This window comes from Ideonella livida (assembly GCF_010499455.1).
In the GTDB taxonomy this organism is placed as follows: Bacteria; Pseudomonadota; Gammaproteobacteria; order Burkholderiales; family Burkholderiaceae_C; genus Ideonella; species Ideonella livida.
This window is the reverse complement of sequence record NZ_JAAGOH010000002.1, coordinates 170,040-226,587: the sequence shown is the minus strand read 5'-3', so window position 1 is coordinate 226,587 and position 56,548 is coordinate 170,040. Positions and strand designations below refer to the sequence as shown.

Genomic DNA, 56,548 nt, shown 5'->3' with positions numbered 1-56,548 from the left:
CCCCATGCAAGCCCTGCAGGCCCAGCCGCTGCAGGCTGGCCAGCCCCTGGGCCAGCACGTCCAGCCGGGCCGCCGGGGGGCGGTGCGGGTTCACTCTTCGCGCCATGGGCAAGCCTGGGCAGGCACCAGAAACAACACAGGGCAAAAACCTGGAAGGTGCACACCCCGCCGTGGACACGGGGACAGGCGGGGACAGAAGGGCTTGATCCTATATGAATCAATGGCTTAGCCGCCAGTGACTGACGGGGACAGCGGCGGGGACAGGGCGGGGACACGGGGACAGAGAGAAGAGAGAGAGACCTTCCTTCCCTTCCTTCTGTTCCCGGTGCCCCCCTGTCTGGCCTGTGCTTTGCACCAGTCGGGCGCCTGACTTCAGAGCCCGATTCGCCCCAGAAAATAGGTTTTGCCTATGGTGGGAGGGGGGTTAAAAAGTCAGAACCCTATATTCCGCATACCGCCGTCTTCTCTCCGTGCACAAAATGCCGAAATTCGGGGGGGGAGGGGTTTGTTTAATAGGTTTTGTCTATGGCTCTTGTGCCTCCTGCCTTGCTGGCCCACGGGCCGTGCGGCATGGCCCTTGCTGGGCTGCGTGCCTGCGGGCCCTGGCGCATCCCCTTGGAAGTGCGCCAGTTGTGGGCATGCCTGCCCGGGTAGGGGGGGGCTGAATCTCTAGGTGTCCCACCTGGGAGACCGACCGCGTAGCTGGATTTTTGCGCGCGCGAGTTTCTAGGGGTGGGGGGGTTGAATGGCCTAGCCTGGCCTGCACCCTGGTGCACTTGCCTGGATAGTGGCCGCGATGGCAACACCCCCGGCGCCCCAATGCCGGCGCGTCCAGACGTTTGCACTGGCGGGGCTGTAGTGGGGCCTCATGTCATGCGCCTTTGCCGGGCTTTGGAGTGCAAGGCCGTACAGTTCACCGGCGCCGTGCCCTGGCTTGCTGATCCCTTGCCAGCATCCCGCCCCCGCAGGGTGGCACGGTGCATCCTTATTGGGCGGGAGCTTGTGAACCTAGGAAATAGCGGGCGACATGCGGGAAATGGATAGGGCTCGGGTGCTGAGCGCAGTTGTCTGTGGTCTGGGTGACTCCCCGCCGCCTCTTCAGTGCGACTTTTGGCGACTGGCAGAGCTACAGGAACGGGAGGCTAGTGGTGCCCAGCTATCAGCGGAAGACGTTGCCGCTTTGAATGCGCTACATGATCAAGCGGGCATGCTTTTAGATACTTATCCATTGGCAGCCTGGGGACTTGCCCGGGAGCTTGCTGCCCGTCGAGCGTTGGCCTTGCGGTTAGAGGTGATGTGCGGGGACGGTGGGGCTGTCCTTGAGGCTGTTGCTGCTTGTGTAGCGCACGGCTTACCGGTGCCTGGATGGTTGGCGTCCGCTTTTGTAGCTCGGTATCAGCGGGTAGCCGTTGGTGATGCGAAATCGTGGGATGCAGTGTTTGGCCCCGCTATACCGGCGGGCACCAACCAAGCCGGAGTCAAGGCGCGGAAACAGTTGGCCCCTAAGGCTTATGAAATTGCTATCGGGTTGCTTGCTGCGGATCTTGATCGACCCATAGATAAGGGCCTCTTTGAAGAGGTTGGTTCGCATGTTGGATGGGGTGCAACGGCGGCTGAGTCATGGATTCGGCAGCACGTCGCGGAAGGCCTTGGAGCGTGGCCCAGCCTGTCAGAAATTCGGCCCTATCTGCGTACGTCGGGAGGTAACGTTCCCAAGGCACACCACGAGTGGAGTTTGGCGGAACGCTGGGAGCGGTGGAGGCGGAACGGTGGAACCCGCGCAGACTGGTGCGACACCTACAAAACGGAGCCGCCTGGTGCCGATGCCACCCCCGGAAAGTGCGACGACTTTCCGGGATTACAGAAGGATGGGCGCGCCGCATGATCCATTCGCACCGCCCTGAACGAATCAACACCCGGGCGGACTGCGATGGAGAAGCCGCCCATGTTCACCCCCCAACTCGTTCACGACGCTGGCAAAGCCCAGCCGGTCACCCGTGACCGTCTCATTCGCCTGCCGGAGGTCTTGCGCCTGGTAGGCGTTGGAAAAAGCACTTGGTACACCCTGATTGACCAAGGCAAAGCGCCACGCGGGGTTCAGATCACCCCGCGCTGTGTGGCCTGGTCTGAATCGGCCTGCATGGCTTGGGTGCAAGCCCGATTAGCAGACGCCCAGCGGGGAGCGCCGCAGGCATGAAACCCCAGCCCAGCCCCACCAGCGCCCCCGCTGGCCCTGTTGCGCCGCCCCTGGGTGACGTGTGCACCTGCGCCCGCACCCGTGGCCTGCGCTGGCCCCTGACGGGCCGGTTTGGCTTTGCTGCCATGGTGGCCACTGAAGAGGCTGCACCGCAAGCACAAGGCCCGCTGTGCCCCACCTGCGGCCACCTGGTGCGGTACGGGCAAGAGGTGCGCCAGCGCACCCAGAAGGGCCAGACGTGACCACACCCAGCCACTACGCCCACATGCCCACCAGCGCCAGCACCTTGACGCCTTGGCCGGGTGCTGGCTTACACTGGCTGCAGGTGCTTCAAAACACCCCTTCCGTAGCGGATAGCCGCCCCGACAGCGCGGCTTTGTCACGTCCAAATTCTGGCCGTGCTGCGCCTTGTCGCAGCGCTGGCGCATGGTCAATGGGCGGGATGGGCCATACCGCAAGGCTGGCCGCACGACTACGGACGTGTTTTGAACATCCCGCCCACCCGCTGCCGCTTCAAAACGGTGCCGGGTGGTTATCAAGTTCCCGTAGGAGCCTGACCATGAAGACCCGCAACGCCGGCCCTTCCGGCGCCGCTGCGCGCATTCCAGCGCCAGCAACTGCCGCCCCTTACGTCCCCCGCCACTACCTGCGCCGTCTGGCGCGCTCCCTGGTGCTGCGTGCTGCCCTGCGTGGTCACGTGCGCTGGGTGGCTGCCCTGCCGCTGCTGGCACGCCTGGAAGGGGGCGAATGATGAGCGCCCCTGACAAGAACCCCGGGCACGCTTCCGAGTTGGTGGGCGATCTGGCCGGTGCACGGGAGGCGCTGGAGACGATCCACATGGTGGCGAACGCCCAGTTGGCCACCATCGAAACACTGGCACACCTGGTGCTGCAAGCCATGCAGTCGCCCGGCTTTTACACGGGCAACCACTCCGGCCACGCTTGGGAGCTGGTGGCCAATGCCATGGAAGCCATTGCCGCCAATGCCTCAGAGCTACAGAACTCGATTAGCGCTGAGGTGGAGGGGCAGGGTTGCGCCCACAAGTGTCCCCGAGAGGCGGCCCGCTGGGCCGCAAGGCGTGGCCTGCGGGCCGTTGGCCCCACTGTAGGGGGCTGACCCATGGCGAATCTGCACAAGGCTGGCGCTGCCAGTCGCGCCGCTGCATGGCCTGGCCACATGGCCCGGCGCCTGGTTCATGCGGTGCAAACGTCTGCACAAGTGGCCCGGACTGCACCGCAGGGCCCGTGCAGCAAGGTCCACAACGCGCCCACGGCCTGGCCGGGCGCTTCACCCATTGCATTGGCTGCGCACTGCCCCGGCGGGCAGCGTTGCGCGCCTTGCCTGTTGCCCGCCACCACTGGGGATTCATCCATGCCCACCCTGACCACCACCAAGCCCACCACCATGACCACCACGTCAGCCGCCGTCCTGGCCGGCCTGCCCATGCCCCTGCCTGAACTCACCGCCCAGGAGCTGGCCCGCCTGGCGCTGCACCTGCCTGGTTCTGACAACGCGGACCGCTACCGCCTGCACTTGGTGGCCCAGTGCCTGGGTGAAGACCCGCCCGACCTGCGCGGCGCCTTTGATGCGGCCGTGGCCGGTGTGCGCCACGCCTTCCGGCCTGAGTTCACCGAAGACCGGCCGGAGTCCTTTCTTCTGGCTGCCTGTGCCCACCTGCTGGCGCTGGCGCTGGATGAGGCCGGCCCGCCGGAGGGTGGCCCGCTGGGTGCGGCCGTTGGCGTTGCCCTGGGCGCGGCCAGCCTGCAGCCCTTGACGGGCCCCACCATGCCCTGACCCCCACGCCCGCCCGGCCGCGTGCCCTGGCGGGCCTTCTGACCCCTGCGGCGGGGCCTTCTGCACTGCCTGCCCGGTCGCCATGCCCCGCCCCCTGTTGCCCCCCCTCATGCCCACCAAGCGAACCATCCCACCACCAGCGCCAGCACCTGCCCGCCAGATCACGCCCGAGCTGGTGCGGGAGGCCCTGGCCGCCATCCCGCCGGACCTGGACCGTGAAACCTGGGTGCGCCTGGGCATGGCCGTGAAATCGGAGTTCCCCGACTCGGTGGGCTTTGACCTGTGGGACGGCTGGAGCCAGACCGGCAAGGCCTACAGCAGCACCGACGCCAAGGACACTTGGCGCAGCATCAAGGCCGGCGGGCGCGTGACCATTGGCACGCTGTTTGGCGTAGCCAAAGACCACGGTTTCCGCTTCTCTGAGGTGGCCGGCGGGCCGGCTGTGGTGGATGAGGCGGCCCAGGCGCAAGCCCAGGCCCTGGCGGAGCGGCAAGCCCAGCAACGCCAGCGCCAGCGTGAAGCGGAAGAGGCCGAATATCGGCGCCGCGCCGATCAAGCCGCCCGTGAGGCGGTGCGCCTGTGGGATGAGGCAGGCGGGGCGGGTGAGCCTGGCCAGCCAGAACAGGCCAGCCCGCAGGCCCTGGCCCCGTACCTGGTGCGCAAGGGTGTGCAGGCCCACGGGGTGCGCACGCTGGCGGATGGCACGGTGCTGGTGCCCGTGCGCAACCCGGCGGGCGAGCTGGTCAACCTGCAGCGCATCGCGCCCCAGCGCCCCACGCCTGAGCAAGAGGCCAAAGGCGCCCGGGAAAAGCGCTTTCTGCCGGGTGGCCGCAAAACCGGCTGTTTCCACCTGCTGGGCCTGGAGTGCCTGCCCGATGCGGGCCATGACGTGCTTGTGCCCGTGGTGCTGGTGGCGGAGGGCTACGCCACAGCGGCCAGCCTGTACGAAAGCACAGGCCTGCCGGTGGCTGTGGCCTGGGATGCCGGCAACCTGGTGAACGTGGCCCGCACCCTGCGGGAGCGCCTGCCCGCTGCCCTGCTGCTGCTGTGTGCGGATGACGACGTGGACACCGAAGCCAGCACCGGCAAGAACCCCGGCCGCCTGGGGGCGGAGAAGGCCGCCCGCGCCGTGCTGGCCGAAGGTGCGCCCGCTGGGGTGGTGCTGCCCGTGTGGCCTGGCCAGCGCCCCGCCGGCCTGACGGACTTCAACGACCTGGCCAGCACCGCCGGCCCTGAGGCCGTGCGCGCCCAGGTGCTGGCCGCCGTGGCCGCGCCCAGCCTGTTGCCCAAGGTGCGCCGCGCCGCTGGCCAGGCGGCCACCAGCGCCAGCACGGACACCCCCAACGACACCCGCACCAGCGCCAGCCCGGCCAACGACGACACCGCCCCGCCAAGCCCCCAGGCGGCCCCCTGGGACGATGAAGACACCCCGGACGATGGCGAGCCCCCGCCCACGCGCCGCAAGCCCCAGAAGGCCGCCCCGGCTGGCGCTGGTGGTGCTGGCGCTGGTGGTGCTGGCGCTGGTGGTGCTGGCGCTGGTGGTGCCCGCCCCAAGCGCCAGCCCCATGACCCCTTCACCCTGCTGGAGGATGGCGTTTACTTCACCGCCCGCGATGGCGACGGCAACGAGAAGCCGCCCCGCTGGCTGTGTGCCCCGCTGCGCGTGACCGCCCGCACCCGTGCGGATGACTCCAACGGCTGGGGCTGCCTGCTGGAGTTCAACGACCTGGACGGAAACCCCAAGGTGTGGGCCATGCCGTCTTCTCTGCTGAGTGGCGAGGGGGCAGAGTGGGCCGCCCGCCTGCGCGACATGGGCTTGCAGATGGCCCCCGGCACCGGCGCCCGCAACCTGGTTGCCCAGTACATCGACACCCGCAACCCCCGCCAGCGTGTGACCTGCACCGATCGCGTGGGCTGGCACCCCGGCGGGGTGTTCGTGTTGCCGTCTGGCTGCATTGGCGGCCCAGCCAGTGCAGACGCCTGCACCGCTGGCGCTGGGGGGGAGGATGCGGCCGACGACACCGACACCGCGCCCATTGCCACCACCGACACCGACACCGACACCGACCCGGACACCGGCACCCCGCGCCGCTACGTCTTCCAAAGTGAAGCGGGCATGGAAGATACCTTCCGCCAGCATGGCGAGCTTGCCGACTGGCAAACCCGCGTGGCCGCCCTGGCGGAGGGGAACAGCCGCCTTGCCTTTGCCATTGGCTGCGCCCTGGCCGGCCCCCTGCTGCGCGCGGCCAGCCTGGAGAGTGGGGGCTTTCACTTCCGGGGCGACTCCAGCAAGGGCAAGACCACGGCCCTGAAGGTGGCCGCCAGCGTGTGGGGCCGCCCGGCCTACATGCAGCGCTGGCGCACCACGGACAACGCCTTGGAAGCCACAGCGGTGCAGCACTGTGACGGAACCCTGATCCTGGATGAAATCGGCCAGGTGGACGGCAAGGTGGTGGGGGACTGCGCTTACCTGCTGGCCAATGAACAGGAGAAGGGTCGCAACACCCGCAACGGGCTGAACCGCAAGCGCCGCACTTGGCGCCTGCTGTTCCTGTCATCCGGGGAAAAGAGCTTGGCCGACCACATGGCCGAATCCGGCAAGCGTGTGATGGCCGGCCAGGAAGTGCGCATGGTGGACATTCCCTTGGACGCTGGCGCTGGCATGGGGGGCTTGGAGGTGCTGCACGGGCACGATGGGCCGGGCGCCCTGGCCGATGCCGTCACCCGTGCGGCGGCCCGCCACTACGGCACCGCCGGCCGCACCTGGCTGGAATGGCTGGCCGCCCGGCATGAGGCCCTGCCGGGCCGCCTGATCGGCGATGGCGGCATGTTGGAGCGCTTCAAGGGCCAGATGGTCCCTGAAGCCGCCAGCGAACAGGTGCGCCGCGTGGGCACCCGCTTTGCGCTGGTGGCCGCTGCGGGCGAGCTGGCCACCGAAGCCGGCATCCTGCCCTGGCCGGCGGGCCACGCCGCCAGCGCCGCCCGGTCTTGCTTCAATGCCTGGCTGGCCGCCCGTGGCCACCTGGACAACGGGGAAGATGCCGCCATGCTGCGCCAGGTGCGCGCCTACCTGGAGAAAAACGGCGACGCCCTGTTCACCTGGACGCATCGGGCCATGGATGACCACCGGGGCAACACGCCCTTGCGTAACGGCTTCAAGCGCATGGTCAACACGGAAGGCGAGCCGCTCAAGTTTGATGCCGCCGTGGAGTACCTGGAGAGCAAGACCGGCCCCGAGTGGCGCGACAGAACGGATGCCCTGGTGGAATACCTGGTCTTGCCTGAGGCCTTCAAGCGCGACATGTGCAAGGGCTTCGACTCCAAGGCCGTGGCGGAGCTGCTGCGCGCCCGTGGGCACCTGCGCCATGAGAAAGACCGCCTGACCATCAAGCACCGCCTGCCCGGCATGGACAAGGCCCCGGTGTTCCACATCCGGCCGTCGATCTTCTCGGATGAGCTGTAATCCATTGGATTACACTCTTCCCATGCAAACGGTTGCTGAGCTGCCGGAGTACATCAAGCGCGCCGACAAGCTTCTAGGCGCCGATGAGCGCCGCGACTTGGTGGAGTACCTGGCCACCCACCCCAAAGCGGGCGACCTGCTTGAGGGCACTGGTGGGGTGCGGAAGCTTCGATGGGCGCGGGAGGGGCGCGGCAAGAGTGCCGGCGTTCGCGTGGTGTACTACTTCCACAGTGAACGGATGCCCTTGTACTTGCTGACGCTGTTTGCCAAGAACGAGCGGGCCAATCTTTCCAAGGCTGAGCGCAACGAGCTAGCCGGTTTGGTGGCCCTGCTGGTGGACCTGTGGTTGTAGGAGTTCAATCCATGAGCAAGGCATTCGAGAGCATCCGCCAAGGCCTGCGTGAAGCGGTGGCCCATGCAAGAGGTGACACCACAGGGGTGAACACATTCACCCCCCGCCTGGTGGACGTGGCGGCCGTGCGTGGCCGTATGGGTTTGTCTCAGGTCCAGTTTGCCGCCCGGTTCGGGTTTTCCGTGTCCACCCTTCGCCACTGGGAGCGGGGAGACCGCCAGCCCCAAGGGCCTGCCTTGGTGCTGCTGAACTTGATCGACCGTGACCCCGCCGGCGTGCTGCGCGCCTTGAGTTGACCCCGGCGACTTGCACTTTTCGTGCATTCACCTGCGTGGCGGCTTCCGGCCGGTGCGTGTCCACCAGCAGGGCCGCATGCGGAACGCAAGTACAGCCCGGGTTCAATACATTCCATGATGTGGAAGAACTGGCCCGAAACAGCCCATTTTGTCCCCGCCGGTTTTGGGTGACGGGGACAGATTCCAGCCAGCCGGGGACAGACAAACTCAATGGGGACAATGGTTTACGTGGCTTGTCCCCGTGTCCCCGTTGTCCCCGTGCAAAAAATGCCTGACCCGAAATCCTGAGGGGGGGAGGGGGGGAGGGGTGCCCCCTTCCAGTCCACCCGGCCGGCGGCTTGAGGCTTGCACTTTTCCTGCATCCTGCTGGCGCTGGTGGCCTGGGCCTGCGGGCCTGGCGGGCAGGCTTGCACTTTCCCGGCCCGGCCCCGGCCCTGGCCTTCGCCCTTGGGCCTGCTAATGCGCTGGCTTCAGGCGTGAGCCTCAAGCGGTGGCGCTGGCGGTGTCGGTGGCGCTGGCGCCGGCATCGCGGATGCCCACCACAGCCGCCCGGCTGATTCCATGGTCCCGGGCCACCTGGGACACGGTGGCGCCCGTGGTCAGGGCCTGGCGGATGGCCTGGCGCTGGCTCTCGGTGGTCTTGGGTGGCCGGCCCAGCCGCTTGCCTTCCGCCTTGGCACGCTCAAGCCCGGCCTGTGTGCGCTCCACGATCAAACCCCGCTCAAAGTCCGCCACAGCGGCCAGCACCTTGACCATGAGGGCGCCTGCGGTGGAAGTCAGGTCCAGATTGCCCAGTTGCAGCACCACCAGCCGCACGCCCCGCCGGCTGAAGTCATGGACGGTCTGTTGCACGTCCACCGAGTCCCGGCCAATCCGGTCCAGCTTCGTCACCACCAGCGTATCCCCGGGCTCCAGCTTCTCCAGCAGGCGCACAAAGCCGGGCCGCTGGCCGGCGGGCACCGAGCCCGACACCTTTTCTTCAATGAAGCGGTGCGGCTCGATCATGTAGCCGGCCTGGGCGATCTGTTCGGCCTGGTTCTCCGTGAGCTGGTCCACGGTGGAGACACGGGCATAGGCGAAGGTGCGGGACATGTGGACCCCTTGAAGTGTCGGAAAAGGGTGTTAGAAATTGAGGGGGTGCAAACAACTGCTTTACCCTATATTTCTAACAGTGTATCCGACACTGTTAGAAAACGATCGTTTTTCTGCAGTCCGGGAGGGCCGCACCGGCAATCGCACCAGTGCCCCGCGCGCTACGGCCGCTCCCAGGCTGCCTGGGCGCCAAGCCGACTGCAGTAACCCATGCAGTAACTTCAATGAAGTGGTCCTATGTTTCATAGGTAATTCGTGTGGCCCCGGCCCACCACATCTAGTTCCACGGAAGTCCGTGGAAGTGCAAAAGCCCTAGAGAATCAATGCTCTAGGGCTTTTTCTTTGCGTGGTCGGGGGCTGCAAGACCCTTCTGACGTCCTGAATTTTCAGAAAATACTGAAAATTCAGGACGTACTGACAGGATGCTTGTCCATGACTTCCCTCAATCCTCCGCTTCCTTCGCTCAACCGGCAGTTCGTCGCGCACTTTGGCGAGATGGGCAGCCGCTGGGGCATCAACCGTACGGTGGGTCAGATCTACGCCCTGATCTTTCTCTCACCGCGTCCCCTCAACGCCGATGAGATCGCGGAGGCGCTGGAGTTTTCGCGATCCAACGTGAGCATGGGGCTCAAGGAACTGCAGGCCTGGCGTCTGGTCAAGCTCAGTCACCGGCCAGGCGACCGACGGGAGTATTTCGAGGCGCCACAGGACGTCTGGGAGATCTTCCGCCTGCTGGCGGAGGAGCGGCGGCGGCGGGAGATCGAGCCCACGCTGTCCATGCTGCGCATGGCCTTGCTGGAGGAGCCTGCCAGCGAGCAGGAGCGCCATGCACAGGCCCGCATGCGTGAGATGCACGACCTGATCGACCGCTTGATGACCTGGTTCGATGACATGCAGCGCCTGGCGCCGGAGACGGCCCTGCAGCTCATGGGCATGGGCACGGCGGTGACCCGGGTGCTGGAGCTCAAGGACCGTCTGACCGGCAAGGGCACCGTCGGGGGCAAGGGGGCCTGAACATGGACGCGCTGCTTCTTTCCCGGCTGCAGTTCGCGGCCAACATCAGCTTCCACATCCTCTTTCCCAGCATCACCATCGCGTTGTGCTGGTTCCTGGTGTTCTTCCGCCTGCGCCATGCCGCCACCCGGGGCACGCCCGCTGCCCGCGGATGGGCGCAGGCCTACCAGTTCTGGGTCAAGGTGTTCGCGCTCACCTTCGCGCTGGGGGTGGTCTCGGGCATCACCATGAGCTTCCAGTTCGGCACCAACTGGCCGGGATTCATGGCGCGGGTGGGCAACATCGCCGGGCCGCTGCTGGGCTACGAGGTGCTCACCGCCTTTTTCCTGGAGGCGTCCTTCCTGGGGATCATGCTGTTCGGCCGCGATCGGGTGTCCGAGCGTACTCACCTGGTGGCCTCGCTGATGGTGGCCTTGGGCACCACCTTGTCGGCCTTCTGGATCCTCAGCCTGAACTCCTGGATGCATACGCCGGCGGGCCATGTGGTGATCGACGGGGTGGCGCATGCGCAGGACTGGTGGGCCGTGGTGTTCAACCCTTCGTTCCCCTACCGGCTGGGCCATGTGCTGCTGGCCTCGGGACTCACCGCCTCCTTCCTGATCGCCGGACTGAGTGCCTGGCGTCTGCTGCGGGCCACTGCCGACGAAGGCACGCCGCATGCCCTGCGCGCGGCGCTGACCGCGGCGGCGGTGTTGGTGCCGCTGCAGGTGTTGATGGGGGATCTGCACGGCCTGAACACGCTGGCGCATCAGCCGGCCAAGATCGCGGCGATGGAAGGCATCTGGCACACCGAGAAGGGGGCCGCGCTCACGCTGTTTGGCCTGCCCAACGAGGCCGAGCAGCGCACGGATTACGCGCTGAAGGTGCCCCAGCTCGCCAGCCTCATCCTGGCCCACGACCCGCAGGCCGAGATCCGGGGCCTGAGCGACTTCGCGGGCCGGCATCCGCCCGTGGCCCCGGTGTTCTGGGGTTTCCGGGTGATGGTCGGGGTGGGGCTGCTGATGCTGGCCGTGGCCTGGTGGGGCGCGGTTTGCCTGTGGCGTCGCCGGCATGCCCCGGTGCCGGCCGCCGTCTTGCCCCGGCACCTGCTGCAGGTGCTGGCGCTCATGACGTTCTCGGGCTGGGTGGCCACGCTGGCTGGCTGGTACGTGACGGAGATCGGGCGCCAGCCGTATCTGGTCCAGGGCCTGCTCACCACGGCCGAGGCGGTGGCCGCCCACCCGCCGGCACATGTCGCCCTCACCCTGGCGGTGTATGTGGGCCTCTACCTGGTGCTGCTGGTGGCCTATGTGGGCGTGCTGCGTCACCTGGCCAGCAAGTCCGGCACCGGGGAGACCTTGTCCGCGCCTGTCGCGGCGGCGCCTTTGGCGGTCCGCCCCGCTTCGGTCTGAGCTAGGAGAACACGGATGGAAACCATGGACCTCTCGACATGGCTGCCGCTGGGCCTCATGGCCGTCATGGGCCTGGCCCTGCTGGCCTATGTGGTGCTCGATGGCTATGACCTGGGTGTGGGCCTGCTGATGCCCTTCGCCGCCGAGACCGACCAGGACGTGATGGTGGCCAGCATCGGCCCCTTTTGGGATGCCAACGAGACTTGGCTGGTGCTGGGGGTGGGTCTGCTGCTGGTGGCGTTCCCGCATGCGCACGGTGTGGTGCTCTCGGCCCTGTACCTGCCGGTGACGGTGATGCTGGTGGGGCTGATCCTGCGCGGCGTGGCCTTTGAGTTCCGGGCCAAGGCCCAGGCCGCCCACCGGCGGCTCTGGAATGCCCTCTTCAGTGTCGGCTCGCTGGTGGCCGCCCTGGCCCAGGGCTGGATGCTGGGGGCCTATGTCACCGGTTTTGCGCCGGGGATCTGGGCGCAGTGTTTCTCACTGGGGGTGGCGCTCACCCTGCCGGCCGCCTATGCCCTGCTGGGGGCCGGTTGGCTGCTGATGAAAACCGAAGGGGCGCTGCAGCGGCAGGCCTTGGCCTGGGGGCGCGCGGCCTTCTGGCCGATGGTGCTGGCGCTGCTGGGCATCTCCCTGGCCACGCCGGTGGTCAGCCCCACGGTGATGGACAAGTGGTTCTCCATGCCCGGTCTGCTGCTCCTGCTGCCGGTGCCGGGAGCCTGCGCGGTGGCGCTGGCGGCCATCCACCACGTGCTGCACCGTCCGCGCACGGTAGTGGCGGGCTATGGCGGCCTCGTCTTCCTGGGCACGGTGCTGCTGTTTGTGCTGGCTTTCCTGGGGCTGGCCTACAGCCTCTACCCGTATGTGGTGATCGATCGGCTGACGGTGTGGCAGGCGGCCAGCGCCACGGAGTCGCTGCGGGTGATCGCCATCGGCCTGGGCCTGACCTTGCCTGTCATCGTGGGCTACACGGTGTTCCTTTACCGGGTGTTTGGGGGCAAGGCGCAGGCGTTGAGCTACGGCGGCTGAGGTGCGGTTCGGGCCACGTGTATGCTGACCCGCAGGCATGAGGAAGGACGATGGACCGGCTGCAGTCGATGAAGGTGTTTCAAAAGGTGGTGGAAGAGGGCAGCTTTGCCGCCGCCGCGCGCGCGCTTGACCTTTCGCCGGCGGTCGTGACCCGCCTGGTGGCCGATCTGGAGGAGCACTTGGGCACCCGGTTGCTGCACCGCAGCACCCGCAGCCTGTCCCTCAGCGCTGCGGGCGAGTCCTACTTGGAGCGCTTGCGCGGCATCCTGGCCGACATCGAGGATGCCGAAGACCATGTGGCCTGTCACACCCGGGCGGTGGCGGGCACGCTGCGCCTGGCCTGTCCGGCGGCACTGGCGGTCTATCTGGTCGCGCCGCTGGTGGCGGAGTTTCGCGCCCGCCATCCGCTGGTCCTGCTGGACATCGATGTCTACAACGATGCGCCACCGCCTGTGGAGGCGCATGACATCACCCTGCTGACGGCCCTGGGGGCGTTTGACGCCCAGGTCATCGCGCGCAAGCTGCTGGACTCCGAGGCGGTGCTGGTGGCTTCGCCCGCCTACCTGAAGTCCGCACCGCCCCTGGCGGTGCCCCAGGACCTGCGCGCCCATGCCAACCTGCGGCTGCGTTCGCCGGCCGGGCGCACCAGCCTGTTGCGCCTGGAGCGGCCCGATCCGTCGGCCGACGGGGTGGAGGTGGTGGAAGTGCCGGTGCGTCCCGTGCTGTGGTGCAACCACGTGGACACCTTGCTGGCCGCGGTGCTCGGCGGGGCGGGGGTGGGCTCGGCCGCGCGCGAGATGGCGGCGCCCTACCTGGCCGAAGGGCGCCTGCAGCGCGTGCTGGCGCCCTGGAAGGTGGGCCAGCTCTCGGTGTACGCCGCGCTGCCCAGCCGCAAGTTCATGCCGTTGCGCACCAAGGCCTTCCTGGACCACCTCAGCCAGCAGCGCGACTGGCTCCTGGAGCGTGCGCAGGCGCCGGTCGATGAATCAACGCCGCGATGAGCCGCCAGTTTCTGGCATGGGTCTGCGGGTTTGATTCGTTGTGCACTGCACTGCCCCTGCGGCATGATTCCAGGCATGGCCGAACCGCTCCACATCCTCTGCCTGCTGCAGGATTTGCCTGACTTGGCCACGTCGGCCTTCGGCCCCTTCGTACTCCATCCCGTGGGGCACCTCGACGAGGCCCGCCTGCTGCTGCGCCACCAGCGCCTGGATGCCAGCCTGCTGGACCTGGCCCAGGTCGGAGGGGCGGAACGCCTGTGGGCCTGGGAGGCCTGGTCGCGCCTGTGTGCCGAGAGTGCCGTGGTGGTGCTGGACGGGGAGCCCGGGCCGGCCCTTTGTGGCCGTCTGCTGCAGAAGGGGGCCGCCGATGTGCTGCCGCGCCGCGAAGCCCGGGCAGAGACCCTGGCCCGTGTGCTGCGGGTGGCCACCGAGCGCCGGCGCCTGGACCTGGCGGCCCGCCAAGCCCATGGCGTGGACCTGGCCACCGGCCTGCCCAACCGCGCCCAGCTGCTGGAGCACATGAACCACCTGCTGGCCCTGCGCGAGCGTGAGCCTGCGGCCATGGGCCTGATCGTGCTGCGGCTGGGGGGGCTGGGCGGGGTGGAAAGCCGGATGGGCCAGGAGTCGGCCCAGGTGGTGCGGCGCAAGGCGGCGGTGCGCCTGCGTGCGGCCCTGCGGGCCAGCGATGTGGTGGCCTCGCTGGGGGGCAATGAGTTTGCGGTGCTGCTGGCCTGGATCGACGCCGGCGACAGCGTGGGCCGTGTGGCCCAGAAGCTGGTGGCGGCGCTGGTCCGGCCTTATGCGGTGGCCGGCCAGAACGTGGTGCTGGCGGTGAGCCAGGGGGCTGGACAGTACCCGGCACACGGCAAGGCAGCCGATGTGCTGCTCTCCCGTGCCTTGGCCATGCTGGAGGATCAGGGCCTGCCGGTGTCGCCCGGCGCCGGGCGCGCCGCCAACGACGACTGAAGTCCCGGACTGCCCGGCGCCGCCGGGGCCCGCGTGGGGACAGGGGCGCCGGATGGCGCCCCGGGAGGGTCACTTCTGGATGTCGCCCAGGCAGAGGTACTTGACCTCGATGTAGTCGTCCATGCCGTGGTGCGAGCCTTCACGGCCCAGGCCCGATTGCTTGACGCCGCCAAAGGGCACCTCGGCCGTGGAGATCAAGCCGGTGTTGACACCCACCATGCCCGATTCCAACGCTTCGCCCACGCGGAAGATGCGGCCGATGTCGCGGCTGTAGAAGTAGGCGGCCAGGCCGAACTCGGTGGCGTTGGCGGCTTCGATCGCCTCGGCTTCGGTGCTGAAGCGGAAGATCGGCGCGACCGGGCCGAAAGTCTCCTCACGGGCGCACAGCATGTCGGCTGTGACATGGGACAGCACCGTGGGCGTGTAGAAACGATCCCCCAGGCGCTGGCCGCCGGTCACCAGGGTGGCGCCCTTGGCCAATGCGTCGGCCACGTGTGCCTCCACCTTGGCCACGGCCTCGTCCTCGATCAGCGGGCCGGTGGTCACGCCGGCCTCGAAGCCGTTGCCCACCTTCAGCGCGCCGGCCTTGGCGGCCAGTTTCTCCACGAAGGTGTCGTACACGCCGTCCTGCACATAGAAGCGGTTGGCGCAGACGCAGGTCTGGCCGGCGTTACGGTACTTGCTGACCATCGCGCCTTCGACGGCGGAGTCGATGTCCGCGTCGTCGAAGACGATGAAGGGGGCGTTGCCGCCCAGCTCCAGCGACAGTTTCTTGACCGTGGGCGCGCATTGTGCGGCCAGGATGCGGCCGACCTCGGTGGAGCCGGTGAAGGAGAGGTGGCGCACCACATCCGAGCTGCACAGCACCTTGCCCACCTCGATGGAGTTGGCACCGTCGGCCGTCAGGATGTTGAGCACGCCTGCGGGCATGCCGGCGCGCTGGGCCAGCTCGGCCACGGCCAGCGCCGACAGCGGGGTGGCCTCCGCCGGCTTGATGACCACCGGGCAGCCGGCGGCCAGGGCCGGGGCCACCTTGCGGGTGATCATGGCGATGGGGAAATTCCAGGGCGTGATGGCCGCGCACACGCCGATGGGCTGCTTGATGACCAGGTAGCGCTTGTTGTTGTCGGTGGTCGGGATGGTCTCGCCGTAGACACGCTTGGACTCTTCGGCGAACCATTCCAGGAAGCTGGCGCCGTAACCCACCTCGCCCTTGGCCTCGGCCAGGGGCTTGCCCTGCTCGGCGGTCATGATGCGCGCCAGGTCGTCGGCGTGGGCGTGCAGCAGGTGGAACCACTTCATCAGGATGGCCGCGCGTTCCTTGGCGGTCTTGGCGCGCCAGGCCGGCCAGGCCTTGTGGGCGGCCATGATGGCGTGGTGCGCGGCCTCGGGGCCCAGGTTGGCCACTTCGGCCAGGGGCAGGCCGGTGGCGGGATCGGTCACCGTGAAGCGGCTGCCGCCAGCCACCCACTCACCGTTGATGAGGGCGTCGGTCTTGAGCAGGCTGGGGTCGTTGAGCGCGGCCAGCGGGGTTGCGGGGCTCTGGTCCATCGTCTTGGTCTCCGGGGTCGGCTGGCCTTGGGCCAGCGGGTTGCTCTGGGACTCTACAGGGTTCAGGGTGCTCATGGCGCAGGGGGCGGACGTGCCGGTGACAGGGAGGGAGGAATGGGGCCGCGTCGTGTGTCGGCGGGCGCGCGCTCAGCGGCGCGGCACGCCGGGCAGCACGCACAGCATCTCGTAGAGCAGGTTGGCGCCCAGCAGGGCGGTGTTGCCGCTGGGGTCGTAGGGGGGGGACACCTCCACCAGGTCGCAGCCCACCAGGTTCAGGCCCTGGCAGCCGCGGATGATCTCCAGCGCCTGGGGCACGTTCAGCCCGCCGATCTCGGGGGTGCCGGTGCCGCCGGCGTAGGACGGGTCGATGCCGTCGATGTCAAAGCTCAGGTAGCAGGGCGTGTTGCCGATGGCCTCGCGCACCCGGGCCATCAGCGGGGTGAGCGACTGCCACCAGACCTCATGCGCGGGCACGACGGTGAAGCCCTGCTGGCGCGGCCAGTCAAAGTCGTCGGCGGCGTAGCCCGAACCGCGCAGGCCGATCTGCCAGACCTTGCTGCCCTGCAGCAGGCCTTCCTCGACCGCGCGGCGGAAGGGCGTGCCGTGGGCGATGCGCTCGCCGAACATCTCGTCGTTGATGTCGGCGTGGGCGTCCACATGGATGAGCGCCACCGGACCGTGGCGCTCGGCCACCGCGCGCAGGATGGGCAGGGCGATGGTGTGGTCGCCGCCCAGGGTCAGCGGGATGCAGCCGGCGGCCAGCACTGGACGGTAGAAGTCGGTGATCAGCGCCACCGACTTGTCCAGCGAGTAGGTGTTGATGGGCACATCGCCCAGGTCGGCCACCTCCAGCGCGTCAAAGGGCGCCGCACCGGTGGCCATGTTGTAGGGGCGGATGAGCGAGGATTCGGCGCGGATCTGGCGTGGTCCGAACCGTGCTCCGGCGCGGTTGGAGGTGCCGATGTCCAGCGGCACGCCGATGAACGCGGCGTCAAGGCCGGCCGGCGAGCTGGCCACCGGCAGCCGCATCATGCTGGCCAGGCCGCCAAAGCGCGGCATGGCGTTGCCGGAGAGGGGTTGGGCGGGCATAGGGCGGAACTCCTGTGAGGGTAGGGGCGCCTCAGCGTGCGGTGCCGGCCACGCGCGGCTCCAGCGCCGGGCCGTGCTGCAGCCAGAAGTCGGCGCTGAAGGCCACAGCCCGGCGCAGGTTGGCCGGGTCCGAGGGCAGGTCGCTGGCGACCATGGACAGGTCCACCAGCGAGCCGTGGGGGTCCACCGCGGCGGCGGTACGAGGGCGTTCACCGTGTTTCATGATGGCCTGCAGGTGGGTTGGGCCGTAGGGAATGGCCGCGGCGAAGGCCAGTTGCGCGTCCGGCGAGGTGGCGTGGTTGATGTAGGCCAGCGCCTCGGCTTTGCGCGGGCTGCCCTTGACGATGGCCCAGTAGTCGAACTCGTAGATGGCGTCGTTCCAGACGCTCTGCAGGCTGGCGCCGCCGGGCTGCTTGCGGGCGGCGGCGATGCGACCGTTGAAGGCGCTGCTCATCACCACCTCGCCGCTGGCCAACCATTGGGCGGGCTGGGCCCCACTCTCCCACCACACCAGGTGCGGACGCAGGGTGTCGAGCTTCTGCAGGGCGCGGGTCTGGCCAGTCTGGGTGGCCAACACCTTGTAGACATCGCGTCGGGGCACACCGTCGGCCAGCAGGGCGATCTCCAGCGTGTAGCGGGCGCCCTTGCGCAGGGCGCGCTTGCCCGGGAAGCGGGTCACGTCGAAGAAGTCAGCCCAGCTGGTGGGGGCATTCTTGAGGCGGGCGCTGTCAAAGGCCAGCACCGTGGACCAGACGAAGGCGCCCACACCGCAGTCGCGCAGCGTGCCCGGCAGCATCATGGCGCCATGGGTCAGCTGGGGCCGCTCGATGGGCTCGAACAGCCCTTCGGCGCAGCCCTGTGCCAGGTCGGTGGACTCCACCTCCACCACGTCCCAGCGCGGCAGCTCACCCTTGACCATGCGGCGGATGGGGGCCAGCTCGCCGGTGGTCTCCACCACCTTGAGCGGCAGGCCGGAACGCTGGGCGAACGGGCGGACGAAGGCCAGTTCCTGGGCCGCGCCATTGGCGCCGCCGAAGTTGGCGATGATCAGTGGCCCGGCGGTGGAGGCCGCAGGCTTGGCCGGCTGGGCCAGGGCCGGACCGCCCAGTAGGGTGGCCGCAGCCACCAGCAGCGCCACGGCGGCGCCGCACAGCCGGCGGGAAGAAGGGAAAGGGGAGCGCATCGGCGGAGGTCCTGACGACGGAGCCGGGCGCCGCAGGCCCCCGGCCGCCTGGGGAGGTGGGTTCAGGCGCGGCGGCCGCGGATCCATTCCAGCGCGCCCATCAGCGCGGTGGTGAACAGGATCAGCAGGGTGGCCACGGCAGCGATGGTCGGGTTGATGTTCTCGCGGATGCCGGTGAACATCTGCCGGGGCAGCGTCACCTGGTCGGGGCCGGCGATGAACAGCGTCACCACCACCTCGTCAAACGACGTGGCGAAGGCGAACAGGGCGCCTGAGATCACCCCCGGGGCGATCACCGGCAGGGTCACGCGGAAGAAGGTCTCCAGCGGGCCGGCCCCCAGGCTCAGTGAGGCGCGCACCAGGTTGTGGTTGAAGCCCTGCAGCGTGGCCAGCACGGTGGTGACCACGAAGGGCGCGCCCAGCGCGGCGTGCACGACGATCAGCCCGAAGTAGGTGTCCGACAGGCCGATGCGGGCGAAGGACAGGTAGCAGGCCACGCCCACCACCACGATGGGCACCACCATGGGCGCGATCAGCACGCTCATCAGCAGGCCCTTGCCGCGGAAATTGACCCGGGCCAGGCCCACGGCGGTGAGCGTGCCCAGCACGGTGGCGATGACGGTGGCCGCCGGCGCGACGATGAAGCTGTTGCGCGTGGCGCGGCCCCACTCGGGTGAGGTGAACAGGTTCTCGTACCACTGCAGCGACCAGCCTGGCATGGGGTAGGCCAGGAAGGACGAGGCCGAGAACGACAGCGGCATGATGGCCAGGATGGGCAGCAGCAGGAACAGCAGCACGCCCAGGCCGAACAGGCGCAGGGCCCACCAGCCGGCCTTGTCGGCCACGGTGGCATAGGCCGGGAAGTTGGGGATCAGGAAGCTTGGCAGCAGGCTCATGGCGTTCACCCCAGGCTGAGTTCGGACTTCACCACGCGGCGGTACAGCGCGTAGAGCACCAGGGTGGCGGCCAGCAGGATGGCCCCCAGTGCGCAGGCCATGCCCCAGTTGATGTCCACGTTGGTGTAGTGCGCGATGTAGTAGCTGAGCATTTGGTCATCGGCCCCGCCCAGCAGCGCAGGCGTCACGTAGTAGCCAATCGACAGGATGAACACCAGCAGGCCGCCGGCGCCCACGCCCGGCCAAGTCTGGGGCACGTACACCCGGAAGAAGGCCGCCAGCGGGTTGCTGCCCAAAGAGACCGCGGCGCGCAGGTAGGTGGGCGGCACGCTCTTCATGACGCTGTAGAGCGGCAGGATCATGAAGGGCAGCAGGATGTGGGTCATGGAGATGACCACCCCGGTGCGGTTGAACAGCAGGGCCAGGGGCTCGTTGACCAGGCCGATGCCCATGAGGGCGCTGTTGACCAGGCCCTCGCGCTGCAGCAGCACGATCCAGGCGGCCACGCGCACCAGGATGCTGGTCCAGAACGGCACCAGCACCAGGATCATGAGGATGTTGGCCTGCCGGGCGCTGAGCGTGGACAGCCAGTAGGCCAGCGGGTAGCCCAGCAGCAGGCACCACAGGGTCACCACGCCGCTGATGTAGAACGTGCGGATCAGGATGCTGACGAACACCTGCTGGTCAGGCTCCACGCGGCTCAGGCCGCCTTCGGGGGTGCGCTTGAGGTCCACCGACGTCAGCAGGTAGTCGGGGGTCCAGCGGCTGGCGTTCTTGGCAATGGCCTGCCAGTAGGGGGCTTCGCCCCAGCGGGCATCCAGGGCCAGCAACTGGGCCTGGGCGGCCTCGGGTGCAGGGGTCTGGCCGTCGGCGCGCAGCTGCGGCAGTGCGCGGTAGGTGGACATCACCAGCGAGCGGGAGCCGGGCTGCTCGGTGTTCAGGCGGCGCGCCAGGGCGCCTGCCTGCGCCGCTTCGGGCAGGGCGGAGAGGTCATCCAGCAAGGCGGCGTAGGCGGCAGCCGGCGGCGTGTCCTGGCGGTTCCAGCCCGAGAGCGCCTGGCCGGTGCGGGGCAGGGCAGCGGCCACTTCGGGGTTCTCCACCGCGCGCACCAGCAGCGCGCCGATGGGCAGCAGGAAGACGACCAGCAGGAACACCAGCAACGGCAGCGTCAGGCTGATGGCCGCCAGGTGCCGGCGGCGCTGGGCACGGGCCAGCGAGCGGGCCAGATCACCCGGCAGGGCGGGATCGGCGCCGCCGCCCGGGGGGGCGGTCGGCAGGCCGGGGTCGGCGGTGGCGGCAGCGGTCATGCCAGCGTTCCTTGCCTGTGGAGGCGCATGCGTGGGGTTGCGGGGCGGACGGCGCGCACGCCGGGCCCGCCGCGCAGCGGCGTGGGGGGCGAAGGGGGCGCGGCCGGCCCCGGCCGCCTGGGGGGGCGGCCGGTGATACGGGCCTGCGCAGGCCGGACATGAGGTCCGGCCGAGGGGGCCGGGCGGTGGGCCCGGCCGGGGCCGGCTTACTGCGCGGCCCAGGAGGCGAAGCGCTTCTCCAGGGCTTCGCCCTGGTCGGCCCAGAAGCCGATGTTGAAGCGCAGCGAGTCCTTGCTGTTGGCCGGCGAGGTCGGCAGCAGGGCCAGCACTTCGGGCTTGAGCTTGGCCAGGGCCTTGTTGTTGGTCGGGCCGTAGGAGATGTTCTGGGCGTAGTCGGCCTGGGCGGCGGCGGAGGCGGCCAGGGTGATGAACTTCATGGACAGCTCCTTGTTCGGCGCGCCCTTGGGGATCACCCAGTAGTCCAGGTCGTAGATGCCGCCGGCCCAGGTGATGGCCAGCTTCTTGCCTTCGCGCTGGGCAGCGTCGATGCGGCCGTTGTAGGCAGTGGACATGACCACGTCGCCGGCCACCAGGAACTGCGGCGGCTGGGCGCCGGCTTCCCACCACTGGATGAAGGGCTTGAGCTCGCTGAGCTTCTTGAAGGCGCGGTCGGCGCCTTCCTTGGTGGCCAGCACCTTGTAGACGTCGGCGCTCTTGACGCCGTCGGCCATCAGCGCGAATTCCAGGTTGTAGCGGGCACCCTTGCGCATGCCGCGCTTGCCCGGGTACTTCTTGGTGTCCCAGAAGTCCGCCCAGCTCTTGGGGCCATCTTTGAGCTTGGTGCCGTCGTAGGCCAGCACGGTGGACCACACGAAGGCGCCCACGCCACACTCGGTCACGGCGGCGGGCTGGAAGTCAGCCTTGTTGCCGACCTTGGCCCAGTCCATCTTCTCGAACAGACCCTCGTCGCAGCCGCGCTGCACGTCGGGGCTCTCCACCTCGACCACGTCCCAGGTCACCTTGCCGGCTTCGACCATGGCCTTGATCTTGGCCTGCTCGCCGTTGTATTCCACGGTCACCACCTTGGTGCCGGTGGCCTTCTCGAAGGGCTCCACGTAGGCCTTCTTCTGCGCGGCGCCGTTGGCTCCGCCGAAGTTCACCACGGTCAGCTGGCTCTGGGCCAGGGCGGGCAGGGCCGCGAACAGGGCGGCTGCCAGCGCGACGGTCGTCTTCATCATCACATATCTCCTGTGTGGGTGAGGAAAGGAACAGGCAAGGAGCGGAGGTGACGGACCGGTGCGTGCCGCAGTCTGTGCGCTGCGTGGCCGCCCGGCCTCTGGAGGAAAGCGTTGTGGATCCGGGATCGGGGCGCGTGCCGCCTTCAGCGGTACACGCGCAGGTAGGGTGTGGGGATGTGCAGCCACACCGACTGGCCCACCACCGGCTGCTCGCCGCGCGACAGCGGCAGCTTGACGGTGGCCGGCGCCTGACCGGCGATGGCACAGCGCAGGCGCAGGTGGTCGCCGAAGTAGATGACGTCGGTGACCGCCGCGGCGATGCAGTTGGACAGGTTCTCAGGCGGCACGAACTGAGCCTCGATGCGCTCGGGGCGCACGCTGGCGACCACCTGGGTGCCGGGCAGCACATGGTTGACGTTGATGCCCGAGAGGTGCTCGCCGCTGGGCAGCACCAGCTCGCAGGCGTCGCGGTCCACATGCCCGGTCACACCCGTCAGCAGGGTGGAGTCGCCCACAAAGCCGGCCACAAAGCGGTTGACCGGCGTCTCGTAGAGCTTTTCCACCGGGTCGATCTGCTGGATCAGCCCGTCGTTGAACACCGCCACGCGGTCGCTCATGGTCAGGGCCTCGCCCTGGTCGTGCGTCACGTAGACGAAGGTCACGCCCAGCTGGCGGTGCAGTTCCTTCAACTCGATCTGCATGTGTTCGCGCAGCTGCTTGTCGAGTGCGCCCAGCGGCTCGTCCATCAGCACCAGCTGCGGTTCGAACACCAGGGCGCGGGCCAGGGCCACGCGCTGCTGCTGACCGCCGGAGAGCTGCGCAGGCAGCCGGTCGCCCTTGCCGCCGAGCTGCACCATGTCCAGCGCCTTGGCCACGCGGGAGGCGATGTCGGCCTTGGGCACCTTGCGCACGGTCAACGGGTACGCCACGTTCTGCGCCACCGTCAGGTGCGGGAACAGGGCGTAGTTCTGGAACACCATGCCGAAGTTGCGCTTGTGCGGCGGGGTGCGGGTGATGGGGGCACCATCCAGCAGGATTTCGCCGGCGGTCGGCGACTCGAAGCCCGCCAGCATCATCAGCGTGGTGGTCTTGCCCGAGCCCGACGGGCCCAGCAGCGAGAGGAACTCGCCGCGCTGGATGTCCAGGTCCAGCGATTTGACGACCAGGCTCAGGCCGTCGTAGGTCTTCTGCACGCCGGTGAAGCGCACAAGGGGATGCCCCGGGTGGGTCGGGCTCATGGTGAAGGTCGGTCCTCTCGAAACTCGTGAAGCTCAGCAGGGAGGGGGCCGGCCCCGGCGCGGGGCGCGCCGTGCCGGGGGGAGGAAAGCTCAGGCGGCGCTGGCCGCCGCGAAGGCTTCGCCCAGCAGGGTCAGGCCTTCGTCCAGGTTCTCGTCGGTCGCGGTCAGCGGTACCAGAATGCGGATGACGTTGGCGTACACGCCGCACGACAGCAGAATCAGGCCGCGTTTGATGGCTTCGGCGCACACCCGCTTGGTCAGGTCGGCGTCGGGCTGGTGCAGGTCACCGTCCTTGAACAGCTCGATGGCCACCATGGCGCCCAGGCCGCGCACGTCCTGGATGGCCTTGAAGCGGGTGGCCAGCTGGCCCAGACCGTTCTTCAGGCGCTGGCCGACCGCCTTGGAGCGGTCCAGCAGCTTTTCTTCCTCAAACACGTCCAGCACCGCCAGCGCGGCGGCGCAGGCGATGGGGCTGCCTGCGTAGGTGCCGCCCAGGCCGCCCGGCAGGGGCTTGTCCATCAGCTCGGCCTTGCCGATCACCGCCGAGATGGGGAAGCCGCCAGCCATGGACTTGGCCATGGTGATCAGGTCGGGGGCCACGCCCCACTGCTCGCAGGCCAGCCAGGTCCCGGTGCGGCCGGCGCCGGTCTGCACCTCGTCGGCGATCAGCACGATGCCGTGCTGGTCGCACAGGGCGCGCAGCTTCTGGGCAAAGGCCGGGGAGACGGCATAAAAGCCGCCTTCGCCCTGCACCGGCTCCAGGATGATGGCCGCCACCCGTGCGGCCTCCACGTCGTACTTGAAGATGTGCTCGATGCTGCGCAGGGCGTCGGCTTCGGTCACGCCGTGCAGCGGGTTGGGGTACTCGGCGTGGTAGATCTCCGCCGGGAAGGGGCCAAAACCGGCCTTGTACGGGGCCACCTTGCCCGTCAGCGCCATGCCCAGCAGCGTGCGGCCGTGGAAGCCGCCGCCAAAGGCGATCACGGCCTGGCGCTGCGTGGCGGCGCGGGCCACCTTGATGGCGTTCTCCACGGCCTCTGCGCCGGTGGACAGGAAGTAGGCCTTCTTGGCAAAGTCGCCCGGGGCCTTGGCGATCAGGCGCTCGGCCAGTTCCACATAGGGCTCGTAGGCCACCACCTGGAAGCAGGTGTGGTGCACCTTGTCGAGCTGTGCCTTGACGGCGGCGACGATCTTGGGGTGGTTGTGGCCGGTGTTGAGCACGGCGATGCCGCCGGCGAAGTCGATGTAGCGCTTGCCCTGGACGTCCCACACTTCAGCGTTGACGGCGCGCTCGACGAAGACCTCGTAGGTCTGGCCCAAGCCGGAGGGCAGGGCGGCGCGGCGGCGGGCCATCAGGCCGGCGTTGGTGGCGTTGGAAGCGAGAGGAGCGTCACGGTGCATGGTCAGCCTTTCCAGGGGTCTGTTCAGGTCCCCGGTGGGGGACGCAGCGGGGCGGACTGTAGGAACATGACGGGGCCGTGACCATGTACACGCCAGGGCTTTCACCGGTGCACTGTGCAGGGGGTGCGACCGGTACAGATTTCATCTGGTGCCGCGCTTGACGATGTCTGGCCCGAAGCTTGCTTTCGGGGCGGCACGCCCCGCCCAGCACGGGGGCGCCGCCCCCAAATGGGGAGCGGCTGCGCCCATCGGGGACACTTGAGGTCCCGGGGCCGGCGTGGCCTGTGGCTCGCGCGCCACACCGTCCCGTCTGACCCCGCCGTACCGCCATGCTCCAGCTCCAAGCCCAATCGCCCACGCCCCTGGTGGTCCAGATCGTGGAAGGCCTGCGCGCCCAGATCGAGGAGGGGGCGTTGCGCGCAGGCACCAAGTTGCCGTCCATCCGGCAGTTTGCCCACGCGCACGCGGTCAGCGTCTTCACCGTGGTCGAGGCCTACGACCGTTTGGTGGCCCAGGGCTGGCTGGTGTCGCGCCCGCACTCGGGCTTCTTCGTGCGCCAGCGGGCTACGCCGGGTGGTGCCGCCGCGGCCCACGCCGTGCGCAGCGAGGGGTTCGACTCCATGTGGTACCTGCGCAAGATCTTCGAGAACCGGCACCTGGCCATCAAGGCCGGGTGCGGCTGGTTGCCTGGCGACTGGCTGTTTGAAGACGGCCTGCGCCGTGCCCTGCGGGGCCTGGCCGCTGACGACGCCGACCTGGGTGGCTATGGCGACCCCAAGGGCTTTCCGCCGCTGCGCCAGCTCATCGCCGGCACCCTGGCCGAGCAGGAGGTGCACGTCAGCCCTGGCCAGGTGCTGCTCACCCAGGGCTCCAGCCAGGCGCTGGATCTGGCGGTGCGCCGCCTGGTGCGTGCGGGTGACACGGTGCTGGTGGACGACCCCGGCTATGCCAACCTGCTGTTCTCGCTGCGCTTTCAGGGGGCCAAGCTGGTGCCCGCCCGGCGCACGCCACAAGGCTGGGACTTGCCCGCGCTGGAGCGGGCCATCGTCGAGCACCAGCCCAAGGTGTTCTTCACCCAACCCCGGCTGCACAGTCCCACCGGCTCCATCGCCCAGCTGGCGCACCTGCACCGGGTGCTGCAGCTGGCCGACCGGCACGACCTCCTGGTGGTGGAGAACGACATTTACGCCGACCTGGACCCCGAGCCCCGGCCCTCGCTGGCCAGCCTCGACCAGCTCAGCCGCGTTATCACCATCGGCAGCTATTCCAAGACCATCTCGCCCAACATCCGTGTGGGCTACCTGGTGGCCCATCCCGACATGGTCGAGGACCTGGCCCAGCTCAAGATGATCTCGGGGCTGACCTCGGCCGAGTTTGGCGAGCGGCTGGCCCACGGCGCGCTGACCGAGGGCCGTTGGCGCAAGCACCTCAAGGGCCTGCGGGAACGGTTGGCCGCCGCCCACCAGGCCACAGCCGAACGGCTGGCCGGCCTGGGTTTCGAGCTGTTTGCCGAGCCCAAGGCCGGCATGTTCCTGTGGGCCCGCCACCCTGGCGTGCCTGACCCGGTGGTTCTGGGCAACAAGGCGGCCGAGCACGACATCATGCTGGGCCCCGGCCACCTCTTCTCGGCCGACCTCTCCCCCACGCCCTGGATGCGCTTCAATGTGGCCTTCTGCGGTGACGAGCGACTCTGGAGCTTCCTGGACGGACAGCTGCGCGGGGTCGGTTGAGCGCTTGCGGCATCATGCCGGCGCATGACGAGTCCATCTCCACCCCAGGGCCCGCAGCGTATCGTCTGCCTGACCGAAGAGACCACCGAATGGCTGTACCTGCTGGGGGAGCAGCACCGCATCGTGGGCATCAGCGGCTACACCGTGCGTCCGCCTCAGGCCCGGCAGGACAAGCCGCGGGTCAGCGCCTTCCTGGACGGCAAGATCGACCGCATCGTCGAGCTGCGGCCCGATCTGGTGATCGGCTTCTCCGACATGCAGGCCGCACTGGCCGACAAGCTCATCCGGGCCGGGCTCAACGTGTGGATCACCAACCAGCGTAGCGTGGCCGAGATCTTCGCCACCCTGCGGCTGGTGGCCGCGCTGGTGGGCGCCAGCGCCCGGGCCGAGGCCTGGATCGCGGGCGTGCAGGCCGAGCATGAACGCCTGCGGGCCGAGGCCGCCAGCTGGGCGCGCCGTCCGCGGGTGTACTTCGAGGAGTGGGACGAACCGGCCATCAGCGCCATCGCCTGGGTCTCGGAGCTCATCACGGTGGCCGGTGGGCAGGATGTCTTCCCCGAGCTGGCCACGCAGGCTGCGGGCCGCGACCGCATCATCGCCGACCCGCTGGAGCCGGCGCGCCGTCAGCCGGACCTGGTCATCGGCTCCTGGTGTGGCAAGCACTTCCGGCCGGAGAAGGTGGCGGCCCGGCCGGGCTGGGCCGAGGTGCCCGCGGTGCGCCAGGCGCGGCTGCACGAGATCAAGTCCTGCGACATCCTGCAGCCCGGCCCCGCGGCACTGACCGACGGCGTGCGCCAGCTTCACGCCCTGTGCCGGGCCTGGGCGCTCGACCTGCCGGCGCCAGCGGTCGCTCAGCGGCCCAACAGCTCGGCGTAGCGCACGCCCACCCAGGCGTGCTCGCGCATCAGGGCCTCCACCCGGGCGCCCTCGCGCCGGCGCAAGGCATCAAGCACCAGCTCGTGGTGGGCCTGGGCCAGGCTCAGCTTGGTGAACTCGCGGTCCAGCGCTGTCTGGTCCAGGGTGATGGAGTCGGCCGAGGCAAAGGGCAGGTGGTTGTTGCGGGCGATGGCCTCAGCAATCACCGGGCTGCCGGCGGCGCCCACCAACTGGCCGTGAAAGGTCCGGTTGAGCTGGCTCCAGGCGTCGATGTCGGTGCCCACCAGGTGGCCCTTGGCCAACACGGCACGACCGTCGCGGATGGCCTGCGCCAGCGCGGCCTCCACGGCCGCCGGCAGACCCGCCTCGGCCAGGCGGCGGGCGGCCAGCCCCTCCAGCGCACCACGCACCTCGACCGCACACAGCACATCGGCGCTGGAGAAGGCGCGCACCACCAGGCCGCGTTTGCCACTCTTCTGGAGCAGGCCTTCTTGCTCCAGGCTGCGCAGGGCCAGGCGCACCGGCGTGCGCGAGACGGCCAGGGCTTCGGCCACGCCGTCCTCGGTCAGGCGCATGCCGGGCGGGTACTCGCCGCGGATGATGCGGTCGCGCAGGCGGGCCAGCACGCTGGCGCCGGCCTCCGGGCGGGGCAGGGCCTCATCCTGCCGGTCGGGGGGGGGCATGGCGCCGGGGTTCATTTGTATTCGATCAGGCCGGAGGAGCGCTGGCGCAGCCGGTCGCGGTGAAAGCGCAGCTGCCCACTGAGTTCGGCAAACTTGCCCACCACCGTGAAGCCGGCCAGCAGCCAGTTCTCGCGCCGGCTGCGGCGGCCCTTCAAGGCCAAGCGTGCCACCTGCAGCGGATACAGCGCCCCCAGGGCCAGCGCGGGTCCGCTGCCGGCCAGGGCGGCGGTGGCCATGATCGCCAGCGGCAGCGCCGCACCCCACACCCAGCCCCGGCGGGCCTCGGCCACCTTGTGGCGCTCGGGGGGCGCGCCGTGCAGGTGCGCCCCCTGGGCATAGGCATAGCCGCAGCGTTTGCTGCGGCTCCACCACTGGCCCAGGCGGTGCATGGCGGCGTCGTGCAGCGTCATCTCCTCGTCCAGCCGCCAGACCGTCCAGCCGGCGGCCCGCAGGCGCACGCACAGTTCGGGCTCCTCGCCGGCGATCAGGTCCGGCCGGTAGCCGCCCACCTGGGTCAGGGCCGCCACCCGGAACAGCGCGTCGCCGCCGCAGGCCTTGACCTCACCCTTCGGGCCATCCCATTCCAGGTCGCACATCAGGTTGTAGATGCTGGCCTGCGGGTGGCGCTCACGCCGGCGTCCGCACACCACCCCCACGGCGGGCTGGGCCTGCAGAAAGGCCAGTGCGGCGGGCAGCCAGCCGGCCACCACCTCGCAGTCGCCATCGACGAACTGCACGCGGTTGACCTGTGGCGCCAGCGCCAGCAGGCGGGCCAAACCCTCGTTGCGCGCCCTGGCGGCGGTGAAGGGCTGGCGCATGTCCAGCGACACCACGATCACGCCCAGCGATTGGGCCATGGCCACCGAACCGTCTGTGGAGCCCGAGTCCACGTAGACCACGGCTGCGGCCTGCTGGCGCACCGACTCCAGGCAGCGACGCAGGCGCTCGCCCTCATTGCGTCCAATGGCCACCACGCCCAGCACGGGGTCGTCAGCGGTTGGCAAAGACTGGTCGTTCACGGTGGCGGGCGGCAGCGGAGAGATCGGAAATGGCGCGGGTGTGGGAGCGGGATCATACGGGCCACCAACCGGCAGGCTGCTTGGCTGCGCTGCAGCCGGAAGGCCCTGCGCGGGTGGCGTCTCGGCCCAATAGAATGGCGGGTTTGCGTGACGCGCGCCGCGCCACGCGCCCGAGGGGAGCCGCCCGCGGCCCCCGCGCTCTGCCAACTCCTGCCGGCCCCGTCCGGCCTGCCGCCCGCTGGAACCCCGATGAAAGCCTCCGAGATCCGCGACACCTTCCTCAAGTTCTTCGAGTCCAAGGGGCACCAGATCGTCGCCTCCAGCCCCGTGGTGCCAGGGGACGACCCGACGCTGCTGTTCACCAACGCCGGGATGAACCAGTTCAAGGACGTGTTCCTGGGCTTTGACAAGCGCCCCTACAGCCGCGCCACCACCAGCCAGAAGTGCATCCGCGCCGGCGGCAAGCACAACGACCTGGACAACGTCGGCTACACCGCGCGCCACCACACCTTCTTCGAGATGCTGGGCAACTTCAGCTTCGGGGATTACTTCAAGCACGACGCCATCAGCTACGCCTGGGAGCTGCTGACCGAGCACTTCAAGCTGCCCAAGGACAAGCTCTGGGTCACCGTCTACTCCGAGGACGACGAGGCCTACGACATCTGGAACAAGGTGGTGGGCGTGCCCGCCGAGCGCATCGTGCGTATCGGCGACAACAAGGGCGGCCGCTACATGTCCGACAACTTCTGGATGATGGGCGACACCGGCCCCTGCGGCCCCTGCACCGAGATCTTCTTCGACCACGGCCCCGAAGTGGCCGGCGGCCCCCCGGGCAGCCCCGATGAGGACGGCGACCGTTACATCGAGATCTGGAACAACGTGTTCATGCAGTTCAACCGCACGGAGGACGGCGTGATGCATCGCCTGCCCAAGCCGTCGGTGGACACCGGCATGGGCCTGGAGCGCATTGCTGCGGTGCTGCAGCATGTGCATTCCAACTATGAGATCGACACCTTCGTCGGCCTGATCGGCGCCTCCAAGGCCGCGGTGGAAGCCGCTGGTGGTGCGGGCGTGGACGCGGCTTCACCCAGCCTGAAGGTGATTGCCGACCACATCCGCGCCTGCTCCTTCACCATCGTCGATGGCGTGATCCCGGGCAACGAAGGCCGCGGCTACGTGCTGCGCCGCATCGCCCGTCGCGCCATCCGCCATGGCTACAAGCTGGGGGCGCGCACCCCCTTCTTCCACAAGATCGTGGCCGAGCTGGCGGCCCAGATGGGTGAGGCCTATCCCGAGCTGCGTGCCGCCCAGGCCCGCGTGACCGAGGTGCTCAAGGCCGAGGAGGAGCGCTTCTTCCAGACCATCGAGCGTGGCATGGAGATCCTGGAGGGGGCTCTGGCCGCGGGCACCCAGCAGGTTGACGGCGAGACCGCCTTCAAGCTGCACGACACCTACGGCTTCCCGGTGGACCTGACCGCCGACGTCTGCCGCGAGCGTGGCGTGACGGTGGACAGCGCCGGCTTTGAGGTTGCGATGAACCGCCAGCGTGAGCAGGCCCGTGCCGCCGGCAAGTTCAAGATGGCCGCGGGTCTGGAATACAGCGGTGTGGCCACCGCCTTCCACGGCTACGAGCACCTGGCCTGCGAGACCTCCAAGGTGGTGGCGGTGTACGTCGACGGCACACAAGTTGAGGCCGCCAACGCGGGTGACGATGCCGTGATCGTGCTGGACCACACCCCTTTCTACGCCGAAAGCGGTGGTCAGGTGGGCGACGCCGGCGAGCTGCGCAACCACAGCACCCGCGTGCTGGTGGAGGACACCATGAAGATCCAGGCCGACGTGTTCGGCCACCACGGCCGCCTCGTTGAGGGCAGCGTGAAGGTGGGCGACGTGTTCACCGCCCGGGTCAACGCCGAGCGCCGCGCCCGGATCGTGCGCAACCACAGCGCCACCCACCTGATGCACAAGGCCCTGCGCGAGGTGCTGGGCGCCCATGTGCAGCAGAAGGGCTCGCTGGTGACGGCCGAGCGCACCCGTTTCGACTTCGCCCACGGTGCACCGGTCAGCGATGAGCAGATCCGCAAGGTGGAAGCCATCGTCAACGCCGAGATCCTGGCCAACGCCAGTGCCAGCGCGCAGGTGATGGCGCTGGACGACGCCCAGAAGAGCGGCGCGATGATGCTCTTCGGCGAGAAGTACGGCGAGACCGTGCGCGTGCTCTCCATCGGCTCCTCGAAGGAGCTGTGCGGTGGCACCCACGTCAAGGCCACCGGCGACATCGGCCTGTTCAAGGTGGTGGCCGAGAGCGGCGTGGCCGCCGGCATCCGCCGCATCGAGGCCGTGACCGGCGACAACGCCCTGGCCTACCTGCAAGGTCTGGAGGCGACCGTCAACGGCGTGGCCGGTGTCCTCAAGGCCGCCCCGGCCGAGGTGCCCGGCCGCATCAGCAGCCTGCAGGAGCAGGTGCGCGCGCTGGAGAAGGACATCGCCGCCCTCAAGGGCAAGCTGGCTTCCAGCCAGGGCGACAGCCTGCTGGCCCAGGCGGTGGACATCCAGGGCGTGAAGGTGCTGGCGGCCACGCTGGAAGGCGCGGATGCCGCCACGCTGCGCACCACGATGGACCAGCTGAAGAACAAGCTCAAGACCGCCGCCATCGTGCTGGCCGCGGTGGACGGCGCCAAGGTGCAGCTGGCAGCCGGTGTCACCGCCGACGCCATCGCCAAGGTCAAGGCCGGTGAGCTGGTGAACTTCGTGGCCCAGCAGGTGGGTGGCAAGGGCGGCGGCAAGCCTGACCTGGCCATGGCCGGGGGCACCGATGCAGCCGCGCTGCCGGCGGCCCTGGCCAGCGTGCAGGCCTGGGTGGCCGGACGTCTCTGAGTGCCAGCGGCGCGGCCGGGGCAGGCGGGGGAAGACCCGCATGTTCCCGCTGCCCGCGCCAGGGGGGCACTCCTACAATGCTGCGGCGCCGCGATCCAGCGGCGCCGTTTTCTTTTGGAGCTCCGGTCAATGACCTCTTCCCGCCGTCCTGCCCCAGAGGCCGCCCCTTCGGCCGATGCCGGCGGCCCCCGCGTCCTCAAGAAGTACCCCAACCGCCGCCTCTACGACACCAGCGCCAGTGCCTACATCACCCTGGCCGATGTCAAGGGCATGGTGATGGAACATGTGGCCTTCGAGGTGCGTGATGCCAAGACTGGCGAGGACTTGACCCGCAGCATCCTGCTGCAGATCATCCTGGAAGAGGAGTCGGGCGGCATGCCCATGTTCAGCGCCCAGATGCTGGCGCAGATCATCCGCTTCTACGGTCATGCCATGCAGGGCATGATGGGTTCGTACCTGGAGAAGAACCTGCAGACCTTCGTCGACATGCAGGGCCGCCTGGCCGATCAGGCGCGCGGCATGTACGACCCGGCGGCCTTCACGCCCGAGATGTGGTCCCAGTTCATGAGCGGGCAGGCCCCGGTGATGCAGAACCTCATGGGCAGCTACCTGGAGCAGTCCAAGAACCTGTTTGTGCAGATGCAGGAGCAGATGGGCAAGGCCGGGTCGGTCTTTCCCGGCTTTCCGGTGCCCCCTCCGGGCAGCGGCAAGTAAGCCCCGGGCTTACCGCCCCCAGGGCCATATGCCCGCCAGCAGCCGGGGACGGCTGCTCAACACCAGCGCCACCACCAGCGCGTCGGCGCTCAGTAGCATCACCCAGGCCAGCGCGGCCATGGAGGGGCGATCGGCCTGCAGACAGGCGCCCAGCCCCGCCAGCAGGGCCAGCGCGCCCAGGGGTCTGAGCAGCCGCTGCCCGGTGCCTTCGTCTCTTTCCCCAGGCCAGACCTGCATGGCGTGGCAAGGCATGGCCATGGCCAGCCATCCCATGCCCACCAGGTTCAGCAGCGCGGCGCTCAGCAGCCAGGCGGAGGACTCAGACATGCGACACCTCCACGGCTTTGGCTGGCCCCGCCGCGGCACTGGCGGGGCGTGACGCCGGGCGCCACAAGCGCCAGGCCGCGCTGCCGGCCACCGCGGCCGTGGCCAACAGCGCCAGGTCCACCCCGGCCACCGGCCAGTACGGGGCCGTGACCAGTGTGCGCAGCAGGTGGTCGCCGGTGGTCACCGCGTTCAGGCCCACCGCCGCCACGCCCAGCAGTGCAATGGCCGCGCATTGCTCACGCCAGGCCGGATTGGCCTGTGCCCGGGCCACCGGGGCGCTGCGCCAGGCGGCATGCAGTCCGGCCAGTGCCCAGCAGCCCCAGAAGACCAGTTTCTCGGCTTGGCCCTTGTCGGGTAGGCCGGCGGGCAGCTCCAAGGGCAGCAGGCGGTTGGCCACCAGCATGCCGACCGTGGCCAGCACCATGCCGGTCACGGTGGTCACTGCGGCCGCATCGGCCAGGCGGCTGCCCTGGCGCGTGGCGCGGGCGTCGGGGCGGCGGCGCTTCTCCACGAAGAACACGAAGCCGGTGGCGATGCAGACGGTGCCCATCAGCCCGCCCAGCACATAGAGCCAGCGCAGGGTCCAGTGCTCGAAGTGCTGCAGGTGCAGGCCGGTGAGGAACTGGCTGACTTCAGCCACTGCGCTGCGGGGGGGCTCTTCATGCAGCACGGCGCCGGTGCTGGCCTGGAAGTGGATGCCTTCGCCCACCAGGGCCACGCGGTCACTGCCGGCACGGTAGATGCTGACATAGCCGTTGAGGTCGCCCACATGGTGCAGCTGGATGAAGCCGGCTTCACCCGCCATGTCCCGCGCGGCCCAGCGGCGTCGCGCCTCGGCCACCATGGCGTCCACCGAGGCCAGAGGCGCGGGAATGCCCGCGCGGGCATGGGGCAGGCCGGTCACCCGGGCCTCGTGCTGCTCGTGCTGGTCGTGCAGGGCCTGCAGCTGGAAGCTGGAGACTGGAAAGTAGTAAAAGCCGGCGAAGATCAGCAGCCCGGTGAAGGCGAAGAAGAAATGGAACGGCAGGGCCAGCACCCCGGTGAGGTTGTGCAGGTCCAGCGTGCGTCGCTGACCCGGCGTGCGCAGACGCAAGGTGAAGAACTCGCGCAGCAACCGGCGGTGCAGGATCACGCCGCTGACCAGGGCCACCAGCATCACCAGCCCGGCCAGGCCGACCAGGTAGATGCCGGCGTTGTGCCAATGCCAGTTCAGGCTGTAGTGCATCGGATAGAACCACTGGCTGCCGATGCGCAGCGCATCGGCGCGCGCCAGCGCACCGGTACGGGGATCCACCGTCGCGTTGCCGTGGATGTGGTTGTGTGCGTGTTCGTCCCGGGCGTGCGGCACCCGGAAGCCCGCGCCCACGGCGATCACCGGATCCCGGTGCGTCGCGTAGACCCAGTACTCGTCGGGGGGCAGTGCCTCGCGCGGGGTGGGCGGGCCTTGTGCCGGGTCGTGCATGCCGGGCATCAGCTGCGTGTACTCAGCGGGGTCGGGCTCCAGGCGCCTGAGCGCGGGCAGCAGCACCTGGTCGAAGGAGGGCAGCGGCTGGGGCGCGAAGCGTGTGTCGGGCAAGGCCCAGCGGTCGATTTCCCGGTCGAAGACCGAGAGCGTGCCGAAGAAGAAGCACGCCATGAGCACATGGCCCAGCACCAGGCCGAACCAGGTGTGGACCCAAGCCATCGAAGGCCGCAGGCCGGAGGAGGAGGACATGGGCAACGGACTCAGTGCGGAAAGGGGAGAAGGGCCGGCAAGCCCCAGCCCAGGGCCTGGAGCAGCGCCGCCCCACCCAGCAGGACCACCGCCACCCGCCGGGCCGACGCACAGGCGAAGGCCCACAGGAACAGCGACAGCCAGCCGACCAGGGCCAACAGCTGCAGGATGGTCTCTGCGTCGTGGAAATCCATGCCGGCCGCCACCAGGGTGGCCGTGCCGGCGGCCACGCCACCCCAGCACAGGGCCCAGCCGCCCAGCACGGCGCAGACGCAGCGCAGCAGCAGCACGGGCCAGGTGCGGGGCGGGCGGGACAGGGTGGAGGCGGACATGGTGGCGGTGGAGGGCAGCGGTGCGGTAGGCCCGGGGATCAGATCTTGTACTCCAGGGACACCGAGCCCGTGCGCGGTGCGCCGTAGATGGCGCCGTACTGCACTGTTCGCAGGTACTGGGTATTGAAGAGGTTCTGGAGGTTGACACGGACCGTGGCCACCGGCGAGAGCTCATAGGCGGCAAAGGCGTCGGCCACCGAGTAGGCGCCCTGGTGCGCCCCACCGCTCTTGCTCACCGCCGACTGCCAGCGGGCCCCTGCCCCCACGCGCAGCTGCGGCAGGCCCAGGCCCGACAGGCGGGTGTCGGCCCGCAGCTTGAGCGTGCGGCGCGGCACCCATTCATAGATGTCCTGGCCATCGGGGCCGGTCAGCCGCAGGGCGGACAGCCCGGCCGAGACCCGGGTGTCGGCGCTCACCCGGCCGCTGGCCTCCAGCTCCAGGCCGCGGGAGTCCACATCCTTGCCGGTGTAGTACGACTGCTGGGACACCGGGTCGAAGCCCGCCTCGGTGGCCAAGCCCTTCTGCCGGGCACTGAACAGGGCCACCGTGGTGAGCAGCCGCCGGTCCAGCCATTCGGCCTTCAGGCCCACCTCGGCGTTGAGCCCCTTCATCGGGGCCAGGAAACGGCCCTGCACGTCCCGCTGGTCCTGCGCCTGGTAGATGTCGGAGTAGGAGGCATAGGCCAATGCCTCCGGGCTCAGGTCGTAGGTGGCGCCCACGTAGGGGCTGAGCTTGCGGGTGGTCTCGTTCTCCAGCGCGACGCCGCCGCCATAGATCGACGTGCCATCGCGCCGCAGGTCGATGGCGTTCAGGCCCAGCACGCCCTTGAGGCGTTCACCCAGCTGCAGGCGGGTGGCGGCATACAGGCGGGTGATGCGCTGGTCACCGTCCTCGGCGACCGACTTGGCGCCCCAGGCCGGCTCGGCATAGACATCGCCGTCATAGGGGAAGGCCGGCAGCACCGCCGAGGGGGCGCTGGCCACCGCATAGGCTTCGGTCATGCTGGATTGGCGGGAGTGGTTCACGCCCACCACCGCCTCGTGCTGGCGACCCCAGGCGCCGAAGCGGCCACTCAGGCTCAGGTCCAAGCTGCGGCTGCTGGATTCACCTTCGCTGCGGTAGGGCCAGCCGTACAGCCCGGTGCCGTCCTGCTCGAGCTGGCCGGTCAGCGAATAGGCATAGAACAGCTTGGTGTCGCTTTGCCCCTGCGCATGGCTGTAGACCGCCTTGGCCTCCCAGTCGGTGCCCAGGGCGTGGGTGTACTCCACAAAGGCCTGGGTGGTTTGGGTGTTCCACCGTGTCCAGTCCTGGGAGGTGGAAGCCGACACGTCGTACGCCGCCTGCGAGCCATCGGCTCGCCGCAAGGTGAGCGAGCCCCACATGGGTGAGCGCTGGCGGGCCAGGCCGTGGCTGAGGCCGGCGGTCAACACGCCGTCCTGGCTGATCTGTCCCTCGACCACGCCATAGACGCTGCTGCGACGGTCGTGCAGGTCGCGCAGGTGGGAGTCCTTGTCCTCGTGGGCAGCCACCAGCCGGCCCGCCCAGCGTCCGTCTTCGGACAGGACCTGGTTGTAGTCCACGGCCAGGCGCTTGAGGCCGTTGGAGCCACCGGTGGCCACGACCTCGCCACCATTGCGGTTGGTGGGGCGCTTGCGTACGTAATTGATCGTGCCCGAGGCATTGCCCACGCCGGTCAGCAGCCCGTTGGCGCCCCGGATCAGCTCGATGGATTCGAAGAGGTAGGTGTCCTGCTGGCCCACCACCAGCCCCCAATCATTGGCCATGCCCAGGCCATCCACCTGGGTGAGCATGATGTCGAAGCCGCGGGCGCTGTAGTTGGTGCGGTTGGTTTCCCACTCGTCGACCGTGATGCCGGTGCCCAGGCGCAAGGCGTCGTGGGTGCCGGTGGTCGCGAAATCCCGCAGGGTCTCGCGATCCAGCGTGCTGATCGACTGGGGCGTGTCCTTGGCTTCCATGCGCAGGTTGGTTGCGCCCTTGGATACGCGGCGTTCGCGCTTGGCGGTGACCACCACCGTGTCCACCGTGGTTTCTGGCGTGGCGGCGGGGGCGGTGCTGGACGGCGCTTCGATGCCGGTGGCGGGCTGGGCTTGGGCGGCACCCAGGGCGGCCAGGGTGGCCAAGGCGCAGGCGCTGCGGGTGAACAAAGGGAGGCTTCTTGCGGACTTCATCGGGACTCCGGGGAGGGCGGGCAGGGGGCGCCGACAGCGCTGCCGTACCGCGTTCTGGAATGGTGTCATTCTAGATACAAATAAGAATGATTTCGTTTTATATGTGCGACATTTCCCCGATTCGACTGGGGGCGTGGCCGCACCGGCATGGGGGAGCGGGGCGGCACCAAGTCCCGCCACGGGCGGCTGGTGGGGCGATCGGCGAAAATCAGGCCATGGATTCGAACCAACTCCCTCACGAGCCTGCCGGCGCACCGAAGATCGGCTTCATTTCGCTCGGCTGCCCCAAGGCCCTCACGGATTCCGAGCTGATCCTCACCCAGCTCTCAGCCGAGGGATACAAGACCAGCAAGACCTATCAGGGCGCCGACCTGGTGATCGTCAACACCTGCGGTTTCATCGACGATGCCGTCAAGGAAAGCCTGGACGCCATCGGCGAAGCCCTGGCTGAGAACGGCAAGGTCATCGTCACCGGCTGCCTGGGGGCCCGCACCGGCGACAGCGGCGGCAACATGGTGCGTGAGGTGCACCCCAAGGTGCTGGCCGTCACCGGCCCCCACGCCACGCAGGAGGTGATGGACGCCGTGCACCAGCACGTGCCCAAGCCGCACGATCCGTTTGTGGACCTGGTGCCGGCGGCCGGCATCAAGCTCACCCCCAAGCACTACGCCTACCTGAAGATCAGCGAAGGCTGCAACCACCGGTGCACCTTCTGCATCATTCCCAGCCTGCGCGGTGACTTGGTCTCGCGCCCGGTGGGGGATGTGCTCAACGAGGCCAAGGCCCTGTTCGAAGGCGGCGTCAAGGAGTTGCTGGTCGTCAGCCAGGACACCTCGGCCTATGGGGTGGACGTGAAGTACCGCACCGGCTTCTGGAACGGGGCCCCCGTCAAGACCCGCATGCTGGATCTGGTGGCCCAGCTGGGTGAGCTGGCCCGCGCCCACGGTGCCTGGGTGCGCTTGCACTATGTCTACCCCTATCCGCATGTGGACGAGGTGCTGCCGCTGATGGCCCAGGGCCTGGTGCTGCCCTACCTGGACGTGCCTTTCCAGCATGCCCACCCGGATGTGCTGCGCCGCATGAAGCGCCCGGCCAGCGGCGAGAAGAACCTGGAGCGCATCCAGCGCTGGCGCGAGCTGTGCCCCGAGCTGGTCATCCGCTCCACCTTCATCGCCGGTTTCCCCGGGGAGACCGAAGAGGAGTTCAGCTACCTGCTGGACTTCCTGAAGGAAGCCCAGATCGACCGTGCCGGCTGCTTTGCCTACTCGCCGGTGGACGGCGCCACCGCCAATGAGCTGCCCGGCGCATTGCCGGATGAAGTGCGCGAGGAGCGCCGCCAGCGCTTCATGGCGGTGGCTGAGGCGGTGTCGGTGGAGCGACTGCGCCGCCGCGTGGGCGCCACCATGCAGGTGCTGGTCGACAGCGCGCCGGCCCTGGGCCGCCGCGGTGGCGTGGGCCGCAGCTACGCCGATGCGCCCGAGATCGACGGCACCGTGCGCCTGCTGCCGCCCACCAAGGCCTCCACCCAGATGCGCGTGGGCGAGTTCGTCAAGGCGCGCATCGTGGGTGCCGAGGGCCACGACCTGATCGGCCAGCCGATCTGACCCTGCGCGCGTGGCGTGGCCCGGGTGTGAATGGGGCTGGGGCCGCCGCCAGCCTACCCCCGGGCATACTGCGGCGCATGCCTGAACACGACGATGCCCCAGCCGCGCCGGCCCCGCCGGCACTGGCCACCCAGCTGATCCACCACGCCTACCAGCCGCCTGCTGGCTTCGATTCGCCGGCCGTGTCGGTGTGCAAGGGCTCGACGGTCTATTTCAGTTCGGTGGCCGATCTGCGCCAACGGCGCTGGGTGGACAAGAGCGGCTACACCTACGGCCTGCACGGCACGCCCACCACCTTCACGCTGGAGGCCCGCCTGGCCACGCTTGAGCATGCCCGCCATGTGCTGCTGGCGCCCAGCGGCCTGTCGGCCCTCACCGTGGTGGACCTGGCCTTGCTGCAGGCCGGGGACGTGGTGCTGCTGCCCGACAACGTCTACGCCCCCAGCCGCGACTTTGCCCGTCAGGAATTGGCCCGCTTTGGCGTGGCGCACCGGCTGTATGACCCTCTTGATGCGGCCGGCTTGGCGGCGGCGCTGGGGCCTGAAGTCAAACTGGTGTGGCTGGAGGCGCCCGGCTCGGTGACGCTGGAATTTCCGGACCTGCGCGGTTTGGTGGCCCAAGTGCGTCGCCTGGCGCCGCAGGCCATCGTGGCGCTGGACAACACCTGGGGGGCGGGCATCGCCTTCAACCCCTTTGAGTTGGGCGACGTGGATGGGCAGCCGCAGGGCGTGGACCTGACCATCCACGCCCTGACCAAGTACCCCTCCGGCGGGGGCGACGTGCTCATGGGCTCCATCGCCTGCCGCGACACCGCCCTCTACGAAAAGCTGGCCTGGACCCACAGCCGCTTGGGGCTGGGCGTGGGTGGCAACGATGCCGAGCTGGTGCTGCGCAACCTGTCTACGCTGGCGCTGCGCTACGCCGCGCAGGACGCTTCGGCCCGGCGCATTGCCGCCTGGGCGCAAGGGCAGCCGGGCGTGCGCCGCGTGCTGCATCCTGCGTTGCCAGACTCGCCCGGCCATGCCCATTGGGCCGCGCACTGCCGTGCCGCGGCCGGCCTGCTGACCCTGGAGATGGACCCGGCGCTGCCGGCGGCCGCCGTCGATGCCTTGGTGGACGGCCTGCGGCATTTCCGCATCGGTTGGAGCTGGGGCGGGCCGGTGAGCCTGGCCGTGCCGTACCAAGCGCGCTTCATGCGCAGCTTGGATCATCCGTGGCAAGGCGTCTTGGTGCGGCTGTGCATCGGCCTGGAGGCCACCGAGGACTTGATCGCTGACTTGGCTGCTGGACTGGCGGCGTTGCCGCCAGTGGCGTCTGACTAAAAGGTGCCCTGCGCCGCGAAGCGGTCGGTAGCCGCGACCAGGGCGGCCGCAATGCCGGGCTCCATCGAGGAGTGTCCAGCCTCCGTCACCACCTGCAGTCGTGCGCCGGGCCAGGCGTCGGCCAGGGCAAAGGCCTGCTGCACGGGGCAGATCACGTCATAGCGGCCGTGCACGATGCAAGCCGGCAGGTGGGCGATGCTCGGCATGCCCGCCAGCAACTGGTCGGGTGCCAGAAAGGCGTGATGAGCGAAATAGTGGGCCTCGAGTCGTGACAGGCCCAGGGCCACGCGGTCCTCGGTGAAGGCCTCCACGGTGGCCGGGTCCGGGCGCAGCGTCAGGCAGGCGCCTTCGTAGCGGCTCCAGGCCTGCGCAGCGGGACGGTGCACGGCGGGGTCGGGGTGCTGCAGTCGGCGGCGGTAGCCCGCCAACAGGTCATGCCGCTCTTCGGGGGGCAGGTGGCTGGCAAAGGCCTCCCACTCGCGTGGGAAGAAGTGGCGAATGCCGTACAGCCACCAGTCGATTTCGGCCTGGGTGCCCAGCCAGATGCCGCGCAGCACCAGGCCCAAGCAACGCTCCGGGTGGGCCTGGGCATAGGCCAGCGCCAGCGTGGAGCCCCAAGAGCCGCCAAACACCAGCCAGCGCTCGATGCCCAGGTGCTCCCGCAGCTGCTCGATGTCGTCAATGAGCAGTGGCGTGGTGTTGTCCTGCGTTTCGCCCAGGGGCGTTGAGCGTCCCGAACCGCGCTGGTCGAACAGCACCACGTGGTAGCGCGCAGGGTCAAAGAAGCGGCGGCTGGTGGGGGAGATGCCGCCGCCGGGCCCACCATGGAGAAACAGCGCCGGTAGACCATCGGCCTGGCCGCAGGTCTCCCAGTGCAGGGTGTGGCGCGCGTCCACGGCCAGCCGGCCATGACGCAGGGGCTCCACGGGGGGATGCAGTACGTCGTCCAGGGCGGTCATGGCTAGTCTCCGAACGGGAGGCGATGGCGGGCCAGGGGGCGAGCGTGGGTTTCAGTCTTTGCCGGAGGAGGACACCTTGTGGCGCATCAAGCGGCCCTTCTCTCGCTCCCACTCGCGTTCCTTCACGGTGTTGCGCTTGTCGTGCTCGGCCTTGCCCTTGGCCAGGGCGATCTCGGCCTTCACCCGGCCGCCCTTGTAATGCAGGTTCAAGGGCACCAGGGTGAAGCCGCGCTGCTCCACCTTGCCGATGAGGCGGCGGATTTCGGCCTTCTTCATCAGCAGCTTTTTGGTGCGGTCGGCCTCGGGGTGGATGTGCGTGGAGGCGCTGCGCAGGGCGTTGATGCGGCAACCGATGAGGAAGAGCTCGCCATGCTTGATGACCACATAGCCGTCGGTGAGCTGCACCTGGCCGGCGCGGATGGCCTTGATCTCCCAGCCCTCCAGCACCATCCCGGCCTCGTAGTGCTCCTCGATGTGGTACTCGAATCGGGCGCGGCGGTTCTCGGCGATGAAGGCGGACATGGGTCAGGGGGTTGGGCCGGGGGCGGAAAGACCCGCCCCCTACAATCCGGGCATTGTATGAAGCACGTGAAGAAGTCCGTTCTCCTCTGGTACACCCCGGCCGAGATGTACCGCCTGGTGACCGATGTGGAGTCCTATCCCCAGTTTCTGCCCTGGTGCAGCCAGGGCGAGGTGCTGGAGCGGGATGAGCAGGGCATGAAGGCCCGTGTGCACCTGGCCTTTGCTGGTGTGCGTCACGCCTTCACCACCCGTAACCGTCAGGAGGCTGACGCACTGGTGGCCATGTCGCTGGTGGACGGGCCGTTCTCGGTGCTGGAGGGCACCTGGCGCTTCCTGCCCTTGGGTGCCCAGGCGGAGCAGTCGCCCCAGGCCTGCCGGATCGAGTTTGACCTGCGGTATGCCTTCTCCAGCCGTGCGCTGGAGCTCGTCCTCAGCCCGGTGTTCGATAAGGTGGCCAACACCTTCGTTGACTCTTTCGTCGCCCGTGCGGAGCAGGTCTATGGTGCCCGTTGAAAACCCTCCGTCGGAACCGATGGGCGTGAACCCCGTGTTGAACGTCACCGTCGCGTACAGCCCTGTGCCGGCGCAGGTGGACCAGGTGGCGCTGCGGCTGCCCGCTGGCAGCACGCTGGTGCAGGCGCTGCAGGCCAGCGGCCTGCCTGAGCGCCACGGCCTGGGGCCGCTGGAGTCCCTCAAGGCCGGGGTGTGGATGAAACTGCGGCCCCTGGACACGCCGCTTCGCGACCAGGACCGGGTGGAGATCTACCGCCCGCTGAAGGTGGACCCCAAGGAAGCGCGCCGCCAGCGCTACCGGCGCAGCAAGGCCACGGTAGCCGAAGGCGAGCGCCCGGCCGCCTGAGCGGCCTCATCCGTCTCAGCGGTTGCAGTGCTGGCTCAGCTGTCCCTGCACGCGTTGGGTCTCTTGCCGGCGCTCGGCATCCTCCATCACCTCGCGCTCGCCCTTGTCATTCAGGCGGGCCATGCGCACGCCCGACTCCAGGGCCTTGAGGTGGCTGCGCAGGCGTTGACATTCCTCCTGGCGGTTGGCGTCTTGCTTGCGCTGCTGCTCCGCGCGGCGTTCCTCGTCCGCCTTTTGCCGCTCGGCCTTCTCCTGCGCGATCTTGCGGCGCCGAGCCTCCAGCTCGGGGTCCTGCCCGGTGACGGCGGAGGCCGGGGGGGCAGTCGGGGTGGCTGCGGGCTCGGCACCTGAGCCTGCGGCCTGGGCCGGGGCGGTCTTGCCCGGGCGCTGCAGGATGGCCGCGTCGGGCACATCGCGTGGCGGCGGCTGGTCCGACACCTGCACGCGCCCCTGGGCGTCGCGCCATTTCCAGTAGGTCTGGGCGTGCACGCCGGCAGCCAGGGCGGACAGGGTGAGGACGGCGATCAGGCGTTGGGTGGGGTTCATGCGGAGGTCGGCCACGGGCCAATACAGGGGCGGTGAACGTCGCCCGCCAGTGTAGGCCGGCCACAGGTGCTCGCACCGACTTCGCGGGCTCCGTATAATCTTCTTTTGCGTCCGGAGATGACTCCCATGCGCCTTCTTGGCAAAGCGCTGACCTTCGACGATGTGTTGCTGGTCCCCGCCTATTCCCAGGTGCTGCCCCGCGACACGTCGCTGGCCACCCAGTTCACCCGCAACATCGTCCTGAACCTGCCGCTGGTGTCGGCCGCCATGGACACCGTGACCGAAGCCCGTCTGGCGATCGCCATCGCCCAGGAAGGTGGCATCGGCATCATCCACAAGAACCTGACGCCCAAGCAGCAGGCGGCCGAGGTGGCGCGGGTCAAGCGCTACGAGTCGGGCTTGCTCAAGGATCCGATCACCATTGCGCCCGGGGCCCGGGTCCGCGATGTGATCGAGCTGTCGCGCCAGCACGGCATCTCGGGCTTCCCGGTGGTGGAAGACGGCAAGGTGGTGGGCATCGTCACCGGCCGTGATCTGCGGTTCGAGACCCGCCTGGACGCCCCGGTGCGCGACATCATGACGCCCCGCGAGCGCCTGGTGACGGTGCGCGAGGGGGCCTCCCTGGCCGAGGCCAAGGCCCTGATGCACCAACACAAGCTGGAGCGCGTGCTGGTGCTGAACGACGCGGCTGAGTTGCGCGGCCTGTTCACCGTCAAGGACATCACCAAGCAGACCAGCTTCCCCAACGCGGCGCGTGATGCCCAGGGCAAGCTGCGCGTGGGCGCCGCCGTGGGCGTGGGTGAGGGCACCGAGGAGCGTGTGGAGCTGCTGGTCAAGGCCGGTGTGGACGCGCTGGTGGTGGACACCGCCCACGGCCACAGCCACGGCGTGATCGAGCGCGTGCGCTGGGTCAAGCAGAACTTCCCGCATGTCGACGTGATCGGCGGCAACATCGCCACCGGTGCGGCGGCGCTGGCACTGGCCGAGGCGGGAGCCGACGGCGTGAAGGTCGGCATCGGCCCGGGCTCCATCTGCACCACCCGTATCGTGGCGGGTGTGGGCGTGCCCCAGATCACGGCCATCGACAACGTGGCCACCGCGCTGCGCGGCACCGGCGTGCCCCTGATCGCCGACGGTGGCATCCGTTATTCGGGCGACATCGCCAAGGCCATTGCGGCCGGTGCCAGCACCGTGATGATGGGTGGCATGTTCGCCGGCACGGAGGAGTCTCCGGGCGAGGTGTTCCTGTTCCAGGGCCGCTCCTACAAGGGCTACCGCGGCATGGGCTCCATCGGTGCCATGAAGGCCGGCTCGGCCGATCGTTACTTCCAGGAGAACGACGAAGCCGCCAACCCGAATGCCGACAAGCTGGTGCCTGAAGGCATTGAAGGTCGCGTGCCGTACAAGGGTTCGATGATCTCCATCGTCTACCAGATGGCCGGCGGCCTTCGTGCCTCCATGGGCTACTGCGGCTGCGGCTCCATTGCCCAGATGCATGAGCAGGCGGAGTTCGTCGAGATCACCGCCGCCGGCATCCGCGAGAGCCACGTGCACGACGTGCAGATCACCAAGGAAGCGCCCAACTACCGGGCAGAGTGATCGGCCCTTTGCCCCCCTGATCGCGGCGCCCGGCAGAGTCCGGGCGTCGTCTTTCTGACTTCGCCATCGCCCATGTCACAGCCCGAGTCCACGGCCAGCGCAGGAGGTCGTCGCCCGCGTGAGGCGGCCATGTCCTTCATCATGCTCACGGTGCTGATCGACATGATCGCCATCGGGCTGATCATCCCGGTGCTGCCGCCGCTGGTGGGGACCTTCACCCAGGACCAGGGCGAGCATGCCTTCTGGTACGGTGTGGTCACCTTCGCCTTCGGCATCGCCAACTTCTTTGGCTCGCCGATCCTGGGCGCACTGTCGGACCACCATGGGCGTCGTCCGGTGCTGTTGCTGGGCTTCACCGGCCTGGCCCTGAGTTTCTTCGTCACCGGCCTGGCCACCGCGCTGTGGATGCTGGTGGCCGTGCGCCTGGTCAGCGGGGCGCTGCAGGCCAATGCCGCCGTGGCCCAGGCCTATGTGGCCGACATCTCGGCGCCGCAGGACCGTGCCAAGCGCTTCGGCATGCTGGGGGCCATGTTCGGCATGGGCTTCGTGTTGGGCCCGGTGATGGGGGGGCTGCTGGGGGCGATCGATCTGCACCTGCCCTTCTATGTCGCGGGGGGGATGGCCGTGCTCAACGCGGTGTACGGCATTTTTGTGCTGCCCGAGTCCCTGCCGCCGGCGCGCCGCACGCCCATCGACTGGCGAAAGGCCAATCCGGTGGCTTCGCTGCGTCAACTGCGTGACCTCCACGGCGTGGGCCTGCTGGTGGTGGTGATCGGGCTGAGCGGCCTGGCCCAGTTCGTGATGCACACGACCTGGGTGCTCTACACCAGCTTCAAGTTCGGGTGGGGCCCGAAGGAGAACGGCTGGTCGCTGTTTGCCGTCGGGGTCATGACCGTGCTGGTGCAGGGGGGGTTGATCCGCGTGGCCCTCAAGCGCACCACCCCCCAGCGCATCGCCGTGCTGGGGCTGGTGTCCTCCACGCTTTGTTATGCCCTGTGGGGGGCCGCCACCGAGGGCTGGATGATGTACGCCGTCATCGGCCTGAACGTCATGGGCTTCATGGTCCAGACCTCCATCCAGACGGTGGTCTCCCAGGCTGCCGATGAGCAGTCCCAGGGCCGCACCCTGGGGGCGGTCGCCTCCCTCAACAGTGCCACCGCGGTGGCCGCGCCGGTGTTGGGCGCTGCGCTGCTGGGCCTGGTGTCCCACCTGCCTCAGGGCGACTGGCGCATCGGTGCCCCCTTCTTCCTGTGTGCGGGCCTGCAGGCCTTGTCCACGGTGCTCGCCATCCGCCACTTCCGCCGTCATCCCGTCTCCACCTCTGCGCCCGTCGCGGGCGCGAACGCCTGAGTGACCCACCATGCATGACAAGATCCTGATCCTCGACTTCGGCTCGCAAGTCACCCAGCTGATCGCCCGCCGCGTGCGCGAGGCCCATGTTTATTGCGAGATCCATCCGAACGACGTGTCGGACGAGTTCATCCGCAGTTTCGGCGCCAAGGGCATCATCCTGTCGGGCAGCCACGCCAGCACCTACGAAGACCATGAGCTGCGTGCCCCGCAGGCGGTGTGGGATTCGGGTGTGCCGGTGCTGGGCATCTGCTACGGCATGCAGACCATGGCGGTGCAGCTGGGCGGTGAGGTCTCCTGGTCCGACACCCGGGAGTTCGGCTACGCCGAGGTCCGCGCCCACGGCCACACCGAGCTGCTGCGCGGCATCCAGGACTTCAGCACCCCCGAAGGCCACGGCATGCTCAAGGTCTGGATGAGCCACGGCGACAAGGTCACCGCGCTGCCGCCGGGCTTCAAGCTGATGGCCAGCACCCCCAGCTGCCCGATCGCCGGCATGGCCCACGAGGACAAGCGCTACTACGCCGTCCAGTTCCACCCCGAAGTCACCCACACCGTCCAAGGCACTGAACTGCTCAACCGTTTCGTGCGCGGCATCTGCGGCTGCGCCGGCGACTGGATCATGGGCAACTACATCGAGGAAGCGGTCCAGCGCATCCGCGAGCAGGTCGGTGACGAGGAAGTCATCCTGGGCCTGTCCGGCGGCGTTGACAGCTCGGTGGCCGCGGCCCTGATCCACCGCGCCATCGGCGACCAGCTGACCTGCGTCTTCGTCGACCACGGCCTGCTGCGCCTGAACGAGGGCGACATGGTCATGGACATGTTCGCCGGGCGCCTGCACGCCAAGGTCATCCGCGTCGATGCCTCCGAGCTCTTCCTGGGCCAGCTGGCCGGCGTGACCGACCCCGAGCGCAAGCGCAAGATCATCGGCGGCCTGTTCGTTGACGTGTTCAAGGCCGAGGCCGAGAAGCTCAAGGCCGCCGGCAATGGCGTCAAGGGCGCCACCTTCCTGGCCCAGGGCACCATCTACCCCGACGTGGTGGAGAGCGGCGGCACCAAGACCAAGAAGGCCACCACCATCAAGAGCCACCACAACGTCGGTGGCCTGCCCGAGCAACTGGGCCTGAAGCTGCTCGAGCCGCTGCGCGAGCTGTTCAAGGACGAGGTGCGCGAGCTGGGCGTGGCCCTGGGCCTGCCGCACGACATGGTGTACCGCCACCCGTTCCCGGGCCCAGGTCTGGGCGTGCGCATCCTGGGCGAGGTCAAGCCCGAGTACGCCAAGCTGCTGCAGCGCGCCGACGCGATCTTCATCGAGGAGCTGCGCTCGACCATCGACCCGCACAGCGGCAAGAGCTGGTACGACCTGACCAGCCAGGCCTTCACCGTCTTCCTGCCGGTCAAGAGCGTGGGCGTGATGGGCGATGGCCGCACCTACGACTACGTGGTGGCGCTGCGCGCGGTGCAGACCAGCGACTTCATGACCGCCGACTGGGCCGAGCTGCCGTACAGCCTGCTCAAGAAGGTCTCGGGCCGCATCATCAACGAGGTGCGCGGCATCAATCGCGTGACCTATGACGTCTCCAGCAAGCCGCCCGCCACCATCGAGTGGGAATGAGCTGACGCTCACCCGCGCGCTGGCGCATGCGCGGGCGGCGGAAACGGCGGGCACCGCGGCCGGCGCGCGATTCCAGGCCCTGCTGGCTGAGGTGGAGGCCGCACGCCGGCGTCTGGCCGGCTGGCAGGACGTGGCCGAGGCGTACCACCGTGCCCGCGTGCTGCGCTGGCTGCCGGCCCTGCGTCTGCGGCGCGAACGTCTGCGCGAGTGGGTGCTGGCGGCCGATCGTCTGCTGGCGGCCGACCTGGGGTCGCGTGCCCTGCGTCAGCGGCTGCAGCAGCGATTGCTCCAGCGGGCACAAGCCTGGTTGGCCGAAGGGCTGGACCCTCAGGTCGAGGCGATCTTTGACCGTTTCAGCAGCCTGCCCCACCACGAGCTGCGTGCCGCCGAGATGGCGGAGACCGAGCGCGTGCTGGCCCAGGTCTACGGGTTGCAACTGCCGCCCGGGCACGGCGCCCGCAGCGCTGGGGACATGTTGGCCCAGGCGGGTCGGCAGGCCCATGCCCAGCGCGAGCGTGAGGCCGCGCGCAAGGCTGACCGGCGGGCGGCCCGTGTCGCGCGGCGCGAGGCGGCCGAAGAGGATGACGTGCGTGAGCGCCGCCAGCATCGCCAGGGCGACCGAGACCAGGCCCGCGAGGCCGTGGCCCAGGCGCTGGCCCAATCGGTGCGCAGTGTGTTCCGCAAGCTGGCCAGTGCGCTGCATCCGGACAGGGAACCCGACGCCGCGCGGCGCGCGCACAAAACCACCCTCATGCAGCAGGCCAATGCCGCCTATGAGGCCGCCGACCTGCTGGCATTGCTGAGCCTGCAATGGGAAGCCAGCCAGCTGGGCGGCGAGGGCTGGAACCCCGCGAGTGCCCCGCGACTGGACGCCCTGTGTGAGGTGCTGCAGGATCAGCTGCTGGAGTTGCGTGACAGCCTGGTGCAGGTGCAGGCGCCGCTGCTGGCCGCGCGTGATGCCGAACCTCTGGAGGCCGAGGTGGCGGCCTTGCCGGAGGCTGCCGCGGCCGCCGCCGTTGGAACCCCTGCCCACGACCTGGCGGAACAGGACGGTCTGCGGCGCTGGCTGGCGGCGCAGGACCTGCGCCACACCCGCGCATCTGAGCAGGTCCTGCACGACCTGGCCATGTTGCAGAACCCCGAAGTCCTGCGCGACTGGCTGCGCGAGGACGAGCCGCCTGCGGCCGACAGCGAGGTCCAGGCCTTCCTGCAGCAGGCCCAGGCCTGGGAGTTCCTGATGGCCGAGGCGCAGGACCGGCGTGCAGGCCGCCGCCGTCAGCGCCGCTGATGCCGCCGGCGCTCGGGACCGCCCCGTGGTTCTGCCAAGATGCCTGCTCCCCCCGATCTTCACCTTGCCGTTGCCATGAGCGAATTCAGTCCCGCCGATGAACATGCGATGCGCATTGCCCTGGACCAGGCCCACAACGCCTGGCTGGTGGGTGAGGTGCCCGTCGGGGCGGTGATCCTGCGACAGGGTCAGGTCATCGCCACCGGCTACAACCGGCCCATCACCACCCACGACCCGACCGCCCATGCCGAGCTGGTGGCCCTTCGCCACGCGGCGCAGCTGCTGGAGAACTACCGGCTGCCGGAATGTGAGCTCTTCGTCACCCTGGAGCCCTGCGCCATGTGTGCCATGGCCCTGATGCACGCTCGCTTCAAGCGGGTGGTGTTCGGCGCCTGGGACCCCAAGACCGGCAGCGCCGGCTCTGTGGTGAACCTCTTCGGGCAGCCCCAGCTCAATCACCACACCCTCATCCAGGGGGGGCTGTTGCAGGAGGCCTGTGGTCAGCTGCTGCGCGACTTCTTTGCGGAGCGGCGCGCCGTCAAGCGGGCAGAGCGGGCCCAGCGGGCCCAGCGGGCCGCTGGCGAGGACATCCTGCCCGCCGCGGCCCCCCTGCCGGGCGCGGACAGGCTGCCAACGTTTCCGGCTGAGCGCATGCCCTTGCCCGAGGTGGTGGAGGGCGAGCCCCTGGCCGATGACGCCATCTTTCGTGACGATCCGGCCTGCTGCGGCGGCCATGGAGCCTCCTGACCATGAATGCCCCTGCACGTGCTGCCTCTTCCGTTCCACCCGCCCACGACGCTGTGCCCGAGGTTGCCGGGCCGCAGGTGGCGGCGCATGACGACGCACACCACGACCGCCCCGCGGTGTCCGATGCGCCGCTGCGGCTGACGGTTTTCTCGCCGTCCGGCGTCGTCGCGCAGGCCGCGCCCTTGCGCCGGGCCGTCAAGCGTTTGAAGGCCCTGGGCTTTGAGGTGGCGCTGGATCCCTCCGCCCTGGCCCGCCGCCAGCGCTTTGCCGGAACTGATGACGACCGGCTGGAGGCCTTGCACCGGGTCGCCGCCCAGGCGCCGGACGTGGCGCTGGCCAGCCGCGGTGGCTACGGCCTGACCCGCCTGCTGGACCGGCTGGATTGGCCGCTGCTGGCGCGCAGCGTGGCGCAGGGGACGCGCTGGGTGGGCTACAGCGATGTCACCGCGCTGCAACTGGGCCTGCTGGCGCACACCGGCGCCACCAGTTGGGCCGGCCCCATGGCGGTGGACGACTTTGGTCGTGACACGCTCGACGAGGTGACCCCGGACTGTTTCCGCGAGGCCATGACGGGCGAGCTTGAGGCCGTGGGCTTTCGCACCGAGGCCGGATTCGCCGGCCTGGAGGCCGAGGGCCTGCTCTGGGGCGGCAACCTGAGCATGGTCGCATCTCTGCTGAGCACGCCGCACTGGCCCCAGGTGCAAGGTGGACTGTTGTTTTTGGAGGACGTGGCCGAACATCCTTACCGCGTGGAACGCCTGCTGCTACAGCTGCACCAGGCTGGTGTGCTGCACCAGCAGCGGGCCATTTTGCTGGGGGCGTTCTCGGCCTGGCGCCCGTCGCCCCTGGATCGGGGCTACAACCTCAAGACGGTGGTGTCGCATTTGCGATCGGTGTGCCCCACGCCCATCCTCACCGGGCTGCCGTTTGGGCACGTGGACACCAAGATCTGCCTGCCGGTGGGTCGTGTCGTGAGCCTGCAGGTTCAGGCACGGGATGTGCTTTTGTCTTGGTGAAACTCTCGGAGTGGTGAGGCTTTCTTTGAGGAATCTGCGGCTCCTTAGCGGTTTCGCCTTGCGGAAACCCTAAGTTGGTGCACATCCTGCCAACCCTAGAATCCCTCTGAGGTTTCGCGTTGGAGCGGTCCCGGGCACAAGCCGGGCGCCGTGCGCGCACAGGGATTGCAGCGGCCAGCCCACCCGGCTGGCCGTGGTTTTTGGAGGTAGTGCATGGTCGGATCGACGGGCGCGCGTTGGCGCGCCTTGGCGCAGCGCTTGCTGCGCGGTGCCGGGTCGCTCAAGGTGGCCGGCATCGTGGGGGCGGGAGTCCTGATGCTGGCGGGCTGCAACAACAGCCCCTGGCCGCAGGGGTCGGCTGAAGCCAATGTGCTCTACACCGCGATGCAGCAGTCCACGCCGCGGCATGTGGACCCGACGGCCTCCTACTGGTCGCCGGACACGCTGGTGACCTATCAGGTTTACGAGCCGCTCTACGGCTACCACTACCTCAAGCGCCCCTTCGAGCTGGTCCCCAAGGCGGCGGAGGCCGTGGCCAAGCCGCGGTACTACGACAAGCAGGGGCGTGAGCTGCCCGAGGAGGCGCCCGACGAATTGGTGGCCGAGAGCGTCTATGACGTGCCCATCCGCAAGGGGGTGCTCTTCCAGCCGCATCCGGCCTTCGCCAAGGACGAGGCCGGCCGCCACCGCTACCACGACATGAAGCCGGGCGAGCTGGGCGATCGGCAGACGCCGCTGGCCTTCGAGCACACCGGCACCCGCGAGCTGGTGGCCGAGGACTTCGTGTACGCCCTCAAGCGTCATGCCACGCCGCGCATCACGGCACCGATCTCCGGCTTGTTCTCCGAGTTTGTCATCGGGCTCAAGGACTACATGGCCTTGGTGCGCGCAGAGGACAAGAAGCTGCGCGAGGGGCTGGATCCCGCCAGCCAGGACAAGCCCTTCCTGGACTTCCGCCGCTGGCCGCTGGAAGGCGTGTCCGCGCCAGAGAAGCACCTGCTGCGCATCCGCATCCATGGCAAGTACCCGCAGTGGAAGTACTGGATGCAGATGACCTTCCTGGCGCCGATCCCCTGGGAGGCGGACGCCTTCTATGCCCAGCCGGGCATGGCCGCCCGGGGCCTGTCCCTGGACCGCTGGCCGGTGGGGACGGGGGCGTTCATGGTGACCGAGTTCATCCCGGATCGCCGCATCGTCATGCGCCGCAACCCCAACTTCCGCGGTGAGCCCTATCCCTGCGAAGGCATGCCGGGTGACAAGGAGAGGGGCCTGCTGGACGACTGCGGCAAGACCATGCCCTTCCTCGACGGCATCGTGGCCACCGTGGAGCGCGAGGGCACGCCCATGAAGAATAAGTTCCGCGACGGCTACTACGACCTCGAGATCTTCGAGCGCACCGACACCGGCAACGACTACATCGTCGATGCCATGGATTCCGAGGAGGTGCGCGAGGTCTACCGCCAGCGCGGCATGCTCTTCGGGCGCTCTGCCGACGTGAACAACTACATCGTCGGCTTCAACATGATCGACCCGGTCATCGGCATGGGTGACACCCCGGAGCAGCGCGAGCGCAACCGCAAGCTGCGCCAGGCCATCAGCATCGCCATCGACTGGGAGGAGTACGCCAAGATCTTCCCGCGCAAGGCCGGTGCGACCGCCCAGGGGCCGCTGCCCAAGGGCATTCCCGGCTCCCGCGAGGAGACGCCCGAGGGCCTGAATCCTGTCACCCACCGCCTGGAGGACGGCAAGTTTGTGCGCCGTCCTCTGGAGGAGGCCCGCAAGCTGATGGCACAGGCGGGCTATCCGAACGGGCGTGACGCCAAGACAGGCAAGCCGCTGGTCATCAACTACGACTACTACTCGGCCCCCACGCCCGGCAACAAGCCGGAGATCGACTGGATGGTGCGGCAGTTCGCCAAGCTCGACATCCAGCTGGAGGTGCGTGCCACCGACAACAACCAGTTCCAGGACAAGGTGCGCAAGGGCAAGCACCAGGTCTTCTGGCTGGGCTGGAACGCCGACTACCCCGATGCCGAGAACTTCCTGTTCCTGCTGTACGGCCCCAACAGCAAGAGCGTCTCGGACGGCGAGAACACCGCCAACTACCAGAACCCCGAGTACGACCGCCTGTTCAGCCAGCTCAAGTCCATGGACGACGGCCCGCAGAAGCAGAAGGTCATTGACCAGATGGTCGCCATCCTGCAGAAGGATGCGCCCTGGAGTTTCGGCTTCTATCCCTATGCCTCGCTGGCGGCGCAGACCTGGGTGAAGAACACCAAGCCGGCGATCCTCATCCGTGACCACGGCCGGTACCTGCGTCTGGATGCTGCCGAGCGTGCCAAGCGCCAGGCCGAGTGGAACCAGCCGGTCTGGTGGCCGCTGCTGCTCATCGTGGCCGCCGTCGGTGCCGCTGTCTGGGGCGTGCGCCACACCCTGGCCCGCCGTGAACGCATGAACGCCCGCGGTGAGCTGCTGGGCTGACGCGCAAGGAAATCCGCCCATGCTGGCCTATTCGATCCGCCGTCTGGTGTACGGCTTCCTCATCCTGGCGGGGGTCAACCTCGCCACCTTTTTCCTCTTCTTCACGGTCAACACCCCTGACGACATGGCCCGCCTGAACATCGGCGGCAAGCGTGTCACGCCCGAGCTGATCGAGAAATGGAAAGTTGAACGCGGCTACGACAAGCCTCTGTATTGGAACGATGCCAAGGCAGGCGCCGAACAGCTGACCGAGACCATCTTCTGGGAGCGGTCGGTCTCGCTCTTCAGCTTCGACTTTGGCCGTGCCGACAGCGAGAGCGCGGGCGACATCGGGGCCGAGGTCGCCTCCCGCATGTGGGTCAGCATCAAGCTGGCGCTGCCCATCTTCGTGCTGCAGGTGCTGGCCACCACCAGCTTCGGCCTGTTGCTGGTGATGTTCCGAAACACCCGGCTGGACCTGTGGGGGTCCATCCTGTGCGTGCTCATGATGTCGATCTCCGGCCTGTTCTACATCATCGTCGGCCAGTACTTCTTTGCCCGCGTGCTCAAGCTCGTGCCCATCTCGGGCTATGCGGAGGGGTTGGATGTGGTGAAGTTCCTGGTGCTGCCGGTGGTGCTCAGCGCGCTGGCCCGGCTGGGGGCCGAGGCCCGGCTCTACCGCGCCATGTTCATCGAGGAGATCAACAAGGACTACGTGCGCACCGCTCGCGCCAAGGGGCTGTCGGAGACCGTGGTCATGTTCCGGCATGTGCTGCGCAACGCGCTGATCCCCATCATCACCAGCGCCGGTGGCTACCTGCCTTATGTGTTCATGGGCAGCCTGGTGTTCGAGAGCTTCTTCGGCATCCCAGGTCTGGGCGCCTACGTCATCGAGGCCATCGGCAAGCAGGATTTCGCCATCGTGCGCACCATGGTGTTCGTGGGCTCGCTGCTCTACATCGCCACCTATGCCCTGATCGACGTGGCTTACACCTGGGTGGACCCGCGCGTCCGCCTGGGCTGATCCCTTCAGACATCGCTTCCGGAGTCACCGGTGATGCCGAAATTCGTCCTCCTCTGGACCGATGCCGCCCTCTGGCTGCTGGTCCTTTCCCTGGTGGGCTACGCCTTCATGGTGCGCCGCCAGCCCGACCTGCGCGCCACCTGGGGCAAGGTCTTCCGCAACGCGCCTGCGCTGGCCTCCTCGGTGGTGCTGCTGGTCTGTCTGGCGGTCACGCTGCTCGACAGCGTGCACTTCCGCCCGGTGCTGCCGGCGGCCCAGGGCCAGCAGTCCGATATGGTGGTGTACGACACCCGCGTGCGTTCGGTGCTGGACCTCCTCACCCAGGACCTGATCGACAGCCGCGAGACCACCTACTCGCGCCCGTTGTCCTATGTGAGCTTCACCAAGGAAAGCCGGGACCTGCCCGGTGGGGGCACCGAGCGCCATGCGCCTCGCCTTCAGCACGGGGGCGCCCACCTGCAGGATCCGGCGCGTGAATGGGCCACCGACGTCACCGTTCGCGCCCTGACCGGTGCGGGCGTGGGCCTGGTCGTGGGCATGGCGCTGTGCGGCGCGGCACTTTGGCTGCTCGGCCGGGGGGCGTCCGGCGGGACGGGGCAGATGTGGCGGCGCATCCGCGACCGCGAGACGAGCATTCCCTGGCATGTGGCGGGGCGCACCGTCATGGCCCTGTCGCTGCTGGTGGGGGTGGTGGGCGCGCTGGCCGGGCCTTACCACGTGCTGGGCACCGACGTGACCGGCAACGATGTGCTCTACCAGGCCCTCAAGAGCATCCGCACCGCCTTCGTCATCGGTGCCCTGGCCACGCTGGCCACGCTGCCCCTGGCGGTGGTGCTGGGCATCATGGCGGGCTTCTTCAAGGGCTGGGTGGACGAGCTGATCCAGTACGTCTACACGGTGCTGTCCTCCATTCCCAACATCCTGCTGATCGCCGCCTGCGTGCTGATGGTGCAGGTGTTCCTGGATAAGCACCCCGAGTTCTTCGAGACCGGGCTGGAGCGTGCCGACCTCAAGCTCTTCCTGCTGTGCGCGGTGCTGGGCTTGACCGGCTGGGCCGGCCTGTGTCGGCTGCTGCGCGGCGAGACCCTGAAGCTGCGCGAGCTGGAGTACGTGCAGGCGGCGCAAGCCTTCGGCGTCTCGCCCTGGCGCATCATGGTGCGCCACGTCTTCCCCAACGTCGCGCACCTGATGCTCATCGTCACGGTGATCGAGTTCTCCAGCCTCATCCTCTACGAGGCGGTGCTCTCCTACGTGGGCGTGGGTGTGGACCCGTCCATGAACAGCTTTGGCGGCATGATCAATTTCGCCCGCAGCGAAATGAGCCGTGATCCGGTGATCTGGTGGACCTTCGCCTGCGCCTTCTTCTTCATGGTGTCGCTGGTGCTGGCGGCCAACCTCTTCGCCGACGGTGTGCAGGAAGCCTTCGATCCTCGCGCCCGCACCCTCAAGCCGCGCGTGGCGCGCCCCAAGCAGAGCAAGGCCTGACGTGACGAACCCCATGCTGGACATTCAGGACATCCGCGTCGAACTTGACGCCGAGACCGGCACCGTCCGGGCCATCGATGGCATGACCCTGCCGCTGCGCCGTGGCGAGACCTTTGCCCTGGTCGGCGAGTCGGGCTGCGGCAAGAGCATGACCGCCCTGGCCCTGATGCGGCTGCTGCCCGAGAACGGCCAGGTCGTCTCGGGCACCATCTCCCTGGGCGGGCAGGACCTGCTGGCCTTGCCTGAGCGCCAGATGCGACAGGTGCGCGGCGGGCGCATCGGCATGATCTTTCAGGAGCCCTCCACCAGTCTGAACCCGGTGATGACCGTCGGGTCGCAGATGTTGGAAACCATCGAGGCGCACACCGCGTTGCGCGGGGCGGCTGCCCGCCAGAAAGCCATCGACTGGTTGCGGCGGGTGGGTATTCCCGAGCCTGAGCGTCGCATCGACGACTACCCCTTCCGCATGAGCGGCGGGCAAAAACAGCGCGTCATGATCGCCATGACACTGGCGGCCGAGCCGGACTTCATCGTGGCCGATGAGCCCACGACCGCCTTGGATGTGACCATCCAGGCCCAGGTGCTTGACCTGCTCAAGCAGTTGCAGGCCGAGACGGGTCTGGGCCTGCTGCTCATCACCCATGATTTGGCCGTGGTCTCGGGCATGGCCCACCGGGTGGGCTTGATGTATGCCGGACAGCTCGTCGAGCTGGCCGACGCCGGGGCCTTCTTTGCCCGGCCGCTGCACCCTTATGCGGGAGCGCTGCTGCAGGCCCTGCCAGACGCCAGGCGGCGTGGCCAGGGGCTGGCGGCCATTCCGGGCACCGTGCCCCCGCTCACCCAACACTTCGAGGGTTGCCGATTCGCCTCCCGCTGCGACCAAGCCGGCCAGCGTTGCCACCGGGAAGTTCCGCAGCTGAGCCCGGCCGGTGCGGGCCGCCAGGTACGCTGCTGGCTCCATGTCGACGGTGGCATGCCGGCGGCCGCCGCCATGCCGGCAACTGCCACGGGTTTGGTGGCCGCACAGCCCGTGGACACACAGACCGCCGGGTCCGCGGCGCCGCTGCTGACGGTGCGGGAATTGAAGGTGGACTTTCCCCTGCGTCAGGGGTGGCTGCAGCGAGGTGCCGGTTTCTTCCACGCTGTGCAAGGCGTTTCCTTTGATGTGAAACGCGGCGAGACCTTGGCGCTGGTGG

The 56,548-nt window shown here is 68.7% G+C and carries 49 protein-coding genes (1 of these 49 running past the window's edge); 31 read left to right on the top strand and 18 right to left on the bottom strand.

Translation table 11 applies throughout. The features are described 5' to 3' along the window. Nucleotides 1-1,945 precede the first annotated feature (1,945 nt). The 8 genes from G3A44_RS02965 to G3A44_RS02930 all read left to right on the top strand — a co-directional run bounded on the left by G3A44_RS02965 (nt 1,946) and on the right by G3A44_RS02930 (nt 8,102). Complete coding sequence (locus G3A44_RS02965) at nt 1,946-2,197, top strand: helix-turn-helix transcriptional regulator (RefSeq protein ID WP_163455996.1); 252 nt, start codon at nt 1,946-1,948, stop codon at nt 2,195-2,197. Further along, nucleotides 2,194-2,439, top strand: a complete 246-nt coding sequence (locus G3A44_RS02960) for a hypothetical protein (RefSeq protein WP_163455995.1) — start codon at nt 2,194-2,196, stop codon at nt 2,437-2,439. The genes G3A44_RS02965 and G3A44_RS02960 overlap by 4 nt, the downstream gene beginning before the upstream one ends. A 317-nt stretch (nt 2,440-2,756) precedes the next feature. Continuing rightward, on the top strand, nt 2,757-2,948 hold the full coding sequence (locus G3A44_RS02955) for a hypothetical protein (protein ID WP_163455994.1): 192 nt from the start codon (nt 2,757-2,759) through the stop codon (nt 2,946-2,948). After that, nucleotides 2,948-3,313 carry a hypothetical protein gene (locus G3A44_RS02950; RefSeq protein WP_163455993.1) on the top strand — a complete coding sequence of 122 codons (366 nt, stop codon included), beginning with the start codon at nt 2,948-2,950 and terminating at the stop codon, nt 3,311-3,313. Before G3A44_RS02955 ends, G3A44_RS02950 begins: the two co-directional genes overlap by 1 nt. A 255-nt stretch (nt 3,314-3,568) precedes the next feature. Beyond that, nucleotides 3,569-3,991 (top strand): hypothetical protein, encoded by a 423-nt coding sequence (locus G3A44_RS02945; protein ID WP_163455992.1) that lies wholly within the window; start codon nt 3,569-3,571, stop codon nt 3,989-3,991. Between the two features lie 109 nt (nt 3,992-4,100). Next, nucleotides 4,101-7,454, top strand: a complete 3,354-nt coding sequence (locus G3A44_RS02940; protein WP_163455991.1) for a DUF927 domain-containing protein — start codon at nt 4,101-4,103, stop codon at nt 7,452-7,454. Nucleotides 7,455-7,476: 22 nt separating this feature from the next. Beyond that, entirely contained in the window at nt 7,477-7,806 is a 330-nt protein-coding gene (locus G3A44_RS02935) for a type II toxin-antitoxin system RelE/ParE family toxin (RefSeq protein WP_163455990.1), read from the top strand. 11 nt (nt 7,807-7,817) lie between these two features. Continuing rightward, complete coding sequence (locus tag G3A44_RS02930; protein ID WP_163455989.1) at nt 7,818-8,102, top strand: helix-turn-helix domain-containing protein; 285 nt, start codon at nt 7,818-7,820, stop codon at nt 8,100-8,102. 483 nt (nt 8,103-8,585) lie between these two features. Here G3A44_RS02930 and G3A44_RS02925 read toward each other — a convergent pair whose 3' ends face one another. Further along, nucleotides 8,586-9,194, bottom strand: a complete 609-nt coding sequence (locus G3A44_RS02925; RefSeq protein WP_163455988.1) for a recombinase family protein — start codon at nt 9,192-9,194, stop codon at nt 8,586-8,588. Between the two features lie 432 nt (nt 9,195-9,626). Between G3A44_RS02925 and G3A44_RS02920 the strand changes: the two genes are divergently transcribed. From G3A44_RS02920 to G3A44_RS02900, 5 genes are all read left to right on the top strand, one after another. Further along, a complete protein-coding gene (locus tag G3A44_RS02920; protein ID WP_163455987.1) occupies nt 9,627-10,208 on the top strand; it encodes a GbsR/MarR family transcriptional regulator in 582 nt (193 codons plus the stop codon). 2 nt (nt 10,209-10,210) lie between these two features. Then, nucleotides 10,211-11,599, top strand: coding sequence for a cytochrome ubiquinol oxidase subunit I (locus G3A44_RS02915; RefSeq protein WP_163455986.1), 1,389 nt, complete (start codon nt 10,211-10,213; stop codon nt 11,597-11,599). 24 nt (nt 11,600-11,623) lie between these two features. Beyond that, the gene (locus G3A44_RS02910; RefSeq protein ID WP_375138620.1) at nt 11,624-12,625 is read left to right on the top strand and encodes a cytochrome d ubiquinol oxidase subunit II; all 1,002 of its coding nucleotides are present in this window, start codon (nt 11,624-11,626) and stop codon (nt 12,623-12,625) included. 50 nt (nt 12,626-12,675) lie between these two features. Beyond that, nucleotides 12,676-13,626, top strand: a complete 951-nt coding sequence (locus tag G3A44_RS02905; RefSeq protein ID WP_163455984.1) for a LysR family transcriptional regulator — start codon at nt 12,676-12,678, stop codon at nt 13,624-13,626. A gap of 75 nt (nt 13,627-13,701) precedes the next feature. Then, nucleotides 13,702-14,592: a GGDEF domain-containing protein gene (locus G3A44_RS02900; RefSeq protein WP_163455983.1), complete on the top strand. Its 891-nt coding sequence runs from the start codon at nt 13,702-13,704 to the stop codon at nt 14,590-14,592. Between the two features lie 69 nt (nt 14,593-14,661). Here G3A44_RS02900 and G3A44_RS02895 read toward each other — a convergent pair whose 3' ends face one another. The 8 genes from G3A44_RS02895 to gabT form a co-directional block, all read right to left on the bottom strand. Continuing rightward, nucleotides 14,662-16,143: an NAD-dependent succinate-semialdehyde dehydrogenase gene (locus G3A44_RS02895; RefSeq protein WP_163456094.1), complete on the bottom strand. Its 1,482-nt coding sequence runs from the start codon at nt 16,141-16,143 to the stop codon at nt 14,662-14,664. Between the two features lie 147 nt (nt 16,144-16,290). Further along, nucleotides 16,291-17,232: an agmatinase gene (gene speB, locus G3A44_RS02890; protein ID WP_163455982.1), complete on the bottom strand. Its 942-nt coding sequence runs from the start codon at nt 17,230-17,232 to the stop codon at nt 16,291-16,293. A gap of 31 nt (nt 17,233-17,263) precedes the next feature. Then, a complete protein-coding gene (locus tag G3A44_RS02885; RefSeq protein WP_163455981.1) occupies nt 17,264-18,415 on the bottom strand; it encodes an ABC transporter substrate-binding protein in 1,152 nt (383 codons plus the stop codon). Between the two features lie 62 nt (nt 18,416-18,477). Next, nucleotides 18,478-19,311 (bottom strand): ABC transporter permease, encoded by an 834-nt coding sequence (locus G3A44_RS02880; RefSeq protein ID WP_163455980.1) that lies wholly within the window; start codon nt 19,309-19,311, stop codon nt 18,478-18,480. 5 nt (nt 19,312-19,316) lie between these two features. After that, nucleotides 19,317-20,618: an ABC transporter permease gene (locus G3A44_RS02875; RefSeq protein WP_163455979.1), complete on the bottom strand. Its 1,302-nt coding sequence runs from the start codon at nt 20,616-20,618 to the stop codon at nt 19,317-19,319. A 206-nt stretch (nt 20,619-20,824) separates the two neighbouring features. After that, entirely contained in the window at nt 20,825-21,856 is a 1,032-nt protein-coding gene (locus G3A44_RS02870; RefSeq protein ID WP_163455978.1) for an ABC transporter substrate-binding protein, read from the bottom strand. 143 nt (nt 21,857-21,999) lie between these two features. Continuing rightward, nucleotides 22,000-23,094: an ABC transporter ATP-binding protein gene (locus G3A44_RS02865; protein ID WP_163455977.1), complete on the bottom strand. Its 1,095-nt coding sequence runs from the start codon at nt 23,092-23,094 to the stop codon at nt 22,000-22,002. Nucleotides 23,095-23,184: 90 nt separating this feature from the next. Beyond that, nucleotides 23,185-24,495: a 4-aminobutyrate--2-oxoglutarate transaminase gene (gene gabT, locus G3A44_RS02860; RefSeq protein WP_163455976.1), complete on the bottom strand. Its 1,311-nt coding sequence runs from the start codon at nt 24,493-24,495 to the stop codon at nt 23,185-23,187. Nucleotides 24,496-24,824: 329 nt separating this feature from the next. Between gabT and G3A44_RS02855 the strand changes: the two genes are divergently transcribed. Both G3A44_RS02855 and G3A44_RS02850 read left to right on the top strand, forming a co-directional pair. Further along, nucleotides 24,825-26,225 carry an aminotransferase-like domain-containing protein gene (locus G3A44_RS02855; RefSeq protein ID WP_163455975.1) on the top strand — a complete coding sequence of 467 codons (1,401 nt, stop codon included), beginning with the start codon at nt 24,825-24,827 and terminating at the stop codon, nt 26,223-26,225. Between the two features lie 24 nt (nt 26,226-26,249). After that, a complete protein-coding gene (locus G3A44_RS02850) occupies nt 26,250-27,101 on the top strand; it encodes a cobalamin-binding protein (protein ID WP_163455974.1) in 852 nt (283 codons plus the stop codon). Here G3A44_RS02850 and G3A44_RS02845 read toward each other — a convergent pair. Together G3A44_RS02845 and G3A44_RS02840 are read right to left on the bottom strand one after the other, a co-directional pair. Beyond that, nucleotides 27,077-27,784: a GntR family transcriptional regulator gene (locus G3A44_RS02845; RefSeq protein ID WP_163455973.1), complete on the bottom strand. Its 708-nt coding sequence runs from the start codon at nt 27,782-27,784 to the stop codon at nt 27,077-27,079. The genes G3A44_RS02850 and G3A44_RS02845 overlap by 25 nt on opposite strands. An 11-nt stretch (nt 27,785-27,795) precedes the next feature. After that, nucleotides 27,796-28,803, bottom strand: a complete 1,008-nt coding sequence (locus G3A44_RS02840) for a glycosyltransferase family 2 protein (RefSeq protein WP_310734312.1) — start codon at nt 28,801-28,803, stop codon at nt 27,796-27,798. 249 nt (nt 28,804-29,052) lie between these two features. Between G3A44_RS02840 and alaS the strand changes: the two genes are divergently transcribed. Together alaS and phaR are read left to right on the top strand one after the other, a co-directional pair. Beyond that, complete coding sequence (gene alaS / locus G3A44_RS02835; protein ID WP_163455972.1) at nt 29,053-31,680, top strand: alanine--tRNA ligase; 2,628 nt, start codon at nt 29,053-29,055, stop codon at nt 31,678-31,680. Between the two features lie 129 nt (nt 31,681-31,809). Further along, nucleotides 31,810-32,394, top strand: a complete 585-nt coding sequence (gene phaR, locus G3A44_RS02830) for a polyhydroxyalkanoate synthesis repressor PhaR (protein WP_163455971.1) — start codon at nt 31,810-31,812, stop codon at nt 32,392-32,394. A gap of 9 nt (nt 32,395-32,403) precedes the next feature. Here the strand turns inward: phaR and G3A44_RS02825 are convergent, their stop codons facing one another. The 4 genes from G3A44_RS02825 to G3A44_RS02810 are packed head-to-tail and all read right to left on the bottom strand — an operon-like array spanning nt 32,404 to nt 36,956. Continuing rightward, nucleotides 32,404-32,721: a DUF3325 family protein gene (locus tag G3A44_RS02825; RefSeq protein ID WP_163455970.1), complete on the bottom strand. Its 318-nt coding sequence runs from the start codon at nt 32,719-32,721 to the stop codon at nt 32,404-32,406. Next, on the bottom strand, nt 32,714-34,435 hold the full coding sequence (locus G3A44_RS02820; protein ID WP_239061665.1) for a PepSY-associated TM helix domain-containing protein: 1,722 nt from the start codon (nt 34,433-34,435) through the stop codon (nt 32,714-32,716). Before G3A44_RS02820 ends, G3A44_RS02825 begins: the two co-directional genes overlap by 8 nt. 11 nt (nt 34,436-34,446) lie before the next feature. After that, nucleotides 34,447-34,767, bottom strand: coding sequence for an iron uptake protein (locus G3A44_RS02815; protein ID WP_239061664.1), 321 nt, complete (start codon nt 34,765-34,767; stop codon nt 34,447-34,449). A 38-nt stretch (nt 34,768-34,805) separates the two neighbouring features. After that, the gene (locus G3A44_RS02810) at nt 34,806-36,956 is read right to left on the bottom strand and encodes a TonB-dependent siderophore receptor (RefSeq protein WP_163455969.1); all 2,151 of its coding nucleotides are present in this window, start codon (nt 36,954-36,956) and stop codon (nt 34,806-34,808) included. Nucleotides 36,957-37,171: 215 nt separating this feature from the next. Between G3A44_RS02810 and rimO the strand changes: the two genes are divergently transcribed. Continuing rightward, a complete protein-coding gene (gene rimO / locus G3A44_RS02805) occupies nt 37,172-38,560 on the top strand; it encodes a 30S ribosomal protein S12 methylthiotransferase RimO (protein ID WP_163455968.1) in 1,389 nt (462 codons plus the stop codon). A 77-nt stretch (nt 38,561-38,637) separates the two neighbouring features. Further along, nucleotides 38,638-39,882: a PLP-dependent transferase gene (locus G3A44_RS02800; protein ID WP_163455967.1), complete on the top strand. Its 1,245-nt coding sequence runs from the start codon at nt 38,638-38,640 to the stop codon at nt 39,880-39,882. Here G3A44_RS02800 and pip read toward each other — a convergent pair. Both pip and smpB read right to left on the bottom strand, forming a co-directional pair. Continuing rightward, a complete protein-coding gene (pip, locus tag G3A44_RS02795; protein ID WP_163455966.1) occupies nt 39,879-40,841 on the bottom strand; it encodes a prolyl aminopeptidase in 963 nt (320 codons plus the stop codon). The genes G3A44_RS02800 and pip overlap by 4 nt on opposite strands. Nucleotides 40,842-40,892: 51 nt before the next feature. Then, the gene (gene smpB, locus G3A44_RS02790) at nt 40,893-41,363 is read right to left on the bottom strand and encodes an SsrA-binding protein SmpB (protein WP_163455965.1); all 471 of its coding nucleotides are present in this window, start codon (nt 41,361-41,363) and stop codon (nt 40,893-40,895) included. A 57-nt stretch (nt 41,364-41,420) separates the two neighbouring features. Here smpB and G3A44_RS02785 point away from each other — a divergent pair, with 57 nt between their 5' ends. Further along, on the top strand, nt 41,421-41,876 hold the full coding sequence (locus tag G3A44_RS02785; protein ID WP_163455964.1) for a type II toxin-antitoxin system RatA family toxin: 456 nt from the start codon (nt 41,421-41,423) through the stop codon (nt 41,874-41,876). A 19-nt stretch (nt 41,877-41,895) separates the two neighbouring features. Further along, the gene (locus G3A44_RS02780; protein WP_163455963.1) at nt 41,896-42,222 is read left to right on the top strand and encodes an RnfH family protein; all 327 of its coding nucleotides are present in this window, start codon (nt 41,896-41,898) and stop codon (nt 42,220-42,222) included. Nucleotides 42,223-42,237: 15 nt separating this feature from the next. On the opposite strand, the gene G3A44_RS02775 is transcribed toward G3A44_RS02780, so the two are convergent. Next, the gene (locus G3A44_RS02775) at nt 42,238-42,768 is read right to left on the bottom strand and encodes a DUF4124 domain-containing protein (RefSeq protein WP_163455962.1); all 531 of its coding nucleotides are present in this window, start codon (nt 42,766-42,768) and stop codon (nt 42,238-42,240) included. Between the two features lie 126 nt (nt 42,769-42,894). On the opposite strand from G3A44_RS02775, the gene guaB reads away from it, so the two are divergent. The 10 genes from guaB to G3A44_RS02725 all read left to right on the top strand — a co-directional run. After that, a complete protein-coding gene (gene guaB / locus G3A44_RS02770; RefSeq protein ID WP_163455961.1) occupies nt 42,895-44,367 on the top strand; it encodes an IMP dehydrogenase in 1,473 nt (490 codons plus the stop codon). A gap of 129 nt (nt 44,368-44,496) precedes the next feature. After that, complete coding sequence (locus G3A44_RS02765; protein WP_163455960.1) at nt 44,497-45,717, top strand: MFS transporter; 1,221 nt, start codon at nt 44,497-44,499, stop codon at nt 45,715-45,717. Between the two features lie 10 nt (nt 45,718-45,727). Continuing rightward, nucleotides 45,728-47,332, top strand: coding sequence for a glutamine-hydrolyzing GMP synthase (gene guaA, locus G3A44_RS02760; RefSeq protein WP_163455959.1), 1,605 nt, complete (start codon nt 45,728-45,730; stop codon nt 47,330-47,332). Then, nucleotides 47,289-48,620 (top strand): hypothetical protein, encoded by a 1,332-nt coding sequence (locus G3A44_RS02755; protein WP_163455958.1) that lies wholly within the window; start codon nt 47,289-47,291, stop codon nt 48,618-48,620. Before guaA ends, G3A44_RS02755 begins: the two co-directional genes overlap by 44 nt. 75 nt (nt 48,621-48,695) lie before the next feature. Then, a complete protein-coding gene (tadA, locus tag G3A44_RS02750; protein ID WP_163455957.1) occupies nt 48,696-49,367 on the top strand; it encodes a tRNA adenosine(34) deaminase TadA in 672 nt (223 codons plus the stop codon). A 2-nt stretch (nt 49,368-49,369) separates the two neighbouring features. Beyond that, nucleotides 49,370-50,383, top strand: a complete 1,014-nt coding sequence (locus G3A44_RS02745; protein ID WP_163455956.1) for an LD-carboxypeptidase — start codon at nt 49,370-49,372, stop codon at nt 50,381-50,383. A gap of 315 nt (nt 50,384-50,698) precedes the next feature. After that, nucleotides 50,699-52,864 (top strand): ABC transporter substrate-binding protein, encoded by a 2,166-nt coding sequence (locus G3A44_RS02740; RefSeq protein ID WP_375138619.1) that lies wholly within the window; start codon nt 50,699-50,701, stop codon nt 52,862-52,864. A gap of 19 nt (nt 52,865-52,883) precedes the next feature. After that, a complete protein-coding gene (locus tag G3A44_RS02735) occupies nt 52,884-53,867 on the top strand; it encodes an ABC transporter permease (protein ID WP_163455954.1) in 984 nt (327 codons plus the stop codon). Between the two features lie 33 nt (nt 53,868-53,900). Next, the gene (locus G3A44_RS02730) at nt 53,901-55,352 is read left to right on the top strand and encodes an ABC transporter permease (protein WP_163455953.1); all 1,452 of its coding nucleotides are present in this window, start codon (nt 53,901-53,903) and stop codon (nt 55,350-55,352) included. A gap of 13 nt (nt 55,353-55,365) precedes the next feature. Continuing rightward, nucleotides 55,366-56,548, top strand: partial view of an ABC transporter ATP-binding protein gene (locus G3A44_RS02725; RefSeq protein WP_163456090.1) — the 5' portion only. The gene runs 665 nt beyond the window's last position; the window shows 1,183 of its 1,848 coding nt (coding positions 1-1,183); its start codon is at nt 55,366-55,368; its stop codon lies beyond the right edge, outside the window.

Coding starts and splice junctions, on each gene's coding strand:
- G3A44_RS02825 (WP_163455970.1), bottom strand. CDS start 32,721: ATGTCTGAGTCCTCCGCCTGGCTGCTGAGCGCCGCGCTGCTGAACCTG.
- G3A44_RS02815 (WP_239061664.1), bottom strand. CDS start 34,767: ATGTCCGCCTCCACCCTGTCCCGCCCGCCCCGCACCTGGCCCGTGCTG.
- G3A44_RS02785 (WP_163455964.1), top strand. CDS start 41,421: ATGAAGCACGTGAAGAAGTCCGTTCTCCTCTGGTACACCCCGGCCGAG.
- G3A44_RS02925 (WP_163455988.1), bottom strand. CDS start 9,194: ATGTCCCGCACCTTCGCCTATGCCCGTGTCTCCACCGTGGACCAGCTC.
- pip (WP_163455966.1), bottom strand. CDS start 40,841: ATGACCGCCCTGGACGACGTACTGCATCCCCCCGTGGAGCCCCTGCGT.
- G3A44_RS02780 (WP_163455963.1), top strand. CDS start 41,896: ATGGGCGTGAACCCCGTGTTGAACGTCACCGTCGCGTACAGCCCTGTG.
- G3A44_RS02895 (WP_163456094.1), bottom strand. CDS start 16,143: ATGGACCAGAGCCCCGCAACCCCGCTGGCCGCGCTCAACGACCCCAGC.
- G3A44_RS02845 (WP_163455973.1), bottom strand. CDS start 27,784: ATGCCCCCCCCCGACCGGCAGGATGAGGCCCTGCCCCGCCCGGAGGCC.
- G3A44_RS02870 (WP_163455978.1), bottom strand. CDS start 21,856: ATGATGAAGACGACCGTCGCGCTGGCAGCCGCCCTGTTCGCGGCCCTG.
- G3A44_RS02820 (WP_239061665.1), bottom strand. CDS start 34,435: ATGTCCTCCTCCTCCGGCCTGCGGCCTTCGATGGCTTGGGTCCACACC.
- G3A44_RS02900 (WP_163455983.1), top strand. CDS start 13,702: ATGGCCGAACCGCTCCACATCCTCTGCCTGCTGCAGGATTTGCCTGAC.
- G3A44_RS02910 (WP_375138620.1), top strand. CDS start 11,624: ATGGACCTCTCGACATGGCTGCCGCTGGGCCTCATGGCCGTCATGGGC.
- G3A44_RS02855 (WP_163455975.1), top strand. CDS start 24,825: ATGCTCCAGCTCCAAGCCCAATCGCCCACGCCCCTGGTGGTCCAGATC.
- G3A44_RS02775 (WP_163455962.1), bottom strand. CDS start 42,768: ATGAACCCCACCCAACGCCTGATCGCCGTCCTCACCCTGTCCGCCCTG.
- G3A44_RS02880 (WP_163455980.1), bottom strand. CDS start 19,311: ATGAGCCTGCTGCCAAGCTTCCTGATCCCCAACTTCCCGGCCTATGCC.
- guaB (WP_163455961.1), top strand. CDS start 42,895: ATGCGCCTTCTTGGCAAAGCGCTGACCTTCGACGATGTGTTGCTGGTC.
- G3A44_RS02955 (WP_163455994.1), top strand. CDS start 2,757: ATGAAGACCCGCAACGCCGGCCCTTCCGGCGCCGCTGCGCGCATTCCA.
- G3A44_RS02800 (WP_163455967.1), top strand. CDS start 38,638: ATGCCTGAACACGACGATGCCCCAGCCGCGCCGGCCCCGCCGGCACTG.
- G3A44_RS02735 (WP_163455954.1), top strand. CDS start 52,884: ATGCTGGCCTATTCGATCCGCCGTCTGGTGTACGGCTTCCTCATCCTG.
- G3A44_RS02875 (WP_163455979.1), bottom strand. CDS start 20,618: ATGACCGCTGCCGCCACCGCCGACCCCGGCCTGCCGACCGCCCCCCCG.
- G3A44_RS02950 (WP_163455993.1), top strand. CDS start 2,948: ATGAGCGCCCCTGACAAGAACCCCGGGCACGCTTCCGAGTTGGTGGGC.
- G3A44_RS02940 (WP_163455991.1), top strand. CDS start 4,101: ATGCCCACCAAGCGAACCATCCCACCACCAGCGCCAGCACCTGCCCGC.
- G3A44_RS02810 (WP_163455969.1), bottom strand. CDS start 36,956: ATGAAGTCCGCAAGAAGCCTCCCTTTGTTCACCCGCAGCGCCTGCGCC.
- G3A44_RS02755 (WP_163455958.1), top strand. CDS start 47,289: ATGACGTCTCCAGCAAGCCGCCCGCCACCATCGAGTGGGAATGAGCTG.
- G3A44_RS02765 (WP_163455960.1), top strand. CDS start 44,497: ATGTCCTTCATCATGCTCACGGTGCTGATCGACATGATCGCCATCGGG.
- gabT (WP_163455976.1), bottom strand. CDS start 24,495: ATGCACCGTGACGCTCCTCTCGCTTCCAACGCCACCAACGCCGGCCTG.
- G3A44_RS02965 (WP_163455996.1), top strand. CDS start 1,946: ATGTTCACCCCCCAACTCGTTCACGACGCTGGCAAAGCCCAGCCGGTC.
- G3A44_RS02730 (WP_163455953.1), top strand. CDS start 53,901: ATGCCGAAATTCGTCCTCCTCTGGACCGATGCCGCCCTCTGGCTGCTG.
- G3A44_RS02885 (WP_163455981.1), bottom strand. CDS start 18,415: ATGCGCTCCCCTTTCCCTTCTTCCCGCCGGCTGTGCGGCGCCGCCGTG.
- guaA (WP_163455959.1), top strand. CDS start 45,728: ATGCATGACAAGATCCTGATCCTCGACTTCGGCTCGCAAGTCACCCAG.
- speB (WP_163455982.1), bottom strand. CDS start 17,232: ATGCCCGCCCAACCCCTCTCCGGCAACGCCATGCCGCGCTTTGGCGGC.
- G3A44_RS02915 (WP_163455986.1), top strand. CDS start 10,211: ATGGACGCGCTGCTTCTTTCCCGGCTGCAGTTCGCGGCCAACATCAGC.
- G3A44_RS02745 (WP_163455956.1), top strand. CDS start 49,370: ATGAATGCCCCTGCACGTGCTGCCTCTTCCGTTCCACCCGCCCACGAC.
- G3A44_RS02960 (WP_163455995.1), top strand. CDS start 2,194: ATGAAACCCCAGCCCAGCCCCACCAGCGCCCCCGCTGGCCCTGTTGCG.
- rimO (WP_163455968.1), top strand. CDS start 37,172: ATGGATTCGAACCAACTCCCTCACGAGCCTGCCGGCGCACCGAAGATC.
- G3A44_RS02935 (WP_163455990.1), top strand. CDS start 7,477: ATGCAAACGGTTGCTGAGCTGCCGGAGTACATCAAGCGCGCCGACAAG.
- G3A44_RS02905 (WP_163455984.1), top strand. CDS start 12,676: ATGGACCGGCTGCAGTCGATGAAGGTGTTTCAAAAGGTGGTGGAAGAG.
- G3A44_RS02945 (WP_163455992.1), top strand. CDS start 3,569: ATGCCCACCCTGACCACCACCAAGCCCACCACCATGACCACCACGTCA.
- G3A44_RS02865 (WP_163455977.1), bottom strand. CDS start 23,094: ATGAGCCCGACCCACCCGGGGCATCCCCTTGTGCGCTTCACCGGCGTG.
- smpB (WP_163455965.1), bottom strand. CDS start 41,363: ATGTCCGCCTTCATCGCCGAGAACCGCCGCGCCCGATTCGAGTACCAC.
- phaR (WP_163455971.1), top strand. CDS start 31,810: ATGACCTCTTCCCGCCGTCCTGCCCCAGAGGCCGCCCCTTCGGCCGAT.
- G3A44_RS02850 (WP_163455974.1), top strand. CDS start 26,250: ATGACGAGTCCATCTCCACCCCAGGGCCCGCAGCGTATCGTCTGCCTG.
- tadA (WP_163455957.1), top strand. CDS start 48,696: ATGAGCGAATTCAGTCCCGCCGATGAACATGCGATGCGCATTGCCCTG.
- G3A44_RS02740 (WP_375138619.1), top strand. CDS start 50,699: ATGCTGGCGGGCTGCAACAACAGCCCCTGGCCGCAGGGGTCGGCTGAA.
- alaS (WP_163455972.1), top strand. CDS start 29,053: ATGAAAGCCTCCGAGATCCGCGACACCTTCCTCAAGTTCTTCGAGTCC.
- G3A44_RS02920 (WP_163455987.1), top strand. CDS start 9,627: ATGACTTCCCTCAATCCTCCGCTTCCTTCGCTCAACCGGCAGTTCGTC.
- G3A44_RS02930 (WP_163455989.1), top strand. CDS start 7,818: ATGAGCAAGGCATTCGAGAGCATCCGCCAAGGCCTGCGTGAAGCGGTG.